Raw genomic sequence first — 46,589 nt, 5'->3', positions numbered from 1 at the left:
GAACCACCTAAGCTGGAACCCAATACCAGCATACAAGGGATTCTTTTTTGAATAATCCTTAAAATGCGATTATTTCAATCCATCCTAAGCCTTTTTACAAAAACATTAAACGTTTAGGACACTATTGATTTAAGATAATAATTTCCGCGTCAAGGCTTAAACTCCACCAATACCTGTTGACGAATATCTCTTGAAGAGCTACCCACCAAAATCTGGTATTTGCCCCCATCAACAACCCAGTTAAATGATTGATCATCATAATAATGAAAAGCTGTTTTATCCAATTCAATTTCGACATTTTGGGTTTCACCTGCTTTAAGAAAGACTTTTTGAAATGCCTTTAATTCCTTTTCTGGCCTAGGCAATTTGGGCTGATCCTGATGAACATAAAATTGAACAACCTCCGCTCCATCAATTTTACCTGTGTTTGTAATGCTTAGGCTGATTGTTGCTTTTTTATCAGTAGCTACTACCTCCATTTTGTCATATTTAAATTTAGTGTAAGATAAACCGTGGCCAAATGCAAATTGAGGTTCAACTTTATAGGTATCAAAATAGCGGTAACCCACAAAAATATCTTCATGATAAACAGCAGTACCGTTTACACCTGGATAATCGCCCAGCTTATGTGCTGGAGAATCTTCCAATTTTTTAGGGAACGTCATAGGTAATTTTCCAGAGGGATTTACCTTACCGAAAATAACATTGGCTAGTGCATTGCCACCTTCCATGCCGGGATACCAACCCTCTATGACTACTTTTGCATCATCAATCCAAGAGTTCATTTCTACTGGACCACCGCCCATCATCATAATAATAAGGTTCGGTTTAACTTTTAACAATGCTTTAATTAATTCAGCTTGTCCGAAAGGCAACTTTAAGTCTTTCTTATCTATCCCTTCCGCATCAAAGGCATTATCGTCCCATTTACTAAAATCGTATCCATGCACCCAACCTCCTACAAAAACAACTTGATCTGCAGTTGAGGCAATTTTAACCGCTTCGTCTACTAGTTTTTGATTAGCGGTTGCATCTTTGGCCACTTCGTAACCTTTGGCAAATGTTACTTTTGCCTTTGAACCCATATAGTTCTCGATACCCATCAATGGTGTTATTTCATAAGTTGGTTTTACCTGAGAGCTACCACCGCCCATGGCATTTAGTTTAGTGGCATTGGTTCCAATTACTGCGATATTTTTAATTTTTGAAGCATTCAGAGGCAAAACCTGGTCTTTGTTTTTGAGTAGCACAATTGCCTCTTCGGCAATTTTCAAGGCGGTTTGCTGGTGTTCTTTTGTGGCAAACTTTCCAGGTTTCCGGCTTTTATCCATCATTCCTGTCTTAAACATAACCCTTAAGATCCTTCTCACCTTATCGTCAATTAAAGGGATAGGAACTTTACCTGCATTTACCAATGTAACCACAGTATCGCCCATAAAAAATTTGCCATAATTTGGTTTAGGCAACATGGCAAGGTCAGTGCCCATTTCGAGATCAGTACCATTGTATAAAGCTTCATTGGTATGGTGTACAGCTCCCCAATCGCTCATCAGGAAACCCTCAAAGCCCCATTCTCCTTTTAAAATTTTATTAACTAGATAATAATTGTGTGTTGCCCATTGGCCTCTAAACTTGTTATAAGCTCCCATCACCGTATTTACACCACCTTCAATTACAGCGGCTTTAAAACCTGGCAAATAAATTTCTCTTAAAGCACGCTCGCTCATTTCTACATTTACAGCAGTTCTGTCTGTTTCTTGATTATTGGCGATGAAATGTTTTAAACTTGCAGAAACACCTTGATCCTGTACTCCTTTAATGTAGCCAACTGCCATTTTGCTAATTAGAAATGGGTCTTCGCTCAAGTATTCAAAATTCCTCCCATTTAATGGTGTTCTAATGATGTTTATGCCTGGCCCTAAAATCACATCTTTTCCTCTTGCATTGGCTTCACTTCCTAGTACCGAACCAAATTCATAACCTAATTTAGGATTCCATGTAGCGGCAAGGGCATTACCAGTTGGAAGATAGGTTCCAGCATCATTTACATGATCGTTAGACATGTTCCAATCTCTGCCATGTTCAGGTCTAACACCATGAGGGCCATCAGACATTACCAATTCCGGAATGCCTAGCCTAGCAACACCTGCAGAAGTAAATGAAGAGTTTGCATGGATCATTCCTACTTTTTCCTCCAAAGTCATTTTAGAGAGGAGTTGATTAATCCTTTGCTCAACTACTTTCTGCTGTGAATAAACCGAAAAATTAAAGGTGGTAAAAAATATAAAAAAGATAAATTTTGGTTGTAGATAAGTAAATTTCATTTATAGAGAATTTGATGGTTATTTGAATTGGCTAAAATAGCCCGATAGTTAAGCTACCTTGGACCCATTTTGTATATAATTAGGGTTTATATGTTAACTGACTAGATTACCTAAAGTCAAACCATAAGGTTCCTTTAAAAGGAGCATAATTGAGTTGAATATCTTGTTGGCTGGTAGGACCTAAAAATTCAGGTTTTTGAAATTTGGTACCAATTGGAGCTATCGCATTCATAAACCCTAGATCTCCTGCGGGAAATGCTGCTTTTACGGACTCTCTAGTTGCTTTAGCATGAGAGGGTTTAAACAACTGGAGAAATACATTTTGATTTTCGGCGTAGATAGTAAAATCTGTTTCACTATTGGATAATTTAACCCAATAAAATGGTCCATGGTATCCCTTAAATTCTGGGTACTCGAATTTTTCGCCAGTTATACCATTGTTAAAATACTTTTTCCAAACTCCAAACTCAGCACCTTCTAGTCTATTTTTGTAAACTCTTTCAGGTCCATTCCCCATCCACTCTGCTGCTGTTACCATTTGCTCCGGATAGTTAAAAGTTATGCCCATAAAGTTATAGCCCACCTGTTGGTCCCAACGGTTTGAGGCATATTCATAATCAAGTTTCACTGGTTTTCCGCTGGTAAAAGTCCATTTTACGTTTAACCACTCCTCGCCTTTATAAGCGCTTTCTACAATTAGGTTGCCATCTTTTAAATAGTTTTTAAAGTTCTGAAGCTTCATTTCTGAGCGAGCATGAGCAAGTATTGGGCCTTTTGAAAGACTTATTTTTTTACCTTTTGAAACGATATGATCTAAGAGCCCTGTAGTTTGGTCAAACTGTATATCTATGTCATCAACGAGTACGTTAAGTTTCCCTAGTTTTGTTATTGCTTTAGGTTCCGCCTTAAATTCATTTAAAGTAATAGCAGACTTGATTATTTCTTCTGGAAACTTTAAAGGCCAAGACCAGGTATAAACTTCATTTCCAGAGGGATCAACTGCAGTAAAGCTCAAAACATCATTTGTTTTCCAATCTGCAGGTAAATTAAGTTTTAGCGCCATACTTTCCCCTGGTTCAACACTTGATGAAAACACCATTTTATCTGTGGCATTTACCTTGGCTGTATATTCCTGTTTCTCTTTTACAAACTTTTTAAGTTCCCATTTAAAAGTACATTGGTTTAAGTTGGTATAGTGGTATCTATTTTCGATGAAAAGCCTACCATCAAAATTTGTAGGGATGTATTTATTGTTCACTACAATGGGCGACCATATTTTTTTTACAGCATTAAAACTGCCTTCTTTTTCGTGATGTGGCCCAACTATGCCATCTGGAGCACTGTCACCTGCAACATCAATTATTCCATTTTTATCGGTACGTACTACTCCTTCATCGGCAAAAGACCACAAAAAGCCTCCTGCCCCATAGGGATGTTTAATCATCATGTCCCAAAAATCCTGTAGCCCTGCCGCCATGCCGCCATCGTAATTTCCATGCATAAACTCAGTAGGAAAAAATACGTCTTTACCGTATAACATGCTATTAACCATGTAATTATAATCAGGGTAATGACGCGTATCTGTACCTCTAAATTTTTCCCATGGATGGATGATCATTCTTTTTTGAGGATCATATAAGTCAAAATCATCGTCCAAGTCTCTGTTCCAGCCGCCTTCATTTCCATTAGCCCAAACTACAATTGACGGGTGGTTAACATCCCTAATCACCAACTCTTTCACCAACTTTTTACCCACTTGGGTGTCATAACTTTTTTGCCATCCAGTTAATTCATCAATCACAAATAATCCTAAGGAATCGCAAACATCCAAAAAATGCTGATCAGGTGGATAATGCGACATACGTACTGCATTCATGTTCATTTGTTTGATCAATTTGACATCATCAATACTAATCTGTTTGCTAAGTGCCCTACCGCTCTCCGGCCAGAAACTATGTCTGTTTACGCCCTTAAATTTAATTTTAACATCGTTTACGTAGATCCCATCTACAGGCCTAAGTTCAACCGTTCTAAAACCTATCTTTTGGTTTACCTGGTGTACTATTTTTTTTTTATCGATTAAAGAAACGGTTAAATTATACAAATATGGCGCTTCTGGATTCCAGGTTTTGATGTTTTTAAAACTTGTAATTATCCTTGTGCTGCCCTGCTTGTCAATAGCTTGTTGCACTGATCCTATTTTTTTGTCATCCAAGGTTTTTAGTTCCACCTCAATTTGCTGCGAGGCAAATTCTGCTACGGTAAAAACATCGGTGGTTAAACTCCCATCTGCCTTTGCGTTAACCGCAATGCGATCTATATAATTTTTGGGAACAATTTCTAAGTAAACTGGCCTGTATATACCCCCAAATTGCCAATAATCTCCTTCTCTTTCTGCTTTATTAACAGATGCATTGGTTGATTTTTTATACACCTTTACCTCTAACAAGTTTGTACCAGTTGGATTTAATTTATCGGTAATATTGTATTTGAAGCGATAAAATCCACCTTGATGGATAGGCCCTGCCAATTTACCATTGATCATTACTTCGGTATCTGTCATAGCTCCTTCAAAAACTACAAATATTTCTTTATTCAAACTAGTTGGTGTTTCAAAATTATGTTTGTACCAACCAAACTCATTCGGATTATTTGTATCAGAGAAATAATTGTAGGTACCAAAACCCTGTAACTCCCAGTTAGATGGCACATTAATCTTACTCCACTTACCACTATTCATTCCAGTATTTATCTTAAAATCCCAGCTCACAGTGTGGTCTTTATCAGCACCAGAAAGATATTGATATTGTGTTTTTTGTGCACTGGCAACAGATGTTAAGGCAAATTGCAACAGTAAAATAAAAATTTTGAGTTTAATATGTTTTTTCGAATTCATCATTTAATTTTTTGAGTAATCACTTTCATATTGTAAAGCCTGTATTGCATTTACCAAATAAGCCAATGGTGCATTCCAGTTAATGGCAATTTCGTTGGCGGCATAAGAATTCATGCTATCAGTGTAAGCTTCATCGGCAACTGTGCTAGGTAATACAACTCCATCTTGCTTACCCGGATTTGGACCTCCTACCAAAAAACCTGGAACTGGTTCTTTTACCCGATCTGCCGCAGATGGCCTATGATGAGGAAACATTGGCGTTTTTGATCCAAAACCTGTAATATAAGAAAACCCTGTTGCATTACGCCCTAACAAATAATCAAGATTAGACAAGGCGTGATCTAAATATTTTTTATCTTTTGTAATTTGATAAGCCTGAATGAGTGCTATTCCTTGATTTGCGGCATTGGCATTACTGCCCCAGCCAAAATCTCTATCGGTTTTACCCATAACTGTTTGATAGGCAGTTGAAGATGAACCTTCTATAAAATCATTAGCCATTTTTAGCAACCTTGATTTAATGGTTTGGGTATCATTTTTTTGGTTATTTTTTAAGGATACTTCATTTCTTAAAAGAGAATAATAGCCCAAAAGCCGCACGTTGTTCCAAGATGGTAAGGGCATCTGTTCATCTGGTAGAATATTTACTGCATTGTAATATTTTTCATTTTTTGTGGTAATGTACAACTCTATAGCAGCCCATATGAATTCATCAGTAAAATTACGATCGCCATAGCCTCCTGTTGTGATTTTTGGCTCGTAATTGTTATTCATCAAATTTTGATCATAAGCCATATTTGGATTTTTTAATGCCCACTCCCATGCTTTGTTTGCTGCATTTAAGCATGAATCTGAAAGTCCTGGCAATTGCTTGTCATAATTTTTAAATATACGGCTTGCTTGAGCAGTTACCGCAGCAAAATCAAGTGTTGCAGAAGTTCCCTTTTGTACTACGTAGCGTGGTAATTTTGTAATCTCTGGCATTACCATTCCATCAAAAAATGCGTTGGTTAGTTTATTGTAGACACCTCCATCCTCTTGGTCTTGCATACATAACATCCATCTTATATTCCATAAAATTTCATCCAATTCATCAGGTATCTTATTGCTACTCTCTGGAATATTCAAGTTTATGTTTTTCACATAAGATGGAAAATCTTCATATAGAGAAAGTAAAGTAGCCGTTGTAATGCCAGAATTTACGATGTATTTGTTATAGTCGCCAGCATCATACCATCCCCTTGGTGCCGAAATAATCGTTCCAAATGGCTTCTCTTTCGTTGCCGCAGAAGGATGAATTAAAACTTCATTGTCTGGATGACCAGCATTTCTAGGCCATTGTCCTGCATATTTTTGTGGCAAGGCTATAGAAGCTCTTTGGTAATAAAATGCTTTTATGGAACCTTTAGCCAGACCTGCAAAAACATCATTTTTAATGCTAAATTGGTAACTATAACCCATATTTTGAATATAAATAATGTAATCTCCCGGCATTTTAAATTCAGAGAAATTAGCAATTAAGGTTTTTTTACCATTTAGAGCCACATTGGTGGATGCTTTTAAAATTCCAGTAAAAACAATCCTATTTTCTTTGACAGTGACAATTGCGAACTTGGATACACTATCTGAAGTAATCACAGCTATTTTTTGTGCATTTGGATAAAAGCCAAGTTGATTAAAGCGAATATTTTCTGAAAGGAATAAATTATTTAAGTTTACTTGTTGTGCGTTTAAGCTAGCACAAATAAAGGTTAAGAAAAAATAAAGTGATAACGATTTAAAAAAGAAGCTCATATTATAATTTATTGGGGTGAACTTAATAGCAAAACAGCAGTATATTGGTATTCTTAAATTTAATTGGTAGCCTGAGTACTTTCATTACTACTTATTAATTTTTAACACCAGCGTATTTGATTTTAAGCCTGCTGAGTTGGTCTGCAATTTAATTTCGCCTTCTTCGCCAGTTGCCTCTACAATTACTTGAGCCAAACCATTAAACAAACTTCTTTTCCATTGTGGTGCAGGCGTATAAATTTGAAACAAGCCTGGGTCTGTGTTAAAACTATCCCAACTGTATTGTTTAACAAATGGCGTAGCAATAACTGCAACTGAATTTTTACCAGCCTTTATCAATTTCTCATCAATTACATATTCGTACCCTGTTTTATTTTGGTTTAAAATACCAGCCAGTTTTACTCCATTCAAATAAATTGATTGTTGTGACCCTATGCATTTGTAAAAGAAAGTTACTTTGGCACTTTTTGGTATTTTGGGCAAATCTACCGTACCTCTATAAACTAAAGCTTTAGCTTTTTCTGCAAAAGATGCACTTCTTTCATCTTTAAAAGCAGGCTTCCATTGCTCGTCATTGTAATCAGCTGTGATACCATCAACAACATTTATATTGTCAACTATCTTTTCCTTTAAGCTGTGTATTGGGAAAATTTCAATCTGTTCTAAGAATTTTTCTGGTGCTAGTGAAGTGGGATCTCCGTTGCCTACACCAATTATTTTACCCGGGCCAGTCAGTGTAAAGCTCAAATTGTTATTTGCTGTTGGCACACTTAAACCATTTTTATCTTTAGCTGCAATGGTTACTATCGCAATTTTGCTATTTTCAACCAAAATTTTGTCTTGTTTGGCAATTATTGTTTCTGTTTGTTCAGTAGTGCTTACAAGCTCTGTTAATATTTTTTTACCATTCTTATAACCCACAGCTTTTAAATTGCCAGGAGCGTAAATTACCTTCCACTCCAGGTGACCATTTTTTTCCATTTGTTTCTTACCTAAGCTTTTCGAATTCAAAAAAAGTTCTACTTCATCGCAATTACTATAAACCCAAACATCAATAGGCTTACCTTCTTTACCATTCCAATTCCAGTGGGGCAAAATATGCAGGGTGGGTTCATCTGTCCACCAAGATTTTAAGTACCAATTGTTATCTTTAGGGAAACCACATAAATCTAGCATCCCAAAATAAGAAACAACCGATGGCCAGCCAAATGGAGTTGGTTCTCCTCGGTAATCAAAGCCTGTCCAGATAAACATTCCGGCCAAATAAGGCCTAGTGGCATAATGTTTCCATCCATTTTCTAAGCTTAAAAAATTTTCACTCTGTCTTTTATCATAAGCAGCTAGGTAATGTTTTTCAAGGTCATCAACATAAATACCCCGTGTTGTTACTGTAGAACCTTCTTCCGTACCCCAACTTAATTGTTGAGGAAATTTTTGATGTTGTTCATCCGTGTTTTTTGTAGCGATGTAATTATAACCCAACATATCTATAGTCGTAGAAATACCGTTGCCAATACCACCGCTAACCGCTGCAGTTATTGCCCTGGTTGTATCAATAGTTTTGGCGAAAGCCTGAATTGTTTTTGCTATCCTCGCACCAGTAATATTGCCTTCAATTCCCCATTCTTCGTTTCCAACAGACCAACTGATGATACTTGGATGGTTGCGATCTCTAATCATTAGTCTTTTCAAATCATTTAAGTTCAAATCTGTAGTGCCCATCAGTCTCGTTTCATCAATTACCAACATGCCTAGTTTATCACAGGCATCTAGCAGCTCTGGCGTTGGCGGATTGTGAGAACAACGATAGGCGTTACTACCCATTGCCTTAAGTAAACCTATCCTGTAATATTGTAATTCATCTGGCAATGCCACCCCTAAGCCTGCATGATCTTGGTGATTATTTGTTCCCTTTATTTTAAGATGCTTACCGTTTAAGAAAAAGCCCTCATTGGCATCAAACCTGATGGTTCTTATTCCGAAAGTGGTTTTATAGGTATCCAGCAATTTTCCATTTTGGCTAATTGTGGTAACAAGCTGGTGTAAATAAGGATTTTCTAAAGACCATAATATTGGATTGTTTAATGGAATTGAGCTGAAAAACTCTTTATGCGCTAATGACTTAATTTTAAGTTTTTCAGTTTTAACAGTTGCCAGCACCTTTCCTTGGGCGTTTAAAACTTCCTGCTTAATCTCAAAATCCTGATCTTTTAGCTCATCGTTTTTTACAGTTACCAATGCCTGTATTGTTGCTTTATCATTTTCTATCAAGCTAGATACAAAAGTTCCGTTGGTTGCCACATGTAGTGGATTGGTTTTATTGAGCCAAACATGTCGATATATTCCAGCACCTTCGTAAAACCAGCCTTCTTCCATGGTTACATCTGCCCTTACAGCAATTACATTTTCACCGCCATAATTTATATAATCCGTTACATCATAAGTAAAACCATGGTATCCACTCGGTTCTGTCCCTAAATAATGGCCATTTACCCAAACGATTGAATTTCTCGAAACCCCATCAAAAGCAATCGAAATTTTACGACCAAGATCTGACGCAGGGATACTTATCGTTTTACGATACCAGCCTACACTTGTTGCAGGGAAATTTCTGCCAACTGCATTAAACCCATGACTTAAACTTGCGTTTTTATCAAATTTTTGTTCCACCGCCCAGTCATGAGGCAAATTCACCTTTCTCCAGTACCTATCATCAAAACTAGGTGCCGCAGCTCCATCACCATATCCAGTTTTACTGAGATAAGAGAAATAACTTGTGCCATTGTAAAAATCTTTTTTAGGCTCATAAGGATGTCCAAAAGCAAACTGCCAATTGGCATCCAAAGAAATATGTTCCCTATTAGTAGATTGTTGAGATTTAGCAGTTAATGAGGAGAAAAAAAAAGATAAAATAATAAAAGGATACTTAAACGACATGATATTTTAATAGAATTTGATGATGATTACTTTTTATCGACCACGAGGTAAACAACAGACCTTGGAGGCAATGTTAATTTAATTCCTCCAGCAACTGCTGCAGATCTGGGCACTAAGGTTTGATAATTTGTTGGTCCACCAGAAACTCCCTCTGGTCCATTATCATTAATTAATAATTTTCTAGAAAACTCGCCATTATCGTTGCTACCAGTAAGTGTGTAATAATAATACCTATTGCCTGCATTAAAATTCTTGATTTCAGTATTTACAATTTGAGTACCTGTTCCCTTATTTACTAAAACTATTCCGGCTTCGCCTGATGCATAACCAGAAGCATAACTCACTACATCAGAAGATCCGGTTACGGTAGAGGCAACCATTCTATCTCCAAAATATTTCTGGAAATAATACATGTGGTAAAAGGCAGGTCTTGGTGTCCATTTTGTAGTGCCATCACCTTCGTCGGCCAAACTAAACATACCATGGTCATTCCCATTACTGTAACCATTTGCCAAATCCCATCTACTAGCCATACCATAATTGTTTTTTATCAATTCGCCTAAAACCATTGTAGCATGCATACCTGCAATGTGCGAAACCTGCTGTTTAGAACCTTCGGCAAAAATATTCCACTCTGTCATAGCTATTGGCTTTAAAGCAGCGCCATTATCTTGAGTGGTTTTTTTCATATAATCCATAATCATTTTAGATTCTGTAGCCGCCGTATTTAAAATTACAGTTGCTGAAGAATTTTGAGCAAATGGCGTGTAATACGTATGCACGATGTAAAAGTCTGCAGATCCACCAGATGATGACAAAAAGCCAGAATTCCAGGTTCTATCTACTGCATTATTTCCTACCGTAGCATCATACTGTATCAGTTGTCCCCCAATTTTAATGGTTGAGCCAATTTCAGCTGCTGCTTTTCGCATCGAGTCTGCAAAAACCTTGAAATGTTTCCCGTAAAGTGCACCGTTTATAATTTCTGGCTGGCCATCTTTATTGGTTGCAGTATTAATTTTGTAACCTGCTTGCCACGGCCCAGCATCCTCGTTCCCTATTTCCCAGTATTTTGTTTTTCCTTTATCAAAACGAACCCAATCTGCTGCTAAATGGGCCGCAACTTGGTCTGGATGTGCACTTGTACCATAACGTGCATAACTGTAATTAACTGTAATCATACCAGTACTATTTGTTTGTTGTAGAAAATTATAATAGTTGTTTAAAGAGAGTGTCCAGTTTGCGCTGTTTTTCCCGTACCAGTAAAATGCATTTACCGGATTACCCGACGTGTTATAAAGCGAAGCTGGTGCATCTGCAGGTTTCTGATTGGCCTCTGCATTCCAAAAAAACACACTGGCAATGTTTCCGCCAGGAAAACGAAGAATATTTGGAGATAGATTTTTAACATGACTAACCAGTAAAGGTTCGGTAGTTAACGGCCCTATGTAAGGATTTGTGTTATTTCCAAATAGGTATTTTGACACCTTAGCAACTGTTTCGCTAAAGTCTGCACTAACCGTTACGTTTGCCGCCAATGTACTTTTGGGAACATCGAGAAAATTTGGAGCTACAAAAGTTTTAGGCTGCCAATCATCCATAAAAAAACCAATTGTATTAGCTATGGGTACTGTTTTTGGCGGGATAATATCGCCCGTATTGCTCGGGCTTGTAGGCGTTACAGGCTCTGCAATAAATTCTTTTGGCGATTTTTTACAGGCCAGCAGAAATACCAAACCTATAGCCAAATAAGTGATCCTCAACTTATTTGAAGTTAAATATAATTTCATGGTAATTTCTTAAGAGTGAGTAAAGTAGGTTATAGGCTGTGATAAAAAACCTATAACCTTTTTCTTATCAATTTGCTTTTACTATTCTAATGTTGTCAATCCCAACATCAAACCTGGTGGCAACTGGTGTAGCTGTATCATTGATGTACATAAAGACCATTGGCCTTCTACCTGTGCTATTGGTTAAATCGGCTAATGTTGGCACCGAGTTACCAGTTCCTTCCCCATTATTAGTTTTAGTTTTAAACTGAGTTAAAGGAATGGTTACGGTGTACCATTGGCTTGAGCTAAAAGGTATCGGCACTGTTGCTTTCCAAGGTTCGTAACGGGCCAGATATAACCAACTACTTTCATCTCTGCGAATCATTATTGTTCCACCGCCCCAAGGCTCTTTAACAAAAATTTCAAACTTGAGTACATAACTACTTACTGGATCTTGTAAATTAGCTTGTGGCACCCATTGTACTGCACTTAAATTAATTGATCGGTTATCTGACTGATTATAACTAAATGCCGAAATTGGCCCTGTAAACATCCTACCGTAAAATCCCTGAGCTCCAGGATAGAGTGCTTGGTCATTTGTTCTTGAGCTGCCAAATACGTAGGTATTTACATTATCGAAATTACAAAGCATTCCCGTAACATGGTCGTTGTATGTACTATATTTGGTCGTTCCACCCTGTGTTTTCAGAATAATATCACCTGATGTTGCAGTTGTTGGAACGGTTACAGTACAAGATGTTCCATCTGGTCTTGAAACAATGTTTGTCCCTTCTCCACCCGGAAAAGTAATGTTAGTTATCAGATAAAGATACTGACCATAAATTGTCATGGTTTGACCTGGTAAAGTGTATTCATTACTTACCGAAGTAACTATAGGAGGCGGTGGTGAAACTGGAAATTTAAAAGTTGTTTCTCCGTATTTGCTTACCAAACGAATGGTGTTTTCTTGTCCTTGTGGGATATTAGAAAATAATATGGATGGTACAGTTACCACAAAATTATTATCCCCAACTAATGCAGCATTAAATGTTGCCGGAAAACCACTAAAATATACAGCCGAAACTGATTTTAGATTAGCCCCTTGTATAACTACGTTCTGCCCAGAGCCTACTTTAGTTAAAGTAGAATCGTTTGGTGCGGGAGCAATTGCCCTAATTCTTTCAATTACTGGTGGTTTTTCATTGTCTTGTTTTTTACAAGACGATTGAATGGCTATCATAAACACGCATAGCATGATAAATAAGCCAGATTGATATTTAAAGATCTTTTTCATTATTTATTTATTAATGATGAGCTTATTTTATTTATAGTAAGCCACAGCAGGCTGACTTAACAACGGATTAGTGGTTATATCTGCTGCAGGTATAGGCAATTTGAATGACTCAGCTGTAGGGATAGAAAACTGGGGCTCATTGGTTCGTACGTTAGTTGCCGCATTATATGTTAAACGACCTCTATTTTGTAATGAAATTTTATTGATAGTTTGAGAAGCATTAATATTATATTCCCTTAACAAATCAAACCAATATTGACCTTCCATGGCAAGTTCTAATTGCCTATCTATTAAAACATCAGCTTTTGCAATGGGTGCTACCTTAACGTCTAAACCTGCCCTAGCCCTAACTAAATTATAATATCTAACCGCATCAGCATCAGCAGATAGACTGTTATTGCCTAAAATTGCCTCCACATAAATTAAGTAAACATCTGCTAGCCTTAGCATGTAAGCAGCCGAACTTGTAGATAGAAAATATACCTGCCCAGGATTATCTTCGTTTGTACCTACTACATATTTTTTTACGTGTGGTGTAATATCTGTAACTCTATAACCTCCTTCTTTTTTCAACAATTCAGTATATAAATCTCCATTTTGCATAAAAGTTGCTTTACGTCTGGTATCTTTTACATCATATTTATTATAAATATCTATACTTGGCGAGTTAGCAGCTCCAAAACCATCACCAGCATTTGTAATTCTGCCTTCTGCAGCAAAATAACCTTGTGTACTATTTCCAAGTCCGTAAGCTATTGGGCTGGCGATAAATTGCAACGCAAAAAGGCTTTCTTCGTTGTTGTTGTTTTCTATTTTAAATAAATCAGCATAGTTTGGCAATAGCTTTAAACCACTATTCAAACACACATCACCTGCATATTTTTTTGCACTATCTAGTAATGCTTGGTTTCTTAAGCCATTTCCTGTACCTACACCTTCTTCTGTAAGGCCTGATCTAGTTAAATAAATTTTAGCTAACATCCCTTTTGCCGACCACGCATTTACCCTTCCTTTATCAGCTGTACTGCGCAAACTGGCAGCAGCAAACTTCATATCGTCAATTACAAATCTGTAAACATCTTTAACTAAGTGTTTATTAATTTGTGGTTGCTCTGCTAGTTCCCTATTGTCGGTAATTATAGGTACTTCTCCAAAATATTGAACCAAATAAAAGTAAGCTGACCCTCTCAAAAAGCGAAGTTCGGCTATGGCACTATTTTTTGCTGCAGCACTAACTGATGGATCTGTATTTTTCTCGATATAAATGATATTGAGGTTAGCGTAGGCAATTATTTTGTATAGAGAGCGCCACGCCTCGTTAATCCGCGGATCGCTGCTGTTAACAGCAAACGTAGAATAAGCTATCCAGTTGGTACGAGACAAATTTCCCGCCAATGCATCACCAAGTGCAATAACAGCTTTATCGTTAAAATCGAACCATGGCGTACCATACAATGCACCAGTTACCAATCTAAGATCTGTTTCCGATTTAAAGAAGCTTTCTAAGGTCACCTTATCTAGCGGAGCTCTATCCAAAAAGCTCTTTTTACATCCAGAAAATGTAATTAACACAAGTGATAAGGCAATTATCAAATATTTTTTATTTTTCATCTCTAATATATTAAAATTAAAAGCCTGCGTAAATACCAAATGTGTATGTTCTAGAAGATGGATATCTACCATTATCTACCCCAGCAGATTGTGCACTTTGAAAACGCGAACCTACTTCTGGATCATAGCCAGTATAGTCTGTTATAGTAAATAAGTTGGTGATGTTTCCATACACCCTTAAGTATCCAATTTTTATTTTTTGCGTCATTTTATTTGGCAAACTATAGCCAAGTACTAAATTTTTAAGACGCAAGTAAGAACCATCTTCAATGTATCTTGTTGATACCCTGTTATTGTTATTTAACGTTGAAGTTGAAATCCTTGGGACTTGGGTATCAGGATTGGTTACGAAAACATTATTTACGTCTGTAGCGCTCCCAGTAGGATCTGTTAAGGCCAAGCGAGCATAATTATTTACAGACTGTAGCAAGCCAAAACCGCTCTGCAAATCTTCATTTGTTCTTTTTAACTGGTTAAAGATTTTGTTTCCATAATTTCCATTAAAAAACACGGTTAAATCAAACTGTTTGTATTTAAAAGTATTGGTAAAACCATATTGAAAATTAGGAAGCGGAGAACCCAAATAAGTTTGGTCTTTGTTATCAATTATTCCGTCTCCATTAACATCCCTGAATTTAATATCTCCGACCCAAACGCCATTAACGCCAATGGCACCTTGGTTTGCATGATTGGTTAAATCTGCTCCATCCCTAAATACGCCTTCGGCGATGTATCCATAAAATTCGCCAATTGATCGACCAACGCTAACCTGTTGAACAATATCAGTACCCAAGTATTGAGGCAAATTGGTATCCTTTGTAATTAGAGAGGTTACCTTATTCATGTTTCTAGACAAAGTGATATTGGTTGTCCAGTTGAAATCTTTAGATTTTAAATTAACAGAATTGATACTAAATTCTAAACCCTTATTTACGATGGACCCAATATTTTTCGTGGGTGCATTGAGTTTGGCAACCGTAAATTGATCTTGTGGTGTTGTACCAGAATACAACGGAAGCGATAAGCTATTTAACAGATCTGAAGTATTTTTATAATATCCATCAACGGTAAACTGTAATCTGTTGTTAAAGAAACCTGCATCAATACCAATATTAGATGATTTTGTGGTTTCCCATTTGGCATTAGGATTGGGCACATTATCTAACAAAACACCTAAACCAAGTGCAGTTTGCGTTGTACGATAAGACGTTCCATAAACATAATCTCCTATGTTTTGATTATTAACCAAACCATAGCCCAGCCTCAATTTTAAATCGCTAATAAAATCAACTGATTTTAAGAATTTTTCTTCTTTTAAACGATATGCAAGTGCAAAAGCATAGGTAAAATTCCATCGGTTACCAGGTGCAAATTTAGATGAACCATCGTACCTAAAAGTTGGGGTAAAAATGTATTTATCGTTATAAGTTAGGTTAAACCTAGCGTAATACGAATCTATAGCTTGCTGCCCCTTACCACTTGTAGATGTAGCTTTTGCTGGATCTCCCAAATTAAGTTCGGATATTACATTTTGAAAAAAGCCTGACGCGGTTGCATCAACATAAGAACTTGTGTTTAAGCGAGATTCATGTCCTAAAGTACCATTAACTTTATAGCGTTTGGCAAATGTATGATTATAGCTTAAATAACTTCTAAATGTGTTTTGGCTATAAGCTGTACTTCCTCTTCTACTAAAACTTACTGCCTTCGGAAACTGTCCGAATTGGTAAGAAGGCTCAAATTGAACAATTTGTCCGTAATTATAGTTGATAGCTATCTCGTTGCGAAATACAAAATCTTTCAAAAAGGTAATATCTGCATAAGCACTTCCATAAACCTCACTTCTGGTTCTGGTATTTGTATTAATCTCTGTTAACGCAAACGGATTGGTTAAGGTAAATAATGCACTAGACGGGCCACCATAAGTACCATCAGGGTTTCTTACCGCTATGTCTGGCGATTGTCTTATAGCAAGCTGAACAAGATTACCGTCCTGGTTATTGATGTTTTCATTGATACGATTACCAGAAATGTTAGTGGCAACTTTTAACCAGCTGGCAACTTTAGTTTCTAAATTTAGCCTAACATTATATCTTTTAAAATCAGATTTAATGGCAATACCATCTTGATTTAAGTGACCAAAGTTTAAGCCATAAGTTGTACGGGCATCGCCCCCATTAAGCGAGATATTGTAATTTTGAACAGGTGCAGTGCCAAAAATTGCTTCTTGCCAATTTGTACCCGGACCTAAAACAGAAGGATCTGCAAATAATGGATTTGGAATAGCAAAATTTTGAACATCACGCACATTTCTAAATGCAGCATATTCTGGCAACTCCATTACTGGTAAATATCTTGGTAATTCTTGAATCCCATAAGACATATCAAAATTAATTTTTGGAGGACCAGATTTACCCTTTTTAGTAGTTACGATAACTACACCATTACTAGCCTGGCTACCATAAATTGCAGTTGCCGAAGCATCTTTTAATATATCAATACTTTCAATATCAGAAGGAGAAATTGTGGCTAAAGGATTTGTAGTAGGACTTCCACCAGTAAAAATTGCACCATTTACATCACCTCCATAAAAAACCCCATCAATAACATATAGTGGTTCTTGATTAGCTCCCAATGTAGAAATACCACGTATTTGAACCGATATACCTCCGCCCGGTTGACCCGAATTGGTATTGACAACTACACCTGCAACTCTACCTTGTAATGCTTGATCAAAGGTAGTAGCAGCAGATTTAGCGATATCATCTGCTTTTATAGACGATATTGAGCCTGTTACATCTTTACGCAATGCAGTTCCGTAACCTACAATTACCACATCATTTAAGTTATTAATAGAATTAGCTAAGCTAATGTTTACAATATCTTGCCCTGCTACAACCACAGCTTCTTTGGGTTGATAACCGATGTAGCTAAAAACTAATACGTCGCCAGTGGCTACCTTAACGTTAAAATTTCCAGATGCATCTGTTATGGTTAATTGGTTGTTTTTACCTTTCAAAGAAACATTTACCCCAGGTAAACCCTCTTTACTGTTGCCTTCACTAGTTACTTTTCCACTAATAGTGCGCAACGTAGCTTGCTGTGCATAACTTAAGACACTAATGACCATAAGCATAGAAAATATGACCAGTACAACACGCGTCTTGTTGTAAATAATAATTTTCCTCATTGTTTTAAGTTTGTAAATGATTTGTTCATGTTTGATTGATTTGTTTATAATTTGGTTGTAATTTGATTTCCAGAGTAATAAATTGTTTTCGTAATTTTTTGATTGAATTCTAATGCTTTGGGATGTTTTGAATCGATTAATATTACTTTAAAAGTACGCTTGGCTATCATTCCACTATAGCTTCCTTGCCGATTTTGAATAGTTAATGATCTGGTACTTTCCGAATAATCCATTTTAATGGTAGAAAATGCACCTTTCTCGTAGTTGTAGTTTACGCCTTCATCCTCATACAATGTAAAAGATGCGTCTTTACCGCCGTAAACAAATAGAGTTAGCGTATCGGCAGGTTTTTCATCTGTATATTGAATTTCAGGACCAAAAGGAACAATAGACCCTTCTTTTACGTATATAGGCATAATTTCATACGGTGCTTTGGCATTAATGGTCTGGCCACCTTCAAAATATTTACCATCATAAAGTTGATACCAGCCTGTTCCGCTAGGTAAATACAACTCTCTTGAGGTAGCTTTATATTTGTACACAGGATTGATCAATAAGGATGATCCGAACATATACTGATCATTAATATTGTTCACCGCTTTGTCAGCACTGAAATCCATCATTAATCCACGCATGATGGTACCATCTTTATGAAAAGAATTGCCAGCCAGAGAATAGATATATGGCATTAACCGATACCTTAACTTATTATAAAAAACCATGCTTTTATAGGCGGGATGACTTTCAGGTGCGATATTATAAATTTCTCGGAAAGGAAATTGTCCATGCGACCTGAACAAGGGCACAAAAGCACCAAACTGATACCACCTGGTGTTGAGTTCCCTCCATTCAGCAAGATCAGTTTGATTTGGTTTCTCATAACGTTTTTCAACTGAGAAACCTCCTACATCCATTGTCCAGTAAGGCAAACCAGATAATGAAAAATTAACCCCTGCCGAAATCTGAGATTTCATATCTTCCCATCTTGAGGCAATATCACCACTCCAAGTTGCAGCTGCATACCTTTGCAAGCCACCATACGCTGATCTTGTTAGGATAAAAACACGATCATTTGGATTAGTTAGTCGTTGGCCTTCGTAAACACCTTTTGAGTTTTGAAGAGGGAAGGCGTTGAAGTATTTGGTTGAAGAACCTAAAAATGTTGGACTCATTAATTCTTTACGTGATTCTATAGGCAGGTTGGAGTGCACATCTGGCTCAGTAGCATCCATCCACCATGCATCAATACCCTTGCTATACAGTTTCTTGTTCATCAAATCCCAAAATGCTTTACGAGCCGACGGATTAAAGGCGTCATAAAATGTTGAGGTGAATCCAAGCCAATCTTTCTGTTTGTTCACGACGTTTCGTGGGTAAAGCCAACCGTTTTTGTTCATATAATCGTAATTGCTATTACCAGTATAAAATTTTGGCCAAACCGAGATCATCAGCTTGGTATGATAGGTATCATGCAATTGTTTAATCATACCGTTTGCATCTGGAAATCTATCCGAATCAAATTCATGCGAACCCCAATCGTCTAGTTTCCAATATTGCCAATCAAGCACAATATTGTCAAGTGGAATTTCACGATCCCTGAAAGCTTTAACCACACCCAACAATTCGTCTTGCGTTTTATAACGCTCTCTACTTTGCCAAAAGCCCATTGCCCATTTCGGCATCAGCGTTGCCTTTCCAGTAAGTTTACGATATCCACCAATTACCTCATCTGCATTTTTTCCTGCAAGAAAATAATAATCGATCTGATCACCAGATTCTGACAGAAAAGCATACTGATTTTTTTCTTCAACAGGAATAGGCATCAGACATTTTAATGATAAGTAAGATTCACTACCATCGGGAACCCATTGTATCTTAAAGTCATATTTTTTATCTTTTATCATTTCTGCACCAACCACTGCACTGCCAGGATTCCAGGCTTGTCTCCATTTGTCAACTAATAATTTGCCATCGATCCAAATTTTGATGTAGCCAGCATATTTTACTTGGAAATTATGAACACCCGTGTAGCCAGATGAAATTTTTCCTTCCCATTTCACTAAACCATCCTCTAATTTATATCCCTCCGGAAATTTTTTCATATCACTTAAGAAGGAGTAATCAATGTCAGATTCGGCTCTTTGCTGAAAAACAGTTTTTGAAGGCGTATCTTCATAACTTGCAGTTAACCACCCGGAATTTCCATCAGTAGAAAATAGTTTTAGACTAGATAATGGCTGATAAGTTCTGGTGTCTCCAACTTTTGTTATCGAATAATTATCCCAAAGTATGCCATAGTTTTGGTTAGATAGTAAAAATGGAATGGCCACATCGGTATTGTTTTGAAGCAATAGCACCTGTTTTCCTTTATAGTTCATCATATCATCCTGATGTTGTCCTAATCCATAAATCGCCTCCTCTGGCGACGAATTAAATGCCTGCATTAATTGATAGGAAGGCTCGCCACTATTTGAAACTGCAACGAAAGAACGTCCATTTGCCTTTTCGCCCAAAATAAGCTCGCCGTTTTTTTTATGGTAACTGATACGACCAGTAACAAGATCTATAGTTGCAGAAATTGAATCGGTGTGTATTGAAACTGCTGTTTTAGTTTCGGTTAAAGACCATTTTGTAATAGACCTATTCGTATCAACAACCATCAAACTTTGTTGATTAGCAAATAGTTGATTTGGGCTTACCGTAACATGAAAAATTTGGGGGGCAACTACTTCAAGCTTAATCTGCCGACCAATATTTGAAAGTGGAGCATTTATCTGTAATACAATACCATTTCCGATACGTTTGTATATTGATTGCTGGGCAAAAGTTAAAATCGGAAAAATCTGAAAAAGAAAAGCTAGAAGAAATAGATAATATTTTTTAAACATACAGGTAAGTTTTTCAAATTAATGAGCATACTTCGTTTGAAGTTTCATCATTGACTTGAGGATCATATTTGGTTAATTATTTGTATGTTAAAACTAATTGGTTCAGATCTGCAATTTGGTACGCAAATGTTTACAATTGGGTATGCATATGTTAACCAACTAAAAATCCATCAAAAATACTTGCTTAAACACCTTTTAAAACGTGTTTTTAATCTGAATGCTGCTGTTTATAGACAGAAGGAAGGTCGTTGAACTCATCTTTAAAGTATTTTGTAAAATACTTTGGATTATTAAAACCGACAGCATAAGCAATTTCTGATATGGATAACTGAGACTTGAGCAGGAATGCAGCCCCTTTTTTAAGCCGGTAAGATCTGATAAAAGCAATAGGCGATTTGCCCGTTAGCACCATCATCTTTTTATACAAACCAACCCTACTGATATGGAGTTCGCTACTAAGTTGATCTACAGAATAGTCGGCATTCGACAAATTCTTTTCAAGTGCAACTAATAATTGGCGCATGAATTTTTGATCAACAGATTCTATATCTTCATGAACAGTATTTACATCAACCTGCTTTTGATAGGTTTTTTTGAATGACTCTTGTTGAACCAATAAGTTGTTGATCTTTGAGAGCAACATTTCGAAATTAAACGGTTTCATTACATAATCATTTGCGCCAATCTGCAGACCGGCCAACTGAGTTTCTTCAGCGGTTAAAGCGGTTAATAAAATAACTGGTATGTGTGCAGTACGCTTATCAGCTTTAATCTTTCTGCACAGGTCTATTCCGTTCATCTCTGGCATGCTGATATCGCTCACCACTAAGTTGGGGTGTGCCGAAAGGATTTTCTGCCAACCATCTTTTCCATTCGAGGCTTCGTAGATATGGTAATATTCTTTAAGGTTATCCTTCAAATAAAACCTAAAATCCTCATTATCTTCAATTAACAATAAACTCTGCTTTTTGGCTACATTGCCTGATAGCGCAGTTGAGCTCAATTCTGTATTTGTTCTCTTTTTTGAAGAAACGATGAATTTTTGGTCTTTACCGGAAGTCGCTTCTACCCGATCGGCCAAAGGTAACCTTACTGTAAAAATAGATCCTTCATCTGGCTTACTTTCTACCTCAATTGTTCCGCCATGTAAATTCACAAATTCCTTGGTGATAGATAGACCGATGCCACTTCCTTGGTTTACCATAGAACCAGGTACATCATTCTGAAAGAAACGTTCAAAGATCTGGTCAACTTTATTCCTTTCAATCCCTATACCTGTATCTTCTACCTTAAGTACCAAAAAGGTTTGGCTCGGTGTATTTTTTTGGGTGTTAAGCCTTACATAAACAGCCCCACCCTCTGGAGTAAATTTAAATGCATTGGATAAAAGGTTAAAGAGAATTCGCTCTATTTTGTCATGATCAAACTGTGTTACCAATCCTTTTAAGTCTGTCTCAAACTGTAATTCTATATTTTTCTTTTCAGCAATATCCGTAAACGACAAAGTAAGTTCCTTTACAAACCCAACAATATCACCAGAGGTGACCTGTAATTTGAGTTCTTTAACCTCCATCCTTCTAAAATCGAGTAATTGATTAACCAAATTCAACAGGCGCCTACTATTTCGCTGAACCATTTTCATTTGCTCTTTTTTATGCTCATCAGTGGTTTGGCGAATGAGTTTCTCCATAGGTGTGATGATAAGGGAAAGCGGAGTCCGAAATTCATGACTTACATTGGTCAGGAATTTAATCTTCAGCACATCCAAATCATGCATTCGCTTTGCTTCTTGACGTTCCTGTTCTATAGAAAATTCAGCCTTCAATTTGTTTATTCCACGCCTCCTTACTAAATAGAGTATGGTTGCAATAATTAATAGATAAAAAATATAGGCTAAAGGGCTTCGCCAAAAGGGAGGTAAAACCTTAATAAAAAGTTGCTTTTCATTGGGCATCCAATCGCCAGCCGAATTGGTAGACATCACTTTGAATGTGTAATTTCCTGGATCTAAGTTGGTATAGGTTACCTTTCTGCCCTTATCTAAAAGTTCCTGATATTTTTCATCAAAACCTTCAAGCATATACTTGTACTTAATTTTATCGGGGTTAAAAAAATTAAGTGCAGTAAATTCTATTGAAAATACATTTTGTTGATGGTTAAGCACAAGTTTCTCCATACTGTTCAATGCCTTTGTCAGCACAACTGCTCCGTTTACTTCTTCGCCTACTGCCACACTCCTATTGGCAATCTGTAGATCAGAGAAAGTTATTTTAGGCTTAATCTGATCAGATATGATGTCATTTGGCTTGAACAAATTAAGACCATTTGCACCTCCAAAAATCAATTGTCCCTGACTAGTAATATAGGCTGCATTTACATTAAACTCTTTGCCCTGCAAACCATCCTGCTGATCGTAATTACTAAAAACATAATTAAAACCTGCTTTTTCCTTTATTACTTTGATAAAGGTTAGTCCTCTAGCGGTACTTAACCAAAAATTCCCGTTTCTGTCTTCCACTAAATTCAAGGTAGAATTATCGGCTATGCCGTCCTCTATCCTAAAAACCTTAAACTGCTTTGTTTTAGGATCATATCTGTTCAAACCATCTCTGGTTGTAATCCAAACAAATCCATAGGAATCCGTTAATATATCATACACATCGCCATTACTCAACGCATTTTTTCGATTTGGATCTGGTTTGAAATGAGTAAATTTGTTGCTTGCTTTTTCCCAAAAATCCAAGCCTGTAGAAGTACCGATCCAGATATTACCACTTCGATCTTTAAATAAGGAAGTGATGTAATTTGAACTAACCGAATTGGCCCCTGTGTAAGCCTTATAGTGGGTAAATTGCTGGCTCTTTTTGTTTAGCACATCAATACCGCCACCTAATGTAGCAATCCATAGAGATTGATCATCATCTTCCAAGATATCCCAAACCCTATCATCGCCAATGGTATTGTTATTATTGGCCTGATGCTTATAATGTTTAAAAGTTTTTCCGTCGAAGCAATCTAAACCACCAAAATAACTTCCTATCCACAACTTTTTGTCGCTACCGATAAAAAGACTTACAATAATATCATTACTTAAACTATTGGGGTTACTGGGTTGATGCCTATATACCGTAAATCTTTTTGTTTTGATGTTATAATACATCAACCCATTGCCATTGGTCCCGATCCAAAGATTTCCTTCATGATCTTCAACAAATCTATTTACATCATCATAGGGCAAACTCTGTGGGTTTGATGAAAAGTGTCTATACAGTGGGAATTTGATGATATTTTTATGGTAAAAATTGATTCCTTTTTTAAATGTCCCGATCCAGATGATGCCATTAGGATCTTTGTAAAGCGTTACAATACTGTTCTGATTTAAACTTTTGGAGTCATCCTCCCTGTTCAGTACATAAGCTACTGAAAAATCACTTTTATTAAGCAAATTAATCCCTCCATGGTCAGTAGCTATCCAGATAAGTCCATTTTCGTCTTCAATGATGCCGGTTATGAGATCATTATTAAGTCCTCCTGATTTTTTCCTCATGGAGATAGTCTTTTTGGTTGTAGGGTTAAAATAACTAACCCCATCTTGCACATCAAAAGCCCAAATAAAAATAGCTGCATCTCGGTCTATAAAAAATCTAAAGGGCTTATAATCAATTTTTTGATCTATCTTAAACGACGTGATTTTTTGTTCGATCTTCATCGTTTTAATATTCAGTTTCTCAAAGGTCTTATCCATGTGAAGCACCCACATTCCATCCTTAGAATCCAGTTGAATATTTGAAATCGGCGCCAGCCCTAATTCACCCGGTTTACCACCTTTACATGAAATATGCCGTACTGAACTTGTTTTTGACAAATACACATATATCCCCTCAGCACCCGCATTAAACCAAAAATTACCTAGCCTATCCTTTTTTACCCCAACAATCGTTCGGGCCTTTATTCCTATGCTTTTCAAGTATGAAAAAGCATTCTGGTCAAAGCGCTCATGTTCAAGGTCGTATATGTTAAACCCAGCTCTTGTATCAATCAATAATCTATGATTGGGAAGCTCGTAAATATTGTTTATAAAATCATCGCTTAAAGAGTTTTTATCTCTGGTGTTATGCTTAAAAGTTTTTATTTGATAGCCATCATAGCGATTAAGACCTGCCATAGTACCAAACCACATGTAACCATTGCTATCTTTAAAAATTGCAGTGATTTGGTTACTAGACAATCCATTAGACAGATCAATGCTTGAAAACTGAAACTGATTTTGCTGCGGGAAGACAAATTTTGAAAGTAAGAAAAAAAACCAAAAGAGTTTACAGCGCATTTTATAGCATTTTATGATATGGTTATTGCAAGTTAAAAAAAATCGCCAAGATTTGAATTATCTCCTTTTGGAAACCCTGATCAAGCCGCAGAAATATTAACTCAATTTACGACACTACTCTAATAAAATGCTGATTAATTGTTAGTCATGCTTTTCATAGTTAAAGTGGTTAAAAGATAGCGGAAGCCCTCCATGACTAGATTTTTCTGTAACGATTTTACGTGAAGTTTGACATTATTTACTGTAAAACTTGAGGAATAAAAACAATTGATAAACTGTTCGAGTGTGCTTCCACACCCCGACTTTTAAGATCGGTAAGTACCGAAAGCCAGAATTTGGCCACCTCGTTTTCAGAAGTATACAAACCTAAGACATCCTTTTTGCCTTCGATGTCCACTCCCAGGATATTGTAGATTGCAGGGGTTTCTACCACTCCATTTACCCTGACTTTGAAAAACATACAATCAAGGAACACAAATGGATAAACCGCTTCAAGCGGACGGTTCCGCCACTCCTGCACCGCTGGTAGTACACTGTCTGTAATCCCGCATGGCCCGGGTACTCATACCCATGGCATACATCGAGAGAATATTACCTTCCAGTTCCTCGGTAATGATCAACTGGCGTTTGGGAACAACCTTAGGTTCGAAGGTGCCTAAACGGTCACCGCTGGTCTCAAGCTCAAATTCACCAGCACTTAGGCTGCGTACGGTCTTTTTACTCTTACCATTCTTACGGTTAGGATGATCAGCCAGCTTACTCTCGGAAATATGATGCTCCAGCTCAGCGGTCATCATGGATTCCAGAAAATGCTTCATCATTGGTGCCAGCACGCCATCGCTGCCGGTCATCTTTTTGCCAGAGTATAATCCAGCTATAGCTTCCTTTTTAAAGACTCAAAATCAAAGTCCTCTTGTGTTGCCATATTTATGTCGATAGTTTAAAGTTACACTATTGACACAGTTTGTGAAACACCCTCTTTTAATGAGAATTAGTGGTGGCATTCTGATGATAATTAACAAACAAGCTCATTTTCTACCTTCAACCGAACCCCATTAGGATAGATAACCTCTATTTCGCTTCTAGGGGAGACTTTATCAATCGCTATAAATTTGCCTATGCCTGATTCAGCTTCTCTACTTCGTGAAAACCAATAATAAAATGTAGCCACATTCATCCCCTTGGCTATGCAATATTGCTTTTTTGACTTTCTGTCTATAACGGCGTTACTGGGCCAGTGAAAACGGATGATAGCGGGCCAGTCATTACGGTAATCAACGGGCCACTTTTCAATACAATTATAAGGGTTTAATTTTAATGGCTCAACTGTTTTTTTCTTCTGAAAGATTCCCCCTCCAATTCAATACGATGCGAAGAGAAAACAACCCTATCCAGTATCGCATCAGCAGCTGTACTTTCTCCTATTAAACCATGCCAACTTGCCACTGGTATTTGTGTAGCGATTATGGTTGAGGAGCTTTCATGTCTTTCTTCAATAACATCCATCAACACATTTCTTGCCTGCTGGTCAATGTTGGCCAGCCCAAAGTCATCCAGTATAAGCAGTTCGGTTTTTTGTATGCGCTTGATCAGTTTATAGTAAGTGCCCTGCAATTTGGCCAGCTTAGCAAGATCAAAGAACCGCGCAGTATTGTAGTACAAGGTTCTGTGTAGCATCTGACAGGCTTTAACACCTATACTCTGAGCGAGAAAACTTTTTCCGCAACCACTGGAACCGGTGACAATCAGATTTTCTTTTTTATGGAGGAAGTTAAGGCTTAACAGTCTTTCAAAGGTTGTTTTATCCAACCCTCTTTGCGCCTGGTAATCGATATCTGAGGCGGAAGCCACTTGTTTAAAGCCAGCGCGTTGGATCAGACTTTCAATATTTCGGTTCTGCCGGTTTTCCCATTCTGTATCGATCAACATGGAAAGGAAGTCGTCCAGGGTATAATCCTGATAAAGGTGTTCAGTGATGCTGCGATGGTAAAGGCTTGCCATTGCATTCATGCGCATTCGGCGCATCTTTTCGACAGTGTTGTGTTCGTTCATAATTTGTTGTTGTTATTTGTTTAATAAAAAAGTGTATTGGCTGGCGGGGTCAGCATGCTCCATAATCCATTTATTGGTAATGACTTGCACCCCGTATATTGCTATGTTCCGGGATCGGAGGACCGGACTGAGCCTCTGGATCTTGCTCCTTTGTATCCAGATTGTTCTTTAGTATCATTTCGATGGTTCGGTATGAAGCCTTATGGTATGCTAAAGCCCGTTCACACGCCCCCTCCAAACGCTCCTTATTGTAGGTTTTGACAAAAGATAAGATCCCCTGACTCTGTTTATAAGCGATTTCAGGATAGTTATATTGGATCAATAAGCGTTCAACATAAGCCAGTGTAAATGGGCCTACCTGACGGGCACGGTCCTGAAAGTACTCAGGGCTCCATTGCCCATAAGCCTGATGCGAAGAAGGCATGTGATCTGCTATGGTCGTGTAATTCCCAGCTTTATAGTTCCTTTCGTGACTGGCAATCCGGTCATGGTTATAAAAGACCTCTAACTTATCCTGATTGTATTGTACCTCCACGGACATACCCGTAAAACGATAGGGAACGCTATAATAATTGCGGTCTTCACTCATGTAGATGTGTGCCGTCTTTTGGACTTTAGCACGCCTGTACTGACGGATACTGTAAGAACCCGAAGGGAGTTCCTGAAGATATTGCCTTTCCAGATCAATGAAATAACTTCTGCGGCTACCGCCACCGTGGGAGAATAGGTAATCATTATAGCCCTCCAGCAATTCCGCAATGGCTTGGTTAAGGTCTTTAAGGCTGAAATAGGTGTGTTTACGCAAATGATAATAGATGCGCTGATAAACCAGCTCTACACTGCGCTCCACCAATGCCTTATCTTGAGGGTGGTGCGGACGAGCGGGATCCACTACACAGCCATGATGTAAGGCAAAGCCAGCAAAGGTTTTATTGATTACTGGAGCGTATTTGCTACCCTTACTAACGGCTGATTTCAGGTTATCGGATACAATCGCTTGTGGAACTCCACCCATCCATCTCAAACACGACTCCATGCAACTGATCAGGTCTTCTCGTTTCTGAGAGGGAACTGCGGTAACAAAAGTATACTGGCTGCAGGGAAGCACAGCGACAAATACTTCCACCTCAATCTGCTCTCCGGTAGTTTTGTCAATATACCAGGGCTTCTTGCCACAGAAGTCAATAAAAAGCTTTTCTCCGGCTTTATGGATCAGCTTACCACTATGTCTGCTTCGGTTTTTCCAATTCCGGTAATGAAGGGCAAACTGGGTATATTTATATCCGTGAGGGTTCTTTTCAAAGTAATCTTTCCAGAGTTCTTGTAACGTGCCTCCAGGTTTCTGTAGTTCTTTTTGGAAGTCTGAGAACTGAGTACTCAATACTTCATAGCGTTCTTTTTCGGTTTGGCTATTTTCGGTAAACAGATCTCTAAGGGCTGACTCCTCCAGTTCTATGAGCTCCTCATAAGTAAGATTCAGCGCCTTAAAACGACTGGTGTAACTGTCTACCGTTTTACGGTTTACTTTTAAATAATCTGCCACCTTTCGGTTACTTAAACCTTTTAGTTTAAAGATGATTAAACTGCGTAATTCCATGATATCAATTCTTTGTCCTGCCATGTACCTGTTAATATTTCAGATACAAGACTATTAAAAATCATGAAAAGTGGCCCAATGACCTCCGTTCTCAGGAAGGCACTTCGGTTCTATTTTAGCCCAGTAACCTCCGTTTCCTAAAACAAGCTATTGGCCCAGTGACCTCCATTTTGTTCTTACACGTAAAAGTTGGTTTTTGGCCCAATAACCTCCGTAATAGTGGTTATTTTTTTGGCCCAGTGATTCCCGTTATGGTTGGCCCGGTATCAGCGTAATGACTGGCCCAATGACTACCGTATTAGACACTAATTCAGGTAATCAAATCAAAAACAGAAGAGATTTCGTCTTTTACTAGTGAGATTAAGATCTTTCATGAGAAAGTCGAAAAAATTGATTTCCCAGAGCGGCTGCAAAGTATAGAGAATACAGTTAAAAATACGATTCTAGAAATAAAAAAGACACGTGAGGCAACCGTTTTAGAACTAGGTGGCCTGGTTAAACAGGTTATTGAAGTAGATTTTTTAGGAAATTTTGAAAACCTTAAAAAAACAATTAATACAAGCGCTCAAAGCAATGCTGAAATCGCTAATACCATTCAAAAACAAAAAATTCCGGAAAAAATTAGCGAAATACAAGAAAAGATTGAAAAGAAATTAGACAAGGGAATAGAAGAATTAAATGAATCCAGCAAAAAGACAGCTTCGGAAACAATTAAAATTGTAAATGACTTAAATTTTCCATTAAGGCTGGATAAACTGGATGCGAGTGTTGCATCGATACAATCATCTTTAATAAATGTAATCAGCAAAACGGATTATCTTGAAAGAGATGTAAGAGAGCAATTCAATAAATTAAAAGAACAACTAGATACTCAAAATAATTCAAGCCGATTCCGTCAAAATATTATCATCACTTTTCTTGTAATATTACTTCTTAGTCTAATAGGAGCATTGGTTATTAGGTGGTCACGCCATTAAAAGTTAGTCAATAGATGGAAATAAAATGGGTGTTACCCTCGGATTTCGAACCGGTCTGTAACGAGAACCAAGATTTATAATATAATACATGTTGTCATTAATCCAACTTTTTTTCAAATTGGATTAATGACAACATGTCGCCGACAGGGCCATTTCAATACATAAACTGTAAATAGCTATATATAAATCTAACATTTCCCACATTTTCTCCTCATACTTCTATTCCATCACTGAAAGACCTAGGCAAAAAATGGTTTGCCTTTTCGAGAATGGATATTGAGCTGGCTAGGATGTTACAAATCTTGAATAAATAACAAACCCTCGAAGTTTGGAGGGTTTATTATTTATCCAAATGCTTCTAAAATTAAATGCTATTTAAGCCTAATTCTTTTAAAAACTCGTTGTGTTTATCTGTATTTACTTTGATGCTTTCGTTAATTGAAACCAATTTAGCGTTAACGTCTTTCAAGTCAATTTGAATTTCGTCTTCTGATGTACTTACATAACGAGAGATATTTAGATTGTAACCATTTTTTTCGATTTCTTCCATTGAAACTCTACGAGCATATCTTTCAATATGTTCGGGTCTGAACTGATAGGTTTCTACAATTTTTTGAATGTCATTTGGTTCTCCGTCATCGCCTTCTCTCAGCGTATTTTGTTTTTTGCCTGGCTTAAAGTGTTCAGCAGCATTAATAAACAAAACATCATCTTGCTTCTTGCACTTTTTTAAGACCAAAATACAAACTGGAATACCTGTTGAATAGAACAAATTAGAAGGTAAACCTATTACCGTGTCAATATGGTTATCTTTTAATAATTTTGTACGAATTCGTTCTTCTGCTCCGCCACGAAATAAAACGCCATGTGGTAAAATAATTGCCATTGTTCCTTCTTTTCCTAAGAAATGAAAACCGTGCAATAAGAAAGCAAAATCCGCAGCAGATTTAGGTGCTAAACCATGACTTTTGAAGCGAAAATCTTCTGACAATGTATCATTAGGTTCCCAACGTAAACTAAAAGGAGGATTGGCTACTATGGCATCAAATTCAATCTTTTTACTAGGATTCATTTCATTCAATATATCCCAATGGTTAAGCAAGGTGTCTCCGTGGAAAATCTCGAACTCTGTATCTTTTATACCATGCAAGAGCATATTCATTCGGGCAAGATTGTAGGTTGTAATGTTTTTTTCCTGACCGTAAATTTTGTTGATAATCCCCCCACTGTCTTTAATTCGTTTACGCACATTCAGCAATAAAGAACCTGATCCACACGCAAAATCCAGAACTTTGTCTAGTTTGTCTTTTTTACCTGTTGTTGGGTCTTGGCTATCCAAGGTTACAATTTCAGATAATATAGTTGAAATTTGTTGAGGTGTATAAAATTCACCCGCTTTTTTACCAGAACCTGCGGCAAATTGACCAATCAAATATTCATAGGCATCTCCCAAGGTATCAGAATCCGTAGAAAAATCGGCAATACCTTCAGCAATCTTCGTAATTATTTTACAAAGTTTATCATTTCTATCTGTAGATGTTTTTCCTAACTTTTCAGAATTCAAATTGATTTCAGAAAACAAGCCTTGAAATGCACTATCAAAAGATTCGTCTTGAATATATTTAAAACCATTACCTAAGGTTACTGTTAATTCATCATCTTGAGTTCTTGCCATTTCGGTAATATTACTCCACAAATATTGTGGCTTTATCACGTAATGGACTTTTCTTCTCATTTGTTTTTCAAACTCTTCAATATCATCAAAATTTCCTTCATACCATAATTGAAGTGGTGTTGATACGCCAAACTTAGATACAATTTTTGAGTTCACTTCAGGATAATCTGAGCCTAATTCTTTTTTTGCGGCCTCTTCATAATTACTAGACAAATACCTTAAAAATAAGAAAGAAAGCATGTAGTCACGGAAATCATCCGCATTCATTGCTCCACGTAAATCGTTCGCTATGTCCCAAAGGGTCTTACCCAATTGTTGTTGTTCCTTTTGTGTCATCTTTAAAAATTAATATTTAAAGTTGTATTTATCCTGTATTCCTCGAAATACTTGTCTGAAAATTTTTTCATCTTCTTCATTCATTTTATTGAACTCCTGTTTGTAAATATTTTTATGCGATAATGCGTTAATAGTCTCTTGTGTTTTTGCTACATCTTTTATCCCTATTTGCTCTAGTGTAAATCCTACACGACCAACACCTAAAAATGAAGCGATATTTTCAAGTAATTGTCTTAACAAAACAAAATGGAAAGCAAATAATTCTGTTTTTATTGCTGTTTCAAGTGTTTGTAATAAATGTAAATGAAATAAAAACACATCCTTATTTAAACCTACTAAATTCAACTTATCACTTTCGCGTTTTAAAATATAAGGTTTTGTTAATTCTTTATATCTACCACTTTTTTCCCCTTTTTTAAGTTTGTCAAATAATATTGAGAACAGACCAATATGGTGCGTTGTTATGATGATTCTCTTCTTCAAATAATGTGTTTCAATCAAATCAAAAATAGAATTTGCTGTAATAAATATATTATGTTCGTCCATGCTTGAAACAGGATCATCTATATAGAGATGAGAATCTTGTGTACCTGACCACTCATCAATTTCAAAAAGAGTTAGAAAAAAACACCATACAAATATCCTTTCCTCTCCACGAGAAATTTTTATAGGTGATTTGGTTTCTTCATCAACAAAAAATGTAATAGATTCAATTCCTCTTTCTGGATCATCATGAAGGTTAAAATCAAATTTGTATTTTGGATTATACAGAGCTAACTTTTCCTCAACATCTTTTACATCAATATAAGAATGAAATTGACTTAAACTACTATGTTTAACATTAATACAGATACCTTCATTATTGTTTTCTTCATCGTTTTCCCATACAAATAAATCTTCGCTATAAGCATTGTAATAAACTCCAGCATGGCTACCTTCATTCTCTGATTTAGTGAAATTTTTATACCCAACAGAAAGCCTAGTTTTCCCAGTTGTATTAAAGGCATATACAAGAAGAATATTTTCTTTTGTTTCTTTAAGCTCTTTCGCTACTTCTAATACATTCATACCTTAACTTAATATTTTGGGAAACAATCCTTGCATTAAACCTTTTTTGTGCTGTTTCAACTGTTCTATTTTCGACGTTTGTACTGTAATAAGTTCATCGCATATAGAAAGACAAGAAGCTATTTTTTGCTGTTCTTGTTTCTTAGGTAATAGCAGCTCCATTTCTTTAATTATTTGCAAATTAAGACCTCCTCTTCCTCCATCTCCAGCAGATAAATACCGTAGCGTCTCGTACATAGAATCAATTCTTTGATATAGAAATTCACTATCAAAAACATCTTCATTAGGGTGAATTGAACCTATCGATTGATTAGTACATAATTCTATATAATTAATTGCCGCTGTTCCCCTTGTTTTTCCCTGACCTGCTAAACCAATCAGTACGCATTTAGGGGGTATTAATTTAGTGCTTGATTCTTTTAAACCTTTAAAAGTAATAAAGTTTGATACGGAAAAAATTCTTTTATTGTTCAACTCACCCGAATTCATCCAGGGTATATTTCCATTCCAATATTCAGGATTCGTACTTTCAGGTGTTCCTCCTGTACTGACTTTTGCTATTGCGTCAATTGTAGTTTTTTCCCACTCTCCATCGTTCACAAACTCAGGAAAGCGATATTTTGGAACAGTTTCCCCTTCTTGTGGAAAAAGGTTTTGCATCAAACCTTTCTTGTGGTCTTTAAGTAGTTCCAATTTTTGGCTGTGGGCTGTAATTACTTCGTCTAAAGAAGAAAGACAATCTGCTATTTTTTGTTGCTCCTTCGGGTTTTCAGGAACGGGAAATTTATATTTTAGAAAATTCTTCCCATTTATTGAATTGATAGTTGCTCCTAAATCAGCTTTAACTTGTTTGTCATACATATCAGTTTGAAACAACTGAAAAAGAAATTCAGAGTTTTTTGCTCTGAAAACAGTCATGAAAGCTCCATGGGTTACAAAATGAAGATCTTTCGGAATCATTGCATTTTTTCCGATTAAATTTTTCGAACCATTTCTAACACATATCAAAATATCATTAGGTTCTGATAGATTCGCTCCATTTATATCTTTTCTGACATATACACGGTCGTTCAAATCTATTAATCCATTTTGGACATTTGAAGAACGTAACACCAATAATCCTTCTTCTCTAACATCATCTGGGCTATAGGTAAGTCCATTAATTAGCTCACCTAATTCACTCAATTCTTTAACCTTCCAATCTCTTTCGAAATTGAATTCAGGAAACCGCAATTCTGGTATTAATACTTTATTCATAAGCTGCTAGTCCTGAAATTTCACGCCCTTGGGCTATTTTTTTTAATTGTGGCACTAAATCTTCCATTAATGCCAATTCCTTTACTTTGCGTTCTTTCCAACTTAATTGCAATGGTTGTAACAAGTCAGTTAGTTCTTCTCCGTCAAAAATCATTCGGCTTATTATTTTTTCAACAAAGCTTTTTAAAGCTGCTGTTTGCAAACTGTGTTTGTGAGCAATCTCAGCCAATTCTTTGTTGTATTTATCGTCTTTAAAAGTTTCGTATCCTTTACGCAAACTATTTACATCCTGTCCGCTATTCCAGTCTAACGTATTAATGTACTCAGTTAAATCTTCCTGCTCATCCAGCATATTTGCATTAGCACTCATTAAGCTGATAACCTGTGCTTTGGTCATTTTTTGCTTAGTAGGTTTCTTCTGTGTGCTATCTGCAATCAGGTTCATTATGTAATCATAATCTATTACCGCAGATGCAAATAAAACAAATTCAAAATCTAATTGCTGAATTTCAGGCGGAGCATCATCGCCTTCCTTCTGCTGTCTTTTCTGAAATTGTTTAGCGGTTTCTATATAGGAACTACGAAACTCCTGAAAATTTTCTTTTGGTAAAATAGCTTCAATCTTCGCCTTTTGTTCTTCATCCAAATCAGTGAATTGATCTAGCTGCAGTTTCAACCTTTGTATTTCCTTGAAATTTTCAATGAAAGTTATTTTTGCTCCATCTCCTTTTAAGTTATATACTTCTTCTGGTTCACGAAGCAAATTATGATCCTGCATAAATACTCCCAATTTTTCTACGGCTTGTTTGAATTTATCTATCACTACTGGTGAAGGATCTACTAACCATATTTCTCTAGCATTTCCGCTATTTCCTCCGGAAAAAAGAGCAATTGCCTGATTAACCAACTCTCGCTGTGACCGAAAATCTAAAATATTACCATAAGGTTTCGTGTCATTTAATACTCGATTAGTTCGTGAAAATGCTTGTATCAGTCCATGGTATTTAAGATTTTTGTCTACATACAACGTGTTCAGGTATTTGGAGTCAAAACCTGTAAGCAACATATCCACCACAATAGTTATGTCAATCTTGTTCTTATGTGGATAATCTTTATTGCCGTACTTCTGGTCTTTAATTCGTCTTTGTACATCCTGATAATACAAATCAAACTCATTGATACTATGATTGGTGCCAAATTGTTTATTGTAATCCGTAATTATTTCCGTCAAAGCTTTTTTCTTCTCTTCCGGATTTTGCTTATTATCTTCTTTTTCCTGTGTTAAATCTTCCTGAATTTGCTGAATATCTTTGTTCCCATCCGCTGGTGGAGAGAATACACAAGCAATATTCAGAGGAACATATTCTGTATTCTCAGTTTGTTTCCTTTTTTGAGCCTCTTTAAAAAGTTTGTAATATTCGATAGCATTATTAATGGAAGCTGTTGCTAATACCGCATTAAATTTACGTTGATTTGTAGCTGTATTGTGTTTTTCCAAGATCGCTTCTACAACTGCTTGTTGCGCAATCGCTTCACCTGGCTTAGCATTTTGCGTGCCTTTACCTTTGAAATAATCTATATGGAAACGCAACACGTTCTTATCTTCTATAGCATGAGTAATCGTATAAGCGTGTAATTCCTGTTGAAAAATATCCTTCGTAGTTTTATACGAGGCATATTCACCTTCTCGAATGTTGTAAGTCGCATTTTCATCAAAAATAGGTGTACCAGTAAACCCAAATAATTGAGCATTAGGAAAAAACTCTTTAATGGCTTTGTGATTATCTCCAAACTGAGAACGATGACACTCATCAAAAATAAACACTATACGTTTATTGCTCAGTGTCTCTAAACGTTCTTTATAATTTTTCTTGTTTGTACCATCAAGAGCTAGTCCTAACTTTTGAATGGTAGTAACAATCACTTTGTCTGCATAATCAGTAGACAATAATCGTCTAACTAAAGTCTCTGTATTAGTGTTTTCTTCTACACTACCTTCTTGAAATCTATTAAATTCTTCTCGAGTTTGTCTATCTAGGTCTTTTCTATCTACCACAAACATACATTTTTCAATCTCGGGATTATTTTTCAACAAAGTAGAAGCCTTAAACGAGGTCAGTGTTTTACCGCTACCTGTGGTATGCCATATATAACCATTACCTCTGTTATCTTTTATACAGTCTACAATAGCTTTTACGGCATATATTTGATATGGTCGCATTACAAGCAATTTCTGTTCGCTCTCTACTAGTACCATATACTTACTGATCATTTCGCCAAGAGTGCACTTGGTTAAAAATTTATCAGCAAAATCATGTAAATTATTGATCTTTTTATTGTCGATATTTGCTAATTCATACACTGGCAGAAATTGCTCATCTGCATTAAAAGCGAAGTGCTGATTCTTATTATTAGCAAAATAAAGCGTTCTTCCACCATTAGTAACGATAAACATTTGCATAAAACAAAGTAGGGAGTTAGCATAGCCATTACCCGATTCGTTTTTATAATCAACAATTTGCTGCATGGCTTTCCGATGTGAAATATCACCCTTTTTGAGCTCAATTTGTACTACAGGTAAGCCGTTAATGAGCAAAATAACATCATATCTTTGATGACTATTCTCTGTGTTAATCCGTAATTGATTGATGACTTCAAAATCATTTTTGCACCAATCTTTATTGTTTACTAAGGTGTAATGTAGAGGTGTGCCATCTTCACGTTGAAAATATTGTCTTTCACGCAATAATTTAGACGCTTCAAAAACATCAGGATTTATAATTTCTTCTCGTAATCGCAAATACTCACTATCCGTCAATCGAACCCGATTGAGTGCTTCAAATTTTTGACGAAAATTGAGTTCTAATGTTTTTCTATCAATAATTTCAGAACGATATACATATTTAAGCCCTTTTAACTGCTCTATAAGGTTGTCTTCTATTTCGTTTTCTTTACTCATTCTTCTGTCAATAAATCTTTAGCGTTAACATTAAGAATTTTTGCGATTCGGTACAAATCTTCAATACTGGGTTGTCTCACATTTCGAGCATACTCATTAATTGTGTTATAACTTTTGTCTAACTTTTTTGAAAGCCAAGCCTGTGAAATTCCCTTTTCTTTTAATACTTCTTTAATTCGGTTCATTTAGTGCCTAATTAAATTTACAGTGTCAAATATAGTGAATATACAATACTAAAAATTGAAAATACTCCCCACATTATAGGGGATTACTAAATTTCAGAAGACAAACTACTATCTCAAGAAAAATATTACCACTCAAAGCCAACCAGTGCCACTTCTTTAAAGGCTCTTATCTGTTGCTCTAATTTTGGGTTTTAAGTAAAATCATAAACAAAAATAGTATGGATACACAGCAAAAAGTTCTATTGTATTTCAGGTTACGACTGCAAGAATTATTAAACACGAGCTTCCCTGAAAAAGCAAACGACCAAAAATTTATTGAGCAACGTTCGTCGTGGGCTCACAATGCCGATGAAGGTACTTTTCAGGCAGGAAATACTATTGAACAATGTGAGCAATATGCAAACTACATTCTTTTTGAAAACCTGCACTTCTCCAAATTCGATACCATTTTTCAGGTGATATACAATGAATTTGATACCATAATGGCAGACTTGGGACTTAGTTACTAGATTAACCGGAGAAAGTTCTACAGAAACAGCCCTATGGGAGCTGAAGGCTTTTCTTCTTATGAAAAGTTGGTTGGTGTTAAGTTTATAGAAAAGCTTGGTAAATGGATAGCGTATGCATTGATTATCTTTGGACTATTGTCGTTATGGGTTTATTACCGTGAGAAAAAAGATAAGGAAAAGCAGGAAGTATTAACAAAAAAAGTCTTTTATCGCAATAATTGGAAAAATAGAAATGATCTCTTAAAGCTTTTATCCATAATTATTTGTATCCCGTTTTGTACGTTTTATCAGGTTTGTTTTGAATGATTGTCGGAACGACTAATACTTCTGTCATTTCCGTCAATTGTGTATCCTCTAATAGTTTTGGGTCATGTGCTTTAGGATTTCTATACATAGCATTGTATCATTTCACCTAAACCATATAAAATGATTTGCGCTGATAACCTACAGCAAGATGAATTATTAACTGCTCCTCTTAATTTTATTCTGGATTTTTGTGAACAAGATTGCGAAATTGAAGATTTTCGCCACGAAGTTATAAGTATAATCAAATCTGCTTGTTCCCATAAAAAAGATGGAGAAAGTGAGAACTATTTCTTCAACTACCGCTGCCTTTTGAAACTCCTAGAATGGTGTCATATAATTTATAACCATGGCCTTATTCAAAATTACTTCGTAACGTTCTGCTTGTTCCCATGAAAAATATGGAAATAGTGAAAACTATTTCTTTAACTACCGCTGCCTGATGAAATTATTGGAAGCCTGTTAAATACTTTATAATAAAGGTTTTACTAAAAATCATGACACATCATTCAAAAACCTAAACAATTCTTGGTTTATTAATGAAAATGAGAGCCAATGCAAGACTAGTTACAGAACACTCACTAAGAGAGAAATTCAGAATTTGAACTTTTTCTATGAAGATTTTTTCAGTTTTAAAAGTTTTAATGAATGGAGCTTAACATTTGGTCAACTTGTTGAATATGCATACCGTCGCCACACGATTGATGAAGTGTTAGAAGAAGGAAGTCAGGTCATTATATTTAGAGAGTATATTGAAAAGTTAATTGAAGCTGTTTATCTAATTCACTACTCCCATGTCCAAATTCAAACTTCTTAAATCAATCAGGATGGTAATCATCCCATTTTCTGATAGAAACCTATCGACTTATTGATAAAGGAATCGATTTTTTTCTTTAAGCTTTTAAAGTTGTTTATGACCTGGCTCAATCCCATGAATAGGATCGTGGATAATTACACTTTCCAATAAGGGTAATCGAATAGTTGGGTTGAACTAAATCAACCCATCATCTGCGAAAGAATAACAACCATTATCAGGAGTCAGAATCAAATGATCCAAAATCCTTAAGTCAAGAAATTTTCCAACTTCAATTAATGATTTGGTGATGGTAATATCCTGAGAACTTGGGAAAAGGTTACCAGAAGGATGGCAATGTGCTAGAATAATTGCGCTGGCACTTGCTTTTAAGGCCACTCCGAAAATCAGTTTAGCATCTACAACAACTGCAGATACACCTCCAGTTCCAACATTAAAATAGCCCAGGGCCCGGTTGTTATAGTTCAGTAGCAAAATCTTAAATTCTTCTCGAAGGGCAATTGTATTCTTATCCCAGCAATTATAAAGTGCCTTGTACCCGTCCATTGAGGAGGTAATTTGAGGTCTTTCATAGGCTTTAAATTTAGGCAGGTAACTGATTTTAATTTCTGCGATTTTTGATAGGTCGTTTTGAATTTTCAGGGTTTCCATAATTTCAGATTTTTAAAGATTTAATTATGGAAGCCTTTCAACAGCGGCTGGCAATATGGGCAAAGTGGAGATTCAAAAAATGTGGAGGCTCCCGAAGGGATACCCATTTTTTGAATACTACGTTGGCGTAGCGTACCCATATGCTCAGCACGCTGGAGAACTTCGCTGAATAATTTAAACTTCAAGAATTCAGCATGAAAACTCTATTTAAAACCATATAATCAGTGCGGCAATTCAAAATCTTACCTGCATAAAAAAGCCATATCCAAAAGGATATGGCCCAGAAACACATTTAATAACCTAGGCAATATGCGTTAATGCTGGATCAATGCATTTCCTTTCCCCTATTATTTAATTACTTGTTATGCTTTATTGCTGTGACTTCCTTACGTTGCTGATTAGCAAGCACTTTTAAAGCTAAGATTCCTTTTCTAAGTCTAGTGCCTGCTGCTGAATTTCCTCTGTTATAAAATTTATCCGCATCAACTTCGATTTGAGAGATAAGCGTTTTAATTTGATTAAACTTTTCCATGCTAATTAAGTATTTATGTGAAAAATAATGATATATTAAGCCTAAGCCACTTATCTCGAAAGTTCCTGACCTGTTGAAAGTTCCTTATCTTTCGACTGCCCCACTTTCATATCGAAGGTATTTTCTTTAGCCTGAACTTTCTCAAACTGATTACGCTTTTCGAGCCTGCCATCCATTGTAAAGAAATTAAGATTTCCATAGCGTGGAACGGCTTCCAGTTGCAACTTAACCTCTTTTCCGTCTTTAACCGTGGAGATTAGCGCACGATTTCCGTTCTTCAGCTCAGATTTTAATTTTTGTCTTTGTGAAGGATCATCTAATTCTTTGATTCGGTATTCGTTCAGTACATGTTTTAAATCATAACCATACTGGGGATCCATAAACTGCTGCATTTGAAAATTACCTCGATCATCTTTACCCTTTTCCAGATCTAACTTCACCCATGCCTTATAAGATTCTCCACTGTTATACTTTACCAAATCATCTCTGTAAACCGACCTTCCCTGAATCAGATTGGCAGATTGCTGTGAAGTAAAGCCCCTCCCCTTATCTACCCATATATTCTGCGTTACAGGTTTATTGAAATAAACGTTTCTAAACTCTTTGCTAACAAAGTTTAACTTACCATTTTCTTTAATAGAATATATATTTCGATGTTTGGGATCCTTTCCAACAGAAAGTTCAGCAGTCCCAGTTTGCGATTTGAAATAATCAATCGCCTCGGTCAGATTTTCAATTCGCTTGGCTGTGTTCTTTCCATCCGCTCCAGCTACAATGACCATGTATTTCTCCTTCTTCAAGACCTTTACCTTTATTATGAGCCACCTCATAGCGATTCAGGTAGTAATAATCCGATTGGCCAGATTGCTTGAAGTGCAAAGTGAAGTCAACCTGTCCCTTATCCGCAGCAATGCTATCATTAAGATGAAACTGCGGAATATCATTTCTCATTTGTTCTTCCATGAGCACCTGCAGCTTATCACTAAATCCCAAGGCTTTCATTTCTTGTTTCAAATTCTCCAGATTGTTTAAATTCGTAGCGCGTTTTTATTAACTAAAATTCTGTTGATTGGATTTATTATTACGTCGCAACACCGGCTGGCCTGCTTCCAGCTTGATCTTTATCGTCCGTACTTTTTTAGAAAAGAGGTTTTTCGCAGTCTTGATCCCAGCTCCTGCAGCTTGCAGGCCAATGGACTGATCTATATTCAAAAACTGCATGTTCTGCAAGGCATTATCTGTCCCACCAGAGACTGCATCCCTAAATACCGCCTCCGGCGCATAAATCGCCTCCATACCATCAAGCGAGTATACAGTCAGATCAACGGGAACTATAGAAGTTCCAAGCCTAATATTTTTAATGTTTAGCAATAACCTTTGGTTCATCAACTGGCAAATGCCAAAAATCGCATGTCCTTTGAAAAACAGTTGGCCAGCAAGAGTGACACTGTCCTGTAAAACAAGCTTAATGGTTGCTCATTGCACCACTTTTTGATGATTTGCAATGATGGCTAGAATAGCCCTGAACAAGCTACTTCCGTCGTTGTTGAACACGGCCAGGATGTTGTATATCTAAAATCCCTTGTAACATTCCATTCAGCTGCTCCATTTCAGGATCAGCAGTTTTATTCTCCTGCATGGATTTCATGAGTCCATCCAACCGGTCAACATCTACTGTTGGAAACCATGGAAGAATACGGCACTCCTGAAATATTCAATACCGACCAGGGCTCACAATTTACCAGCCCCATTTTCACCAAAGTCCTCAAAGACAAGCAGGTCAGTATTTCCATGGATGGCAAGGGAAGAGCATTAGATAATGTGTCCATTGAACGGTTCTCGAGGTCATTAAAACAGGAATACATTTATCTGAACCCGCCTAACGGAGGCATGGAGCTGTTTCAGGGTGTGAAACGGTGTTTAGAATTTTATAACAATGAGCGAAAGCATCAGTCAAACCAGGATCTTACTCCAAATGAGGTATTCTATCAGAACAATAAAAAAGTGTGGTAAATAATCTTAAGTTTGAACTATAGTTGTCCAACAAACAGGTAGTATTATAGATGGGTACCTCCCACGAAGAACTATTGAAGGCTAAGAAATAATGGCTATTCTCGCTAAAAGTGTAACCGATGTTCGATACTGGGGGGCAATTTGTATAGATCCGACAGATGTTGCACTTCTGCATCGCCGTTGCATGATTTTTTCAGCAATGTCCGAGCTTTTATACGAGGCGGAACTCAAAAGCTTAGAGGAAAAATTTAAAGTTCCGAAAGAGCAGCATTGGTATTAATAGTGCAGCCTGAAAGCTATTGGAATGCCATTGGCTTTTAAGTTACTGCCAATTTTTGTACCTTTAAAAGATGAAAGTGAACTTTTCAGATTTACCGGACCATAAGCAACAAGAGATAAATGAAATCCTTGAAATTATCAAGGAAGAAGCAGATCCTGTGAAAGTTATTTTATTTGGCAGCCATGCCAATGGAAACTGGGTGGAGGATGAATACGTTGAAAATGGTGTACGTTTCAGCTACATTAGCGATTATGATTTTTTGGTGGTGATAAAAAAGGGCGAACAAAAGGAACAAGCAATTATTAGTCATATAGAAAATCGATCTAATCATTTCAGTAACGTGGTAAGCCCGATAGTTCACGATATAGATTATATAAATGAAGGCTTAAGTTTTGGACAGTATTTTTTTACTGATATTATTAAAGAAGGCATTTTATTGTTTGATACGGGGCAGTATGCTTTTGCGAAGCCAAAAGGCTTAACACCATTGGAAGAACAAGAAAAGGCACAGGAATATTTTGATATATGGTTTCCGCAGGCTGAAGGTTTCTTGAAAATTTCCAATTATTGTTTAAATGAAGGTGATTATCGGATAGGCGCATTCCAACTGCATCAAGCAACTGAATGTTTTTACAGTGCCCTCTTACTCGTTCATACTGGTTATAAACCCAAAACACATAATCTGCAAAAGCTAAGGAATTATGCTAAGCACATTTCTGCGGACTTGTACAATGTTTTCCGTAGCCCTATACTAGATGAGCATGAATATAAATTGTTTGATCTGCTTAAGAGGGGGTATATTGCTGCTCGTTATAAACCGGAATATGCAATTACAATGTTGGAACTGGAAGAGCTGATTCATAAAGTACAGACTATGCAAACGTTGGTCAAAAAACTTTGCGCAGAGAAAATAGCTTCCTATAAATAATATGCCACCGATTAGTAAGAAAACATAAAAGTCTAAAGAGCCTTTTTCGGGCCATAGACATTTGCGTCCTTGCCTTTTACAAGGCGTTTCCCAACTATATCCACAAGATCACGATTCCTAATCAGGGATGTTGAAATATAACGACTTGTGAAAATCCAACCCTTACGAATAAATACTTCACGAATTTCTCCAACAATTAACCCATTTTTATTAAAGTCAAGGTCTGAGAGTAGAACAAATTTGATTGCATGTCTAATTGGAGGACGAGATTCTAACAGCGTATAATATTCTGAATTACCTATATGCCTGTTAGCTAATTGTTCGCGGTAATCATTATTGACTTCGATTTCCTTACCATTTATTTTACTCAGTGAAACATTGAAAAACTCACATGCTTTATTGATGCTCTTAATGTTGTATTCAGCTTGGCCGTTTTTAATTAACCTGAACTGTTTTTCTGATATGGCTAATAGATTAGCGAAATTGAGATCGCTTGTGCCAGAATAATCTAACAACTTAAATATATTTTTAGTGATAGCTTCAAGGTTGAGATTTGCCATAACGGCTAATATAAACTCATTATAGAACTCAAAAACGGTAAAATATTTCCGTTTTTGATTTTTATTTTTTATATTTGTTTTACCACATCCTCATTGCACGGCCTGAGAAACCTAGAGAAAAATAGGATGTTATTTAACGAAAAATATTGCCATAAATGGCCGGGTTTCTTTTTTAAAAGATCGGGCGGTTTCTCAAGCCTCATTAATGAGTTAAAGAAGCCCGTGCCATTTGGCATGCAACTTTTCACCGAACATCTTTTCTCCAAAAAGAACATTTTTAAAAATGTTATCAAAGCACCAGTTTAGATAGTTAACAATAGGCAAGCGGCGGCATTTCATATAGGGAGATGCCCGTCGCCGTGCTTTTTTCTATTTTTTATCAACTAACCAACTTATTATTTCGTGAAAAAATTTATACTAACTATAGTATTGGCCTCGCTTTGCCTTTTTTTTAAGGCGGACGCACAAAGCCAAATAACAGACATAAAGCCATTAAATATTGGCGATACTATACCAGAAGCAGTTTGGAACGTGCCCCTACAGGTGGTCAACCATCCAACAGGTAAAAAGACAATAACCTTAAACGATTACCGGGGAAAACTGATCATCCTAGATTTTTGGGCAACATACTGTAGTCCATGCATAAGATCTTTGAATGAACTAGATAGTCTTCAAAAAGTATTTGACAAAGAAATTAAGGTATTACCAGTTATGGTTTACGATCTGGAAAAGAATGCGCTTCCCTTCATAAAAAAAAAGAACTGGACATGGCCATCAGTAGTAAATGATACAACACTCAATAAGATAGTTTTTTCAAAATATTTATTAGGATTTGGAAATGTTTGGATTTATGATGGACGACTTTGGGCAATTCCAAGGCCAAAAGAAATCAATTCAGGTAACATATCTAAAGTACTTGCTCGCCAGCGAACAGAGATGGAGAACCTAAAAGCACGTAGCCAATAATTTATTAATCATATAGTAAGTACAGCCAAATGAAATACTCTATTCTTATACTATTGATTCTTTTGAATCTAAATGCAAAATCGCAAAGCCGTTTAATCAGCGGAACGGTACTTTCAGCGGTTAATAAATCCCCTTTAAGTGGATCTGTCATATCGCTTAATAGTGGAAGGCAAAAAGCCATTACAAATTCAATGGGTAATTTTGAAATCTCTGTTACATCAGAGAAGGACACATTGATCATCAGCTACGTAGGATATAATACACAATACCTATCTGTTGGTTCACCAATTAGGTCGACCGTAGTTGTAGAACTTGTGGAGAAAGAAAGGCAACTGGAAGAAGTTGTTGTCTCAACAGGCTACTACCAAACACCCAAAGAAAGAGCCACAGGTTCGTTTGCTCATGTCAATAGTGAACTTATCAACAGAAGTACAGGAAGTACTATATTGAGCCGTTTAGAAGGGATTGCCCCAAGCCTTCAATTTGATAAGCGAAACCTTTCTGGGGAATCTTCTACCGCTCCATCGCTGAGAATAAGAGGATTGTCTACGATTGAATCCAACGCTCAGCCCCTTATTGTTTTAGATAATTTCCCTTTTGAAAATGACCTGAGCAGCATCAATCCTAATGATGTAGAAAGCGTCACAATACTCAGAGATGCTGCCGCCGCCTCGATTTGGGGGGCACGAGCAGCGAATGGAGTGATTGTAATCACAACAAAACAGGGAATGTACAACCAAAAAAATGATATTTCTTTTAATCATAATGTGACATTTATTAATAAACCAGATTTATTTTATAACCAGAATTATCTGCCGTCCTCAACCATTATGAGTTTTGAAAAGGAATTGTTTGACAAAGGACTTTATACTGAGGATCCACGAACGGTGTTGCCTGCTTATGCAGATTTACTCATCACCTATCGTGACGGAAAAATAAATGCTGATGATTTCGCTATCAAAGTAGCCAACATGCAAAATCAGGATATTCGCAAGGATGCTTTAGAAAATCTATATCAGCTCGGTATAAATCAGCAATATTCACTTAACCTAAATGGCGGTGGAATGAACAATCGTTATTACGTATCGGCAGGGTATGATAAAAATAGAGCCTTCGTCAGGGAAAATGAAAGTGACAGGATTAACCTGAATATTCAAAATACCTTTAAAATTTTAAAGGAACTTGAAATTACTACGGGCATTTGGTATACCGGACAGAGAGCAAGAAACAATGGTATTACATTGTCGGATTTAAGCCCTTCAACTGGAATAAGGGTTTCTCCCTATGCACAACTAAAGGATGAGAACGGAAACGCAAACGCACTACCTTATAAGATCAGCATGGCCTATGCAAATCAGGCTGTCAAATCGGGACTATTAGACTGGCACTATAGACCACTGGATGAAATTGCCTTAAATAACAATAGCAATAGCAGTAATGAATTGCGACTAAACGGGGTGCTGAAATATAGTCTACCCGGTGGACTTAGCGCATCGATAAATTACCAATACATACAAAACAAGAGCTACAATGAAAATTATTATTCTCCCGGTTCTTGGCATGCGAGAAATCTAATCAATACTTATACTCAACAAGATGGCACAAAAGTAATTCCCAATGGAGGGATTATGAGGGGCTCTGGCGGCTCCACAGGCCTGACACATTCTGGTCGCTTTCAATTAAACTATCAAAAGACATTCTTTCAAAAGCATGAAATCAGTGCTTTGGCGGGAACCGAGGTAAGGCAGCAAATTACATCATCAAAACCAATAGCGTCCTAAACGCAAAAAAGGGAAAGAGGAAGTTTTAACACAAAGTTACCTTTGTGGTGCACAAAAACAATCCCCTTTCTCGATGATAAACATAACATTATTTTCACAAATTATATCAAAAT

At 36.6% G+C, this 46,589-nt stretch carries 27 protein-coding genes and 3 pseudogenes; 6 read left to right on the top strand and 24 right to left on the bottom strand.

Features of this window, described 5'->3' with window-relative positions:
- Nucleotides 1–149: 149 nt before the first annotated feature.
- The 18 genes and pseudogenes from H9X96_RS21250 to H9X96_RS21160 all read right to left on the bottom strand — a co-directional run bounded on the left by H9X96_RS21250 (nt 150) and on the right by H9X96_RS21160 (nt 37,139).
- Entirely contained in the window at nt 150–2,324 is a 2,175-nt protein-coding gene (locus H9X96_RS21250) for a glycoside hydrolase family 3 C-terminal domain-containing protein (protein WP_187668222.1), read from the bottom strand.
- A 106-nt stretch (nt 2,325–2,430) separates the two neighbouring features.
- On the bottom strand, nt 2,431–5,223 hold the full coding sequence (locus tag H9X96_RS21245; RefSeq protein ID WP_187668221.1) for a glycoside hydrolase family 2 TIM barrel-domain containing protein: 2,793 nt from the start codon (nt 5,221–5,223) through the stop codon (nt 2,431–2,433).
- Nucleotides 5,224–7,014, bottom strand: coding sequence for a glycoside hydrolase family 9 protein (locus H9X96_RS21240; protein ID WP_187668220.1), 1,791 nt, complete (start codon nt 7,012–7,014; stop codon nt 5,224–5,226).
- A gap of 87 nt (nt 7,015–7,101) precedes the next feature.
- Nucleotides 7,102–9,951: a beta-galactosidase GalA gene (gene galA / locus H9X96_RS21235; protein ID WP_187668219.1), complete on the bottom strand. Its 2,850-nt coding sequence runs from the start codon at nt 9,949–9,951 to the stop codon at nt 7,102–7,104.
- 26 nt (nt 9,952–9,977) lie between these two features.
- Nucleotides 9,978–11,741 (bottom strand): alpha-L-arabinofuranosidase, encoded by a 1,764-nt coding sequence (locus H9X96_RS21230; protein WP_187668218.1) that lies wholly within the window; start codon nt 11,739–11,741, stop codon nt 9,978–9,980.
- Nucleotides 11,742–11,808: 67 nt separating this feature from the next.
- Nucleotides 11,809–13,017 carry a glycan-binding surface protein gene (locus H9X96_RS21225; protein ID WP_187668217.1) on the bottom strand — a complete coding sequence of 403 codons (1,209 nt, stop codon included), beginning with the start codon at nt 13,015–13,017 and terminating at the stop codon, nt 11,809–11,811.
- 27 nt (nt 13,018–13,044) lie between these two features.
- A complete protein-coding gene (locus tag H9X96_RS21220; protein WP_187668216.1) occupies nt 13,045–14,628 on the bottom strand; it encodes a RagB/SusD family nutrient uptake outer membrane protein in 1,584 nt (527 codons plus the stop codon).
- A gap of 16 nt (nt 14,629–14,644) precedes the next feature.
- Nucleotides 14,645–17,818: a TonB-dependent receptor gene (locus H9X96_RS21215; protein WP_187668215.1), complete on the bottom strand. Its 3,174-nt coding sequence runs from the start codon at nt 17,816–17,818 to the stop codon at nt 14,645–14,647.
- A gap of 44 nt (nt 17,819–17,862) precedes the next feature.
- Nucleotides 17,863–20,706: a TIM-barrel domain-containing protein gene (locus tag H9X96_RS21210; RefSeq protein ID WP_187668214.1), complete on the bottom strand. Its 2,844-nt coding sequence runs from the start codon at nt 20,704–20,706 to the stop codon at nt 17,863–17,865.
- Nucleotides 20,707–20,914: 208 nt separating this feature from the next.
- The gene (locus tag H9X96_RS21205; RefSeq protein WP_187668213.1) at nt 20,915–25,033 is read right to left on the bottom strand and encodes a two-component regulator propeller domain-containing protein; all 4,119 of its coding nucleotides are present in this window, start codon (nt 25,031–25,033) and stop codon (nt 20,915–20,917) included.
- A gap of 238 nt (nt 25,034–25,271) precedes the next feature.
- Nucleotides 25,272–25,830, bottom strand: a pseudogene (locus tag H9X96_RS23000) (transposase).
- Between the two features lie 517 nt (nt 25,831–26,347).
- Nucleotides 26,348–27,085: an IS21-like element helper ATPase IstB gene (istB, locus tag H9X96_RS21190; RefSeq protein ID WP_187668210.1), complete on the bottom strand. Its 738-nt coding sequence runs from the start codon at nt 27,083–27,085 to the stop codon at nt 26,348–26,350.
- Nucleotides 27,086–27,155: 70 nt separating this feature from the next.
- Complete coding sequence (gene istA / locus H9X96_RS21185; RefSeq protein ID WP_187668209.1) at nt 27,156–28,706, bottom strand: IS21 family transposase; 1,551 nt, start codon at nt 28,704–28,706, stop codon at nt 27,156–27,158.
- Between the two features lie 1,317 nt (nt 28,707–30,023).
- Nucleotides 30,024–31,670 carry a type I restriction-modification system subunit M gene (locus H9X96_RS21180; protein ID WP_187668208.1) on the bottom strand — a complete coding sequence of 549 codons (1,647 nt, stop codon included), beginning with the start codon at nt 31,668–31,670 and terminating at the stop codon, nt 30,024–30,026.
- 9 nt (nt 31,671–31,679) lie between these two features.
- Complete coding sequence (locus tag H9X96_RS21175) at nt 31,680–32,738, bottom strand: AAA family ATPase (protein ID WP_187668207.1); 1,059 nt, start codon at nt 32,736–32,738, stop codon at nt 31,680–31,682.
- A gap of 3 nt (nt 32,739–32,741) precedes the next feature.
- Entirely contained in the window at nt 32,742–33,995 is a 1,254-nt protein-coding gene (locus H9X96_RS21170; RefSeq protein WP_187668206.1) for a restriction endonuclease subunit S, read from the bottom strand.
- Nucleotides 33,988–36,954 (bottom strand): type I restriction endonuclease subunit R, encoded by a 2,967-nt coding sequence (locus H9X96_RS21165; RefSeq protein ID WP_187668205.1) that lies wholly within the window; start codon nt 36,952–36,954, stop codon nt 33,988–33,990. The genes H9X96_RS21170 and H9X96_RS21165 overlap by 8 nt, the downstream gene beginning before the upstream one ends.
- Nucleotides 36,951–37,139, bottom strand: coding sequence for a helix-turn-helix transcriptional regulator (locus tag H9X96_RS21160; protein WP_187668204.1), 189 nt, complete (start codon nt 37,137–37,139; stop codon nt 36,951–36,953). Before H9X96_RS21160 ends, H9X96_RS21165 begins: the two co-directional genes overlap by 4 nt.
- A 218-nt stretch (nt 37,140–37,357) precedes the next feature.
- Here H9X96_RS21160 and H9X96_RS21155 point away from each other — a divergent pair.
- Nucleotides 37,358–37,615 (top strand): annotated as a pseudogene (locus H9X96_RS21155) (DUF1896 family protein); the annotation flags it as partial.
- A gap of 6 nt (nt 37,616–37,621) precedes the next feature.
- Nucleotides 37,622–37,849, top strand: a pseudogene (locus H9X96_RS22995) (molybdenum ABC transporter permease); the annotation flags it as partial.
- Nucleotides 37,850–38,942: 1,093 nt separating this feature from the next.
- Here the strand turns inward: H9X96_RS22995 and H9X96_RS21145 are convergent.
- From H9X96_RS21145 to traM, 5 genes are all read right to left on the bottom strand, one after another.
- Nucleotides 38,943–39,416: a JAB domain-containing protein gene (locus tag H9X96_RS21145; RefSeq protein WP_187668201.1), complete on the bottom strand. Its 474-nt coding sequence runs from the start codon at nt 39,414–39,416 to the stop codon at nt 38,943–38,945.
- A gap of 355 nt (nt 39,417–39,771) precedes the next feature.
- A complete protein-coding gene (locus tag H9X96_RS21140; RefSeq protein WP_187668200.1) occupies nt 39,772–39,948 on the bottom strand; it encodes a histone H1 in 177 nt (58 codons plus the stop codon).
- Between the two features lie 50 nt (nt 39,949–39,998).
- Nucleotides 39,999–40,748, bottom strand: a complete 750-nt coding sequence (locus H9X96_RS21135; RefSeq protein ID WP_187668199.1) for a hypothetical protein — start codon at nt 40,746–40,748, stop codon at nt 39,999–40,001.
- Nucleotides 40,681–40,962, bottom strand: coding sequence for a hypothetical protein (locus H9X96_RS21130; RefSeq protein WP_187668198.1), 282 nt, complete (start codon nt 40,960–40,962; stop codon nt 40,681–40,683). The genes H9X96_RS21135 and H9X96_RS21130 overlap by 68 nt, the downstream gene beginning before the upstream one ends.
- Before the next feature lie 36 nt (nt 40,963–40,998).
- A complete protein-coding gene (gene traM, locus H9X96_RS21125; RefSeq protein ID WP_187668223.1) occupies nt 40,999–41,418 on the bottom strand; it encodes a conjugative transposon protein TraM in 420 nt (139 codons plus the stop codon).
- 216 nt (nt 41,419–41,634) lie between these two features.
- Between traM and H9X96_RS21120 the strand changes: the two genes are divergently transcribed.
- Both H9X96_RS21120 and H9X96_RS21115 read left to right on the top strand, forming a co-directional pair.
- The gene (locus tag H9X96_RS21120; RefSeq protein WP_370576768.1) at nt 41,635–41,961 is read left to right on the top strand and encodes a transposase; all 327 of its coding nucleotides are present in this window, start codon (nt 41,635–41,637) and stop codon (nt 41,959–41,961) included.
- A gap of 350 nt (nt 41,962–42,311) precedes the next feature.
- A complete protein-coding gene (locus tag H9X96_RS21115; protein ID WP_187668197.1) occupies nt 42,312–43,169 on the top strand; it encodes a HEPN domain-containing protein in 858 nt (285 codons plus the stop codon).
- Between the two features lie 32 nt (nt 43,170–43,201).
- Here H9X96_RS21115 and H9X96_RS21110 read toward each other — a convergent pair whose 3' ends face one another.
- Nucleotides 43,202–43,729, bottom strand: coding sequence for a hypothetical protein (locus tag H9X96_RS21110; protein ID WP_187668196.1), 528 nt, complete (start codon nt 43,727–43,729; stop codon nt 43,202–43,204).
- A gap of 402 nt (nt 43,730–44,131) precedes the next feature.
- Between H9X96_RS21110 and H9X96_RS21105 the strand changes: the two genes are divergently transcribed.
- Nucleotides 44,132–44,695, top strand: coding sequence for a TlpA disulfide reductase family protein (locus H9X96_RS21105; protein WP_187668195.1), 564 nt, complete (start codon nt 44,132–44,134; stop codon nt 44,693–44,695).
- A gap of 29 nt (nt 44,696–44,724) precedes the next feature.
- On the top strand, nt 44,725–46,476 hold the full coding sequence (locus H9X96_RS21100; protein WP_187668194.1) for a carboxypeptidase-like regulatory domain-containing protein: 1,752 nt from the start codon (nt 44,725–44,727) through the stop codon (nt 46,474–46,476).
- Nucleotides 46,477–46,589: the final 113 nt, after the last annotated feature.

It is taken from the genome of Pedobacter sp. N36a (assembly GCF_014472395.1).
Classification (GTDB): Bacteria; Bacteroidota; Bacteroidia; order Sphingobacteriales; family Sphingobacteriaceae; genus Pedobacter.
The sequence above is the reverse complement of the archived record's forward strand: the minus strand, read 5'-3'. Positions and strand labels throughout refer to the sequence as shown.

Coding starts and splice junctions, on each gene's coding strand:
- H9X96_RS21165 (WP_187668205.1), bottom strand. CDS start 36,954: ATGAGTAAAGAAAACGAAATAGAAGACAACCTTATAGAGCAGTTAAAA.
- H9X96_RS21220 (WP_187668216.1), bottom strand. CDS start 14,628: ATGAAAAATAAAAAATATTTGATAATTGCCTTATCACTTGTGTTAATT.
- galA (WP_187668219.1), bottom strand. CDS start 9,951: ATGTCGTTTAAGTATCCTTTTATTATTTTATCTTTTTTTTTCTCCTCA.
- H9X96_RS21225 (WP_187668217.1), bottom strand. CDS start 13,017: ATGAAAAAGATCTTTAAATATCAATCTGGCTTATTTATCATGCTATGC.
- H9X96_RS21160 (WP_187668204.1), bottom strand. CDS start 37,139: ATGAACCGAATTAAAGAAGTATTAAAAGAAAAGGGAATTTCACAGGCT.
- H9X96_RS21210 (WP_187668214.1), bottom strand. CDS start 20,706: ATGTTTAAAAAATATTATCTATTTCTTCTAGCTTTTCTTTTTCAGATT.
- istB (WP_187668210.1), bottom strand. CDS start 27,085: ATGAACGAACACAACACTGTCGAAAAGATGCGCCGAATGCGCATGAAT.
- H9X96_RS21205 (WP_187668213.1), bottom strand. CDS start 25,033: ATGCGCTGTAAACTCTTTTGGTTTTTTTTCTTACTTTCAAAATTTGTC.
- H9X96_RS21245 (WP_187668221.1), bottom strand. CDS start 5,223: ATGATGAATTCGAAAAAACATATTAAACTCAAAATTTTTATTTTACTG.
- H9X96_RS21250 (WP_187668222.1), bottom strand. CDS start 2,324: ATGAAATTTACTTATCTACAACCAAAATTTATCTTTTTTATATTTTTT.
- H9X96_RS21170 (WP_187668206.1), bottom strand. CDS start 33,995: ATGAATAAAGTATTAATACCAGAATTGCGGTTTCCTGAATTCAATTTC.
- H9X96_RS21240 (WP_187668220.1), bottom strand. CDS start 7,014: ATGAGCTTCTTTTTTAAATCGTTATCACTTTATTTTTTCTTAACCTTT.
- H9X96_RS21180 (WP_187668208.1), bottom strand. CDS start 31,670: ATGACACAAAAGGAACAACAACAATTGGGTAAGACCCTTTGGGACATA.
- H9X96_RS21120 (WP_370576768.1), top strand. CDS start 41,635: ATGGAAGAATACGGCACTCCTGAAATATTCAATACCGACCAGGGCTCA.
- H9X96_RS21215 (WP_187668215.1), bottom strand. CDS start 17,818: ATGAGGAAAATTATTATTTACAACAAGACGCGTGTTGTACTGGTCATA.
- H9X96_RS21100 (WP_187668194.1), top strand. CDS start 44,725: ATGAAATACTCTATTCTTATACTATTGATTCTTTTGAATCTAAATGCA.
- H9X96_RS21175 (WP_187668207.1), bottom strand. CDS start 32,738: ATGAATGTATTAGAAGTAGCGAAAGAGCTTAAAGAAACAAAAGAAAAT.
- H9X96_RS21145 (WP_187668201.1), bottom strand. CDS start 39,416: ATGGAAACCCTGAAAATTCAAAACGACCTATCAAAAATCGCAGAAATT.
- H9X96_RS21140 (WP_187668200.1), bottom strand. CDS start 39,948: ATGGAAAAGTTTAATCAAATTAAAACGCTTATCTCTCAAATCGAAGTT.
- istA (WP_187668209.1), bottom strand. CDS start 28,706: ATGGCAGGACAAAGAATTGATATCATGGAATTACGCAGTTTAATCATC.
- H9X96_RS21230 (WP_187668218.1), bottom strand. CDS start 11,741: ATGAAATTATATTTAACTTCAAATAAGTTGAGGATCACTTATTTGGCT.
- H9X96_RS21115 (WP_187668197.1), top strand. CDS start 42,312: ATGAAAGTGAACTTTTCAGATTTACCGGACCATAAGCAACAAGAGATA.
- H9X96_RS21110 (WP_187668196.1), bottom strand. CDS start 43,729: ATGGCAAATCTCAACCTTGAAGCTATCACTAAAAATATATTTAAGTTG.